General features: G+C 70.6%; 42 protein-coding genes, 2 tRNA genes and 1 pseudogene (2 of these 45 cut by a window edge). 15 read left to right on the top strand and 30 right to left on the bottom strand.

The features are described from left to right. Window positions 1–1,372 carry the 3' portion of an FAD-dependent monooxygenase gene (locus tag EDD31_RS08895; RefSeq protein WP_123303830.1) on the top strand. The gene continues 164 nt to the left of window position 1, outside the view, so only the last 1,372 of its 1,536 coding nucleotides appear in the window; the start codon falls outside the window, past its left edge; its stop codon occupies window positions 1,370–1,372. A gap of 1,013 nt (window positions 1,373–2,385) precedes the next feature. Here the strand turns inward: EDD31_RS08895 and EDD31_RS08890 are convergent. The 4 genes from EDD31_RS08890 to EDD31_RS08870 form a co-directional block, all read right to left on the bottom strand. Next, the gene (locus tag EDD31_RS08890) at window positions 2,386–2,847 is read right to left on the bottom strand and encodes a DUF4411 family protein (protein ID WP_123303829.1); all 462 of its coding nucleotides are present in this window, start codon (window positions 2,845–2,847) and stop codon (window positions 2,386–2,388) included. Further along, a complete protein-coding gene (locus tag EDD31_RS08885) occupies window positions 2,844–3,971 on the bottom strand; it encodes an XRE family transcriptional regulator (protein WP_123303828.1) in 1,128 nt (375 codons plus the stop codon). Before EDD31_RS08885 ends, EDD31_RS08890 begins: the two co-directional genes overlap by 4 nt. Window positions 3,972–4,449: 478 nt before the next feature. Further along, the gene (locus EDD31_RS14885; RefSeq protein WP_211336097.1) at window positions 4,450–4,623 is read right to left on the bottom strand and encodes a hypothetical protein; all 174 of its coding nucleotides are present in this window, start codon (window positions 4,621–4,623) and stop codon (window positions 4,450–4,452) included. A 116-nt stretch (window positions 4,624–4,739) separates the two neighbouring features. Further along, window positions 4,740–5,645: a pPIWI-associating nuclease domain-containing protein gene (locus EDD31_RS08870; protein ID WP_211336096.1), complete on the bottom strand. Its 906-nt coding sequence runs from the start codon at window positions 5,643–5,645 to the stop codon at window positions 4,740–4,742. Window positions 5,646–6,177: 532 nt separating this feature from the next. Between EDD31_RS08870 and EDD31_RS08865 the strand changes: the two are divergent. Beyond that, a pseudogene (locus EDD31_RS08865) lies at window positions 6,178–7,146 on the top strand (integrase core domain-containing protein); the annotation flags it as partial. Here the strand turns inward: EDD31_RS08865 and EDD31_RS08860 are convergent. Together EDD31_RS08860 and EDD31_RS08855 are read right to left on the bottom strand one after the other, a co-directional pair. Beyond that, a tRNA-Ala gene (locus EDD31_RS08860) sits at window positions 7,138–7,210 on the bottom strand. The pseudogene EDD31_RS08865 and the gene EDD31_RS08860 overlap by 9 nt on opposite strands. Window positions 7,211–7,308: 98 nt before the next feature. Then, window positions 7,309–8,526 carry a hypothetical protein gene (locus EDD31_RS08855; RefSeq protein ID WP_148058912.1) on the bottom strand — a complete coding sequence of 406 codons (1,218 nt, stop codon included), beginning with the start codon at window positions 8,524–8,526 and terminating at the stop codon, window positions 7,309–7,311. Between the two features lie 214 nt (window positions 8,527–8,740). On the opposite strand from EDD31_RS08855, the gene EDD31_RS08850 reads away from it, so the two are divergent. Next, window positions 8,741–10,435, top strand: coding sequence for an OmpA family protein (locus EDD31_RS08850; protein WP_123303826.1), 1,695 nt, complete (start codon window positions 8,741–8,743; stop codon window positions 10,433–10,435). A gap of 24 nt (window positions 10,436–10,459) precedes the next feature. Here EDD31_RS08850 and EDD31_RS08845 read toward each other — a convergent pair whose 3' ends face one another. After that, the gene (locus EDD31_RS08845; RefSeq protein WP_123303825.1) at window positions 10,460–11,671 is read right to left on the bottom strand and encodes a molybdopterin molybdotransferase MoeA; all 1,212 of its coding nucleotides are present in this window, start codon (window positions 11,669–11,671) and stop codon (window positions 10,460–10,462) included. A gap of 118 nt (window positions 11,672–11,789) precedes the next feature. On the opposite strand from EDD31_RS08845, the gene EDD31_RS08840 reads away from it, so the two are divergent. After that, the gene (locus tag EDD31_RS08840; protein ID WP_123303824.1) at window positions 11,790–12,425 is read left to right on the top strand and encodes a 5-formyltetrahydrofolate cyclo-ligase; all 636 of its coding nucleotides are present in this window, start codon (window positions 11,790–11,792) and stop codon (window positions 12,423–12,425) included. Between the two features lie 7 nt (window positions 12,426–12,432). Here EDD31_RS08840 and EDD31_RS08835 read toward each other — a convergent pair whose 3' ends face one another. Further along, complete coding sequence (locus EDD31_RS08835; protein WP_123303823.1) at window positions 12,433–15,108, bottom strand: penicillin acylase family protein; 2,676 nt, start codon at window positions 15,106–15,108, stop codon at window positions 12,433–12,435. 113 nt (window positions 15,109–15,221) lie between these two features. Here EDD31_RS08835 and EDD31_RS08830 point away from each other — a divergent pair, with 113 nt between their 5' ends. The 3 genes from EDD31_RS08830 (at window position 15,222) to mscL (ending at window position 16,857) form a co-directional block, all read left to right on the top strand. Then, window positions 15,222–15,470 (top strand): FmdB family zinc ribbon protein, encoded by a 249-nt coding sequence (locus EDD31_RS08830; RefSeq protein WP_123305361.1) that lies wholly within the window; start codon window positions 15,222–15,224, stop codon window positions 15,468–15,470. Between the two features lie 118 nt (window positions 15,471–15,588). Continuing rightward, on the top strand, window positions 15,589–16,329 hold the full coding sequence (locus EDD31_RS08825) for an SAF domain-containing protein (RefSeq protein WP_123303822.1): 741 nt from the start codon (window positions 15,589–15,591) through the stop codon (window positions 16,327–16,329). Window positions 16,330–16,368: 39 nt separating this feature from the next. Next, window positions 16,369–16,857, top strand: a complete 489-nt coding sequence (gene mscL / locus EDD31_RS08820) for a large conductance mechanosensitive channel protein MscL (RefSeq protein WP_123303821.1) — start codon at window positions 16,369–16,371, stop codon at window positions 16,855–16,857. 309 nt (window positions 16,858–17,166) lie between these two features. Here the strand turns inward: mscL and EDD31_RS08815 are convergent, their stop codons facing one another. Further along, window positions 17,167–21,630, bottom strand: a complete 4,464-nt coding sequence (locus EDD31_RS08815) for a DNA helicase (RefSeq protein ID WP_123303820.1) — start codon at window positions 21,628–21,630, stop codon at window positions 17,167–17,169. A gap of 424 nt (window positions 21,631–22,054) precedes the next feature. On the opposite strand from EDD31_RS08815, the gene EDD31_RS08810 reads away from it, so the two are divergent. Beyond that, window positions 22,055–22,255: a PLDc N-terminal domain-containing protein gene (locus tag EDD31_RS08810; protein ID WP_123303819.1), complete on the top strand. Its 201-nt coding sequence runs from the start codon at window positions 22,055–22,057 to the stop codon at window positions 22,253–22,255. An 85-nt stretch (window positions 22,256–22,340) separates the two neighbouring features. Here EDD31_RS08810 and EDD31_RS08805 read toward each other — a convergent pair. After that, window positions 22,341–22,413: transfer RNA gene (locus tag EDD31_RS08805), tRNA-Arg, on the bottom strand. Between the two features lie 199 nt (window positions 22,414–22,612). Here EDD31_RS08805 and EDD31_RS08800 point away from each other — a divergent pair. Beyond that, complete coding sequence (locus EDD31_RS08800) at window positions 22,613–23,161, top strand: type 1 glutamine amidotransferase domain-containing protein (RefSeq protein WP_123303818.1); 549 nt, start codon at window positions 22,613–22,615, stop codon at window positions 23,159–23,161. 85 nt (window positions 23,162–23,246) lie between these two features. Here EDD31_RS08800 and EDD31_RS08795 read toward each other — a convergent pair whose 3' ends face one another. From EDD31_RS08795 to deoC, 4 genes are all read right to left on the bottom strand, one after another. Then, a complete protein-coding gene (locus EDD31_RS08795; protein ID WP_123303817.1) occupies window positions 23,247–24,167 on the bottom strand; it encodes a universal stress protein in 921 nt (306 codons plus the stop codon). Between the two features lie 113 nt (window positions 24,168–24,280). Continuing rightward, the gene (locus tag EDD31_RS08790) at window positions 24,281–25,108 is read right to left on the bottom strand and encodes a C40 family peptidase (protein ID WP_211336095.1); all 828 of its coding nucleotides are present in this window, start codon (window positions 25,106–25,108) and stop codon (window positions 24,281–24,283) included. Window positions 25,109–25,259: 151 nt separating this feature from the next. After that, window positions 25,260–26,000 carry a metal-dependent transcriptional regulator gene (locus EDD31_RS08785; RefSeq protein WP_123303816.1) on the bottom strand — a complete coding sequence of 247 codons (741 nt, stop codon included), beginning with the start codon at window positions 25,998–26,000 and terminating at the stop codon, window positions 25,260–25,262. Window positions 26,001–26,002: 2 nt separating this feature from the next. Then, the gene (gene deoC, locus EDD31_RS08780; RefSeq protein WP_123305357.1) at window positions 26,003–26,686 is read right to left on the bottom strand and encodes a deoxyribose-phosphate aldolase; all 684 of its coding nucleotides are present in this window, start codon (window positions 26,684–26,686) and stop codon (window positions 26,003–26,005) included. Between the two features lie 86 nt (window positions 26,687–26,772). Here deoC and serC point away from each other — a divergent pair, with 86 nt between their 5' ends. Then, window positions 26,773–27,945: a phosphoserine transaminase gene (gene serC / locus EDD31_RS08775; RefSeq protein WP_123303815.1), complete on the top strand. Its 1,173-nt coding sequence runs from the start codon at window positions 26,773–26,775 to the stop codon at window positions 27,943–27,945. Window positions 27,946–28,073: 128 nt separating this feature from the next. Here serC and EDD31_RS08770 read toward each other — a convergent pair whose 3' ends face one another. From EDD31_RS08770 to EDD31_RS08755, 4 genes are all read right to left on the bottom strand, one after another. Next, window positions 28,074–29,075, bottom strand: coding sequence for an acetylxylan esterase (locus tag EDD31_RS08770; protein ID WP_123303814.1), 1,002 nt, complete (start codon window positions 29,073–29,075; stop codon window positions 28,074–28,076). A 67-nt stretch (window positions 29,076–29,142) separates the two neighbouring features. Then, complete coding sequence (locus tag EDD31_RS08765; protein WP_123303813.1) at window positions 29,143–30,381, bottom strand: MalY/PatB family protein; 1,239 nt, start codon at window positions 30,379–30,381, stop codon at window positions 29,143–29,145. Window positions 30,382–30,434: 53 nt separating this feature from the next. Beyond that, entirely contained in the window at window positions 30,435–32,780 is a 2,346-nt protein-coding gene (locus EDD31_RS08760; RefSeq protein ID WP_123303812.1) for a YhgE/Pip domain-containing protein, read from the bottom strand. Then, window positions 32,777–35,632: an MMPL family transporter gene (locus EDD31_RS08755; RefSeq protein ID WP_170163256.1), complete on the bottom strand. Its 2,856-nt coding sequence runs from the start codon at window positions 35,630–35,632 to the stop codon at window positions 32,777–32,779. The genes EDD31_RS08760 and EDD31_RS08755 overlap by 4 nt, the downstream gene beginning before the upstream one ends. Window positions 35,633–35,811: 179 nt before the next feature. Between EDD31_RS08755 and EDD31_RS08750 the strand changes: the two genes are divergently transcribed. Further along, window positions 35,812–36,486: a TetR/AcrR family transcriptional regulator gene (locus EDD31_RS08750; protein WP_123303810.1), complete on the top strand. Its 675-nt coding sequence runs from the start codon at window positions 35,812–35,814 to the stop codon at window positions 36,484–36,486. A 57-nt stretch (window positions 36,487–36,543) separates the two neighbouring features. Here EDD31_RS08750 and EDD31_RS08745 read toward each other — a convergent pair whose 3' ends face one another. The 12 genes from EDD31_RS08745 to EDD31_RS08690 form a co-directional block, all read right to left on the bottom strand. After that, window positions 36,544–37,041 carry an Lrp/AsnC family transcriptional regulator gene (locus tag EDD31_RS08745; RefSeq protein ID WP_123303809.1) on the bottom strand — a complete coding sequence of 166 codons (498 nt, stop codon included), beginning with the start codon at window positions 37,039–37,041 and terminating at the stop codon, window positions 36,544–36,546. A gap of 120 nt (window positions 37,042–37,161) precedes the next feature. Next, entirely contained in the window at window positions 37,162–37,953 is a 792-nt protein-coding gene (locus EDD31_RS08740; protein ID WP_123305355.1) for a carbon-nitrogen hydrolase family protein, read from the bottom strand. A gap of 61 nt (window positions 37,954–38,014) precedes the next feature. Beyond that, window positions 38,015–39,694: a flavin monoamine oxidase family protein gene (locus EDD31_RS08735; protein ID WP_483964265.1), complete on the bottom strand. Its 1,680-nt coding sequence runs from the start codon at window positions 39,692–39,694 to the stop codon at window positions 38,015–38,017. Between the two features lie 446 nt (window positions 39,695–40,140). Continuing rightward, a complete protein-coding gene (locus EDD31_RS08730; protein WP_170163255.1) occupies window positions 40,141–41,484 on the bottom strand; it encodes a type III PLP-dependent enzyme domain-containing protein in 1,344 nt (447 codons plus the stop codon). Window positions 41,485–41,542: 58 nt separating this feature from the next. Further along, a complete protein-coding gene (locus tag EDD31_RS08725) occupies window positions 41,543–43,120 on the bottom strand; it encodes an amidohydrolase family protein (protein ID WP_123303807.1) in 1,578 nt (525 codons plus the stop codon). A 121-nt stretch (window positions 43,121–43,241) separates the two neighbouring features. Further along, window positions 43,242–44,768 (bottom strand): amidase, encoded by a 1,527-nt coding sequence (locus EDD31_RS08720; protein WP_245991082.1) that lies wholly within the window; start codon window positions 44,766–44,768, stop codon window positions 43,242–43,244. 13 nt (window positions 44,769–44,781) lie between these two features. Next, window positions 44,782–46,428 (bottom strand): ABC transporter substrate-binding protein, encoded by a 1,647-nt coding sequence (locus EDD31_RS08715; RefSeq protein ID WP_123303806.1) that lies wholly within the window; start codon window positions 46,426–46,428, stop codon window positions 44,782–44,784. Window positions 46,429–46,508: 80 nt separating this feature from the next. Further along, entirely contained in the window at window positions 46,509–47,348 is an 840-nt protein-coding gene (locus tag EDD31_RS08710) for an ABC transporter ATP-binding protein (protein ID WP_123303805.1), read from the bottom strand. Further along, entirely contained in the window at window positions 47,348–48,448 is a 1,101-nt protein-coding gene (locus EDD31_RS08705) for an ABC transporter ATP-binding protein (RefSeq protein WP_123303804.1), read from the bottom strand. Before EDD31_RS08705 ends, EDD31_RS08710 begins: the two co-directional genes overlap by 1 nt. Then, complete coding sequence (locus EDD31_RS08700) at window positions 48,445–49,539, bottom strand: ABC transporter permease (protein ID WP_123303803.1); 1,095 nt, start codon at window positions 49,537–49,539, stop codon at window positions 48,445–48,447. The genes EDD31_RS08705 and EDD31_RS08700 overlap by 4 nt, the downstream gene beginning before the upstream one ends. Next, window positions 49,539–50,483 (bottom strand): ABC transporter permease, encoded by a 945-nt coding sequence (locus EDD31_RS08695; protein ID WP_123305350.1) that lies wholly within the window; start codon window positions 50,481–50,483, stop codon window positions 49,539–49,541. Before EDD31_RS08695 ends, EDD31_RS08700 begins: the two co-directional genes overlap by 1 nt. After that, window positions 50,480–52,069 (bottom strand): amidohydrolase family protein, encoded by a 1,590-nt coding sequence (locus tag EDD31_RS08690; protein ID WP_123303802.1) that lies wholly within the window; start codon window positions 52,067–52,069, stop codon window positions 50,480–50,482. Before EDD31_RS08690 ends, EDD31_RS08695 begins: the two co-directional genes overlap by 4 nt. 293 nt (window positions 52,070–52,362) lie before the next feature. Between EDD31_RS08690 and EDD31_RS08685 the strand changes: the two genes are divergently transcribed. The 4 genes from EDD31_RS08685 to EDD31_RS08670 all read left to right on the top strand — a co-directional run. After that, entirely contained in the window at window positions 52,363–53,253 is an 891-nt protein-coding gene (locus EDD31_RS08685; protein WP_211336092.1) for an aminotransferase class IV, read from the top strand. After that, window positions 53,250–54,209, top strand: coding sequence for an NAD(P)-dependent oxidoreductase (locus EDD31_RS08680; RefSeq protein ID WP_211336091.1), 960 nt, complete (start codon window positions 53,250–53,252; stop codon window positions 54,207–54,209). The genes EDD31_RS08685 and EDD31_RS08680 overlap by 4 nt, the downstream gene beginning before the upstream one ends. Beyond that, window positions 54,206–56,758: a penicillin acylase family protein gene (locus EDD31_RS08675; protein ID WP_211336090.1), complete on the top strand. Its 2,553-nt coding sequence runs from the start codon at window positions 54,206–54,208 to the stop codon at window positions 56,756–56,758. Before EDD31_RS08680 ends, EDD31_RS08675 begins: the two co-directional genes overlap by 4 nt. A 65-nt stretch (window positions 56,759–56,823) precedes the next feature. Beyond that, window positions 56,824–57,671, top strand: partial view of an aminodeoxychorismate lyase gene (locus EDD31_RS08670; RefSeq protein WP_123303801.1) — the 5' portion only. It continues 37 nt past the right edge of the window; 848 of the gene's 885 nt are visible here — the first part of the coding sequence; its start codon is at window positions 56,824–56,826; its stop codon lies beyond the right edge, outside the window.

The following is a 57,671-nucleotide window of genomic DNA, read 5'->3' as shown; positions in this document are numbered from 1 at the left end:
GCGTGAGGTGCTGCGCCAGTGGGGAATCGACGACCGGTTCACCTCTCGCGGCCACCTGCTGAGACGAGCGGTCTTGCACCGGGCAGGTGCCGCGCCGCTGATCTCGGCGGACTTCGGTGTGCTCGCCGACGAGGCCGCAGACCCCGGGCTGCTGGTGCTCGAGCAGAGCGTCACCGAGGAACTGTTGCTGGATGCTGCCACCGAGACCGGGCTGTGCGAGGTGCGCTTCGGCGCGGAGGTCACCGCTGTGGAGGACGAGGGTGAGGCCGTGACGGTCACCGTCAGTGGTGCCGAGGGTGAGCAGCGGCTGCGGGCGCCGTTCGTGGTGGGCTGCGACGGCGCATCGAGCACGGTGCGTGAGCAGATGGGCATGGGCTTCACCGGGCACACCTATCCGATGCGCCCGATGCTGGCCGACGTGCGCGTCGACGACGAACGCGACTCCCTCGCTTGGCCGCGCACCTGTATCGACCGCCGCGGCATGACGAGCGCGCTGCGTCTGAGTGCGGGCGTGTGGCGCATCATCGGCCTCCACCCCGGCGATAGGCACGAGGAAGCCCTGGGCGATGAGGAGGTGCAGTCGCGCGCAGCCCGGGTGCTCGGTCCAGGCAGCACGGAGGTGGTCTGGAGCAGCCGCTTCCGCATCCACCGGCGGGCCGCACCGCGCTTCCGGGTGGGGCGGGTGTTGATGGCGGGCGACAGCGCTCATGTACACAGCCCCGTGGGCGGGATGGGCATGAACTCCGGCATCCACGACGCGCACAACCTGGCGTGGAAGCTGGCTCATGTGCTGCGCGGCGGCGATCAGGAGCGCCTGCTGGACTCCTACGATGTCGAGCGGCGCGAGGTGGTGGTCGAGACCGTGTCCCGGAACACCGACCTGGCGACCCGGGCCTTTCTGCAGTCACCGAGGCCGGTGCGGCTCGCCGCCTTCGCCGTGGCGCGCCGGGCCCTCGCGTGGCCACGACTGGCGCGGCGCGCGCTGCGGGGGGCCTCGATGATCGATTTGCGCTACAGCTCCTCCCCGGTGCTCCGCGGTGGCGGCGCGGTCGGTATGCGGCTCCCGAATCCACCCCTGGAAGGCCAGGGCACCCCGGGGGCACGTCTGCATGACGCGATTCCCTACCGTCCGGTGGTGGTCCAGCTGGGCGAGACACCACCGCCGGCCGGTCTCGGCATCACGGTGATCGCGGTGGATCGAACTCGCCATCCCGAGGCCCACCGGGTGTTGAGCGGCGTACTGGGCGCGCGCGAGGGGTGGCTGCTGGTGCGCCCCGACCAGCACATCGCCTGGACGGGCCGCGCCGACGCCGCGGTGCTCCGAGCCGCTGTGCGGCACGCGCTGGGGACGCCGGTTTCGGGGTGCGACTGATGCGTACCCGAGCGGCACACCCTCAGGCTGTCACACCTCCAGAGGGCCAAGGGAGGCCGGAAGCTCGCACTGCGCAGCTACTTCTTCGATGACACTGCCAGGCCAACGAAGGAAGTACACGTGGGTTCGTTCGACCTCACTACCAGGTGCCGACCAGGTCGCAACTCACTTAGTCGAAGGGGCGGAGCCTGCCCCATAGAGATCGTCAGTCCGATCATCGCTCTCGGGAAAAACGGTTCCGTGGTTGGCAACGCCGCACTCCCCTTCGCGAAAGAGGAGCCCACGCCAGCCGCCCTCTTCCGACTTTCGGCGTCGGGTCGTCGGGGTACTTGAGTACTCCCACTCTTGCGCCATGAGTCACCTCTCACCGCGTACCTTCAGGCGACGGCACTCGGCTGCGCTAACGTCGCGCAGGGGCGGCCCGCGTGCCTCTGCTTCACCACCCAGTTCGCCCTCAAGAAGGCGGCCGTCATCCTCGTCTGCTGACCCCGCAGACGCGGCAGAGTCACGATGCGGCGAGTCCGTCAGAGACGACGCAACCCCTGACACCACGCACGGTGTCAGGGGTTGTGCCATCGATCAACGGGTGGTCGCGAGTGGACTCGAGCCGAACACCTGGCAGAGATTCGAACGGCTCAGTTCCGCGTGGAACCAGGCAAAACTCGGCATCGGAGATCAACCGCAAGGGGCCGCCGAGACTGAGCCGGACGTCGTGACGAACCCTAGGAGACGAGCTAGAACACCGCTGACGGACAGCCAAGTGGACGCTATCCGAAATGCGCCAGCGAACGGCGAGAGCGTGGTCTCTATCTGCCACCGGTTCGAGGTGCATCGGATGACGGTGTGGACACACGCGAAGGACTGGCTGTAAGAGTTTTCCAGGGACTGCTCGCCTCCCAGGGATCGCAGTCACTAACCTGCGACCGACTTGGGGGGTAACGCCTGGACCGGCAGCCGCCATCTCGACGTGCTCACCGAGCGCGAGCACCGAGGGCTCAACCTCGTCGCCGGGGTCAGAAGCGCCAGCCGTTTTCGCGTACGTAGTCGAAGAACTTCACCGTCTCAACGCCGTGTCCGTCTGCGATGTTCGGGATCTTCTGGTTCTTGTCCAGCGTGTTCGGACCTTTGCGGGACTCCTCCGTCACGATTGTGGACTGCTCCGCCTTCGCGTGGGCAACCACGAACGGATCCGCCTCGTTGAGCTGTCCCTGGACCCAACCCGGGTGGGCAACGGCGATCTCGGCGACCAACTCGAGTTCCTCATCGGTGGCCGGGCACACGAACCCTGGAAGCCCCTTAGCCCACTCGTGCAGTTCGTCCCCGCCTCGGTGAACCTCGCGCAGAATGGCCTCGCAGATGCAACTGTCGCCGGCGTGGACCGACGACTCGATGTTCGACCACATGGCGGGGAAGATGTCACGCGGGTACCGCTGTACCAGCCCGATAAGGATGTTGGTATCGAGGGTGTAGGTCACTCGCCACCGCCCGTGCGGTAGTACTCGTCGAGAAGCTGCTCGACCATCGGTAGGCGCGCGTTGAGCAGATAGGTCGCGTCCACCATGTCGACGCGGCGGTCCTCCAGTGCATGAGCCACAGCGCCGATGTATGTGGGCCCGAGGTCGCGGTACCGAAGCCTCCACGGCGGCACGAAGCCCTTCTTCTGCTTCTGCGCCTCGCGGACCCGCTGCCAGCTGTCGTCGCTGGCGGACCGCAGGGTCTCGAGGTCGGCGTCGTCGATGATGCCGAGCCGGCGGAGCCGGACCGCCGCGGCCAGCATGCTCACCTTGAAGTGTCGGGCGAGCTGCTCGGCGGCGACCTCGGGCTGGGCCGGACCGTCGAGCTGGGCACGGACGGCGGGCTCCGGCATGAGGAAGTTCGCTGCGAAGTTGTTGGCGATCGCCTCCTCGTCGACGGACTCGCGCAGGGCGCACAGCCCACTCGTCCGGTTGATCAGGTGAGCGACCTCGTGGAACAGCGTGAACGTTCGGCCCATCGGGCTGTCCGCGCCGTTTACCAGGATCATCGGGAGCTCGTCGTGATGCACAGATAGCCCACGGAAGGTCGCCAAAGAGATCTTCGTGACCTGGAAGACGAGGACGCCGTTCTCCTCCAGCAGACCCCGCCAGAAGTTGAAAACCTGATTGTTCTGGGACTCGGGCGGCACGAACGCGTCGGTGAGCCCGAAGAACTTCCGGAGTGCGGCGGCGCGCGCTGCCACGGTCTTCCAGGTGATCGCTCCCTCCGGGATCCGGCGGGCAGGGGCTCCGGCCAGGTCGAGCATCGCGTCGCGGTGCTGCTCGGCCCGCCGCATCTCCCGCGCCAGGTCAGCGGGAAGCTCGTCGTGGCCCCGACCGCGGAAGTCGGCCGTCTCGGGGACGTCGGGCGCGGCCGGCGGCGGAGCGAAGAAGAACCCCAGCGGCCTGTCGAGTTTGGCCGCCATCAGCGTGAGCTGGCGGAACGTCGGCAGAGCGTCGCCGCCCTCGAACTCGGCGACCCGTGCGGGCTTGACATTGAGCGCCTTCGCGAGCTCCTCGACGCTGACATGGCTGACTTCACGGGCCCACCCGAGGGCAATGGGATTGATGGGCGCTCTCGCCACTGTCCAACCTCCCGTCCCTGCTGGATCTACACCGCTGCGTCAGTCTATGGGCCCACTGCTCGCCGGCGACGAGATCAAGTCCAATCTACGGAGGACGTCCGACAGTCGGCTGCACGGGACCCATCAGTCGTCGTCCCTGAGCTCAAGCTTCAGTCCGAGGGCCTGCGCGACCTTGGCGAGAGTCGCTGTCGTCACGTCGTTGTTCACCTCGACTCGCGCGATCGTCGGACGGGACAGACCCTACTTCTCGCCGAGCTCACCCTGTGACCACCCCTGCTTCTTTCGGGCCTCTCGGATGACGTCGCCGAAGCGGTGCTGCTCCGCCTCGCCCATGCTCACGCGCCTTCCGTCTCCGGGCCAGCGTCCGCGTCGGATCGGTGCTGGACGTCGAGGGCGTCCGCCGCGATGTCGGCGATCTGCCTGACGGACGCCGGGTCCGTCATGTACGACTGGATCTCCTTCGACTCGATCACGGTCTTCAGCACGGCGAGCCCGACGGCCCCGCTGAAGCCTCGGATGCCTTGAGCTGGGCGACGGTGTTATTCATCGCCATCGCCTCCGCCTCGTTGTTGTCGTCGAGGAAGCCCCAGAAGGTCGTGATGAAGCCGGAGAGGCTCTCCGGGCTGACGTCGACGCTCTTGGCCTTGAACATCTCGTTGACCTTGTCGATGGCCTCGCCGAGCGGGCCCCGCTTCGGCGCGGCGCTGCCGGCGTGCTCGCCGTCGGCGGAGTAGTGGTGCCCCCCCCCCCTCGCGCCGTACGCGGGGCTCAGGTCGCGCAGAGCGCGTGGATGAAGCCGATGGCCGACTCGACCCGGATGCGCAGCGCGCTCAGCTGGGTGATGGTGAAACGTCCCGCGTGCCCGTGGGTGCCGTTGTTGAACTCGCGGAAGAGCCCCAGCACGTTGTCCATGTCCTCCTCGACGAGGTCCTCGATCGGAGTCTCGTCGATGCCCTTGCGCCGCAGGAGGAAGCCGACCTTGGCGCGCCGGGTCGGCACTCCTTTGTCGGTCCGGTCGCAGGCTGGGTCGGCCTCGGTGACGGCTGAGTCCGGTGCGGCGCTGTCGATCATCGTGATGAGCACCTCGCGGGCGCTGGTGCAGAAGTGGCGCGCTGCGTCGGGATTGCTCGGGCTGAGCGAGAACAAGGCACCCGCCCATCGGTCGACGAGGTCCTCGCCGAACGTGGCCAGCTCGGCCTGCATACTCGGGCCGCGGAGCTCGTCCTCCGTGGGATCATCCTCGGCCGCGCCGTCGCCGTCCATGGCGTTGAGCAGGTAGGCGCTGTTCGCGGCCTCCTCGCTGCCGCGGTCGACGAGGTCGCGCCCGGCTGGTGTGATCGTCCGTCCGGCCAGGCTCTGCTCTGTCTCGGTGTACCTCCGGGCGAGAGTCTCGACCGATGCGCGGTAGGTGACGAAGGTCGCCGTCGCCGGGCGCGAATTCAGGCGGCGGATCTCCTGGTTCAGGCGTCGACGCTGGTTCTCGACCTTCGAGTTGTGAGCGCGCGCCTTGGTATTGTACGCCCGCACCTCGCGGTTGTAGTCGCTCACGGCCTTCTTGACCGCCGCGTTGTGCCGACGCGCCTCGCGGTTGTAGTTGTCGATCGCCTGCTTCTGCTGGCGCTGCGCCTTGTTCACCGCGGCCTTGAACTGCGCGGGCGTCATCTTCCGGACCATGTTGATCAGTATGTCCGGGGGCACCGACACTCTTCTGGCCGACGATGGATCCGAGGTTCTGGCGCACCAGGTCAGACAGGTACCGGCATGCGCCTCAGCCCTCCGACAGCCGCCGGACCTCAGTCTCCAGTTCGCGGACCCTGGCCTCCAGCCAAGCTAAGCCGTGGTCTGCATTCCGACCGTTTGGACTTCGAGTCCGCGGCGGTCGAGCCAGGTTGGCTCTGTGTCCGGCCCCATCCCGCTGGCCTCCCGTTTGCGCCATGACCATCCACGATAGCCAGACCGACTGACTGTCAGAGGCGCCGCGCAGGGTTGGTTCGCTGGACGTTGCTGCGCGGCGTGTCGGCGAACGGTTCACCGCTGGACTGTGGGTGGCGCATCGCGGCTAAGGCGGTTTGGCACTCGGCGCCTGAACTCCGCCGGGTAACCACGTCGTCCCATCTCGTCCTCCACTACTCAAGCAGCATCAGAATCCAGAAAATGCGCACTCCGTGGAACCTAGGACACACCAGAGTCTCCATCAAAACCAGGGCGGTTCACGATCCACCGGATCCTCACCCGAGCAGGTCTGATCGACCCGAGCCCGAGGAGACGGCCTCGTGCCTCCTACATCCGCTTCGAAGCCGCACAACCCAATGAGACCTGGCAATCCGACTTCACCCACTACCGGCTCAGCGATGGCCGTGACGCCGAGATCATCACCTGGCTCGATGACCACTCCCACTACGCCCTACACATCAGCGCCCACCGGCCGATCACCGCCCTGATCGTTGCCACGACCTTCCGCGACACCGCAGGCCAGCACGGCATCCCCGCCTCGACCTTGACCGATAACGGCATGGTCTACACCGTCCGCCTGGCCAGCCAAGGCCACCGAGGCGGGCGCACCGCACTCGAGGCCCAACTCCGCCTCTGGGACGTGATCCAGAAGAACTCCCGCCCGGGCCACCCCACGACCTGCGGCAAAGTCGAGCGCTTCCAACAGACCATGAAGAACTGGCTCCGCGCCCACCCCCACCAGCCCGCCACCACCGCCGAGCTCCAAGACCTGCTGGACCAGTTCCGCCACGAGTACAACACCCGACGACCGCACCGCTCCCTGCCAAACCGGGCCACCCCAGCCACGCTCTACACCTCGCTACCCAAAGCCCTCCCAGGGCCCAGTCGCGACACGCAGACCCACGAACGCGTCCGCCACGACATCATCGACGCCTCCGGCAAAGTGACCCTGCGCCACGCAGGACGCCTGCTGAAGCTCGGCATCGGGCGAGACCACGCTCGAACCCCCGCCATCCTGCTCATCCAGGACCTCGACGTCCGCGTCATCCACGCCACCACCGGCGAGATCCTGCGCGAGCTCACCATCGACCCCACCCGCACCTACCAACGCACCCCACCCGCACCTACCAACGCCAAAGCCAGAAACGACAAATGGGCTGAACCCCCACAACGGGGGTTCAGCCCATTCCGATGTCCTGAGACATCACAGGGGTGGAGCTAGGGGGATTCGAACCCCCGACCTTCTCATTGCGAACGAGACGCGCTACCAACTGCGCCATAGCCCCAGATGCTCCGGAGAGCAGGACTCAGATTAGCACCGGCGGCACCCCGGGCGTCGAGCTAGGTCCGCCACAAGGCCCTATCCGCGAGCCACATCACACGATCAGGCGCCGGCGGCCCGGCGCCGTGCCAGCACGGCGTTCAGGTCCAGCGCAGGGGGCGCCGGCTCAGCCGCGGCCTCGGCCGGGCTGACGGAGGCGGTCATGTCGCCAGGCATGGGCCGCTGCGGCACGCTCACCTGCGGGATGTGGCCTGACTCGTAGGGCGCCACCTCACGGCGTCCCGAAGCGGGCTTGAGGGTGTAGGAGGGCGGGGGGACCGGCGTCGGCGTCCACTGCACCGGAGCGCGCTGGGGCTCCGGTGCGGCAGGCGCCACGTCGGCGGCCTTCTCGGCCGGAGCTTCCGCCGCCTGCGCCTCCGCCTGCGGAGCCACCGACACCGGAGCCGGCGCTTCCGGACCCATCGCGGTCGCTGCGGGCGCCTGCGGAGCCGCCGTCACCTGGGGCACCTCGCCGGTGCCCTGGAAGGCCCCGATACTCACCGAGCGGCGCGGTGCACGGGTGAGCGTGGTGGAGGCCAATGCCGGGCGGCGGCTCTCCAGGGCACCGGCCGGGGATGACGCGGACGGGCCTATCTCGACCGGTGCTGCGGTGGTCTGCGCCGAGGTTGCGGCGTCGTCGTTCTCGGGGCGGTCTGCCGCGCGCGCGGCCGCGCGCGGACTCCGCCGGGCCGCGCCGGGCACTGAGCTCGCGCGAGCAGCCGCCTGCATCTGGGCCTCGAGCCGCTCGATCAGCTCGCGCTCGCGCCGGTCGGTCTGCTGGCCCTGGATCGCCACCCGGCGCCCCTGGATCAGCACCGCGGCCACGAGAGCCGTGGGGATCGCGGCCATGGTCCACGCCAGCGCGGTCAACCCGACCGCCGTCCAGCTCGCCACGGACACCAGCAGCAGGGCCGCCGTGAGGATCAGCCGGCGCCGGGCGGCAGCCACGCGGTTGGCTCGGCGGGCAGCCCGCCGGGCGCGGGCGGCTGCCAGGGCACGGGCGGACTCGCCAACACCTGCTGGCGCAGATCCAGCTGTGCCGCGTGCGGCGAGTCTCGGCGAAGTCATCGGAGCCTCCGGTGAGGGGGTGTGGAGCGCCGGGCCACGGCCGGAGCTGTGCGGGTGGCGGGCCACATGGTGGTCAAGGACGCGCAGGCCGGCGGAGAACCGGTCCTCCACGCGGGAGTCGAGCACGAGCTGCCTGGCATGCGTGAGGTGCGGCACCAGATAGCCCAGGAGTAGCAGGGCCAGCGCCAGCAGCACATATCCCTGAAGCTCCACGGCACCACGCTAGAGCCGCGCAGGGCGACCGGAGCGCCGCCCGCGCCGGTGTGTCCCAACCTGGCGCCGCGCGTCTGGGCGCACAACCACGATCAGCCTGTCCTGCCGGCCGTCGCCGTCGCCGTCGCCGTGGCTGCACGAACACGATGCAACCAATCCCCGGTCTACGCCGACTCAAGGATGAGAACATGTGCCCGAAAGCTCAGGAGGAGACATGAGGCCCGCTCGTTCGAGGAAGAAGCTGCTGGTCGTCGCCGTCGCCGCGACGCTGGCGTTCGCCGCGTGCAGCACCGACCCCGCAGCGGAGTTCGAGGACCACCCCCCGGAGTCGACGCCGACGACGGCTGACGGTGACGACACCACCACCGAAGCGCCCTCGGAGGACCACACTGCGAGCGAACCACCCGAGAGTGAGCCCGCGCCGGAGCCGGTCACGGTCTCCGAGTTCGTCGCGGAGTCCGGCGGGCCCGTGGAACTCGAGGTCGAGGTCGGGCCGCTGGTGCGTGAGGGCGACCACGCCGTCCTTCCCCTGAACTTCACCACCGTGGAGGACTACGACGAACAGGTCAATATCTTCAGTCTCCTCATGGCCACGCCACACGCCAATACGACCTGGCAGGTGCGGCTGGTCGACGCCGAGGCACTGACCACCTCCGAGCCGCTGGTGAGCGGGGACCGCCCGAACCGCGATCGCCTGGCGACCTTCCCCGACTCGCCGACCTACGCGCCCCACCGCACCGAACCCTTGCCCTGGCTCGGCGTCTTCGATGCCCCCGAGGCGGATTCGACCCATGTGCTGCTGCCCTACTTCGGGCTGGTCGAGGACGTGCCCGTCGTGGACGGCCCCCTCGAGGGAGTGCCCGCGATCGGCGAGGTGTGGGACGACGCCGACCTGACCGAACTGGAGCCGCGCACCTTCGAACTGGAGCGCTACCGCGAGCGCACCGACGTCCACGTGGGCACCGAGAGTGAAGGAGACCGCTCGACCACCACGCTGGCCACCGATGTGCTCTTCGCCCCCGACGAGTGGGAGCTCACCGGCGAGGCGGACGAGACCCTCCAGGCCGCCATCGGCGAGCTCAGTGGGGTGGGCGGCAGAAACCTCGAGGTCGTCGGCCACACCGACAATGTCGACGGAGCCGTCGACAACCAGGAGCTCTCCGACAACCGTGCCGCGGCAGTCCGGGATCGCCTCGAGGACCTCAAGGACCTGTCCGTCTTCGACGAGGTCACCACCGATGGCCGCGCGGCCACCGAACCCATCGCCGGGAACGACTCCGAGGAGGGCCGGGCCGCGAACCGGCGGGTCGAGCTCCACTACACCTCGCCACCAGAGCCGCCCGCACTCGACGAGTCCGGGACGGAGTTGCCTGGCACTGAGGCCCCCACCGCCTCAGGTGCCGAGGCCGTGGAAGTGACGCACGGGGATGGGCGCACCGCGGCGGTCTCCGTCGACTCCGTGCGCCGGGTGGGCGACCTGTTCGTGGGTCGCGTCTCCGTCGAGGCGGTGACCGGATTCTCCGGGGAGGAAGACCACGACGGCGTGCCGGTCGCGTGGCCGCTGACCACCGGCACCCAAGGGTCGCAGGATGGCCAAGGTGGCACGCAGACCGCGTGGCGGACCGACGCTCCGACGCTGCTCGCCGGCAACAACCGGCTCTTCCCGCTCTCCTACGTCAGCGGCGAAGACGAGGACGGCGAGCCCACCCGCCTGCCCCTCACCGACCTGCAGTTCGCCCCCACCCCGTACTACCGCAGTGGCGACACCGCGACCGCGACCATCCTGTGGCCTGCCGTGGGCACCGATAACGTCACCATCGACGTCCCCGATGAGACCGAGAACATCACCGGGCAGACCCGGGCCATCTGGCTCAACCCCTGGCGTCTCACCGACGTCCCGGTCGAGTAGCGCAGGGCCGGCGGGCCCGCCGCGCTAGTCCAGCAGAATGCAGGCCAGGCGCTCGCCCGGGCGCACCGTGGTGACCTCCTCGGGCACCACGGCGAGCGCGTTGGCCCGCGCCAATCCGGAGACCAGCAGCTTCCCCGGCTCACCCATCGGCTCGGCCTGGTAACCACCGCGCGGATCGCCGGTGAGGTGGACGCGCACGAACTCGCGCCGTCCCGCCGGGCTGGCCCACCCGTCCGTCGTGGCCGCACGCACCGATCCGCGGTAGAGATCCTGGTAGCCGGCCATGGTCAGCAGAGCGGGCCGGACGAACATCTCGAAGGCCACCTGCACCGCCACCGGGTCACCCGGCAGGGCGAAGATCGGGGTGCCTTCGCCGATGTGCCCCACACCGAGCTGGCGGCCCGGGGTCATAGCCACCGAGTCGAAGCGCACGGTCCCCAGCGGCGCGAGCACCTCCTTGACGGTGTCGTTCGCGCCGTAGGAGAGCCCGCCGGTGGTCACGATGAGGTCAGCGCGCACCAGCTGATCCTCGAGAGTTTCGCGCAACTCGTGCTGCCGGTCGGGCACGGCCGCCACACGGAAGGTGGCCCCGCCGGCATCCTGCAGCGCCGTGGCCAGGGCGTGCCCGTTGGCGTCATACACCTGGCCGGGCGAGGCGGGCCTTCCCGGCTCCACCAGCTCGTCACCGATAGAAACGATCACGACGCGTGGGCGCGGATAGACACTGACCCGCCCGCGGCCGGCGGCGGCCAGCAGCGCGATCTGGCGCGCGCCGATGCGCTCACCGGCGGCGAGCACCACCTCCCCGCCGCGGAGGTCTTCAGCTTTGCGGCGCACGTTCTCCCCCGCAGCGACACTCGCGCGGATCTCCACCTCGGCGCGGCCGAAATCCGTCTGCTCAATGGGGACCACGGCGTTGGCCTCACCCGGCAGGGGCGCGCCCGAAGCGATGCGAACAGCGGATCCGGGAATGAGCCGCAGCGGATCGACCGCGCCGGCGCGCAACTCATCGAGCACGCGCAACCGGGCCGGATCCTCCGCCGTCGCCGTCGTCACGTCCTGCGCCCGCACGGCGTACCCGTCCAGACCCGCCAGATCGTCCACAGGCAGATCAGCCCCGGCGATGACGTCGTCGGCGAGCACGCAACCCACCGTGTCGGGTAGCAGCACCTCCAGCGGCGGGAGCTGGGAGACCGCCGCGAGGCAGGCGGACAGGTGCTCGGAGACGCTGCGCATGGCTTCAGGCTAGGCCTTGCCGGCAGCGAGCAACGACCACCACCCCGGCCGCCATGATGCTCGCGGGAAAAAACCCTTCCGGGCAGCGCGTGACGCCCGGCGGTGCGATGCTAGGGGCATGCGCAATGTAGCGGCAGCTCTGGTCCCCTCCACCGATGGTTTGGAGCCGGAGGAGGCGAAGCGGGTCTTGCGGCACACGCTCCGGGAGAGCCGCGCAGCGCGCACCCCCCGCCAACGCCGCCAGGCGGCCGAGGCACTGGCCGATCAGGCCCTCGCCGTCGTCGATGAGCTCGACGACGTGCGCGCCGTGGCCGCCTACGTCTCGCGCGACAGCGAGCCAGGCACCGGTCCGCTGCTCGATGCCCTGCAGAGCCGCGACATCCGCGTGATCCTGCCGGTCCTCGGCCCCGGTCTACGCCGGCAATGGGCGGAGTACACCGGCTGGGGTGACCTGGCTGAACGCGCACCCGGACGACCCTTGGAACCCTCGGGGCCCTCGCTGCCGACCGAGGCGGTCGAGGAGGCCGATCTGGTGATCGCACCGGGCCTGGCGGTGGACGAGTCGGGCGTGCGGTTGGGCCAGGGGGCCGGCTGGTACGACCGGATCCTGCCACACGTGCGCGACGACGCCGAGGTGCACGTGTGCGTCTACGACGAGGAGATCCTCCCCGCGGGCACCCTGCCGTGGGAGGAGCATGATGTGCTCGTGCCCACCGCGATCACGCCCACCCGCCGGCTTCGTCTGTTGCACTGACCCGGCCCTACGGGCTGAGCACCAGTTCCGAGGCCGCCGCCTCCTGGACGGCTTCGCTGGATTGCGGCCAGACGAAGGTCTCCCCCGCGGCCCAGGCCGCGATCTGATCGTCGTAGTGCCGGCTGGCGGGGTGTCCCGAGGTGCCGGTGGAGGTCACCCAGGTGGAGTCGTCCCGGTTGCCCATGTCCACGGCCATGCGCAGTGACGGTCCGGCCGTGACGGTGAAATCGGGCCGGCCGAGTTCGTCGACGGCGGTGGCGTCGTAGGCGGTCGCGTTGACCACCGAGGTGCCACCGGAGGTCTCCGCTCCCCTGGGGGTGAAGACCCAGCGCGCCACGGCGGGGATCTCCTCACCGGAGAGGAGCGGGTGCTGAGGCTCGTAACGGTGCAGCTTGCCCCAGCGCCACGCCTGCGGGTCCGAGCTCATGGTGTTCGTGAGTTCATAGCGAGCATCGACCAGCGCCTGACGCAGGATCTCGTCACGACCCTCGACGACGTTGACGGTGGTGCGGTCATCCCACCACGGGTTGTCCGGTTCCCGGAGCAGTTGCTCCATCACCAGCAGCCAGCGCGACCCGCCACTGGGAGCCAGCGAGGAGGGCAGCGCATTGGAGAAGGTGCCGTCGAGCAGGTTGCGCCAGACCGCGTTGAAGTACACGGCTCCCGGGGAGTCCACGTGAGTGGGGTACCCCTCCTCGGCCCATTCCTGGAGCACCTCGACGGCCTCAGCGGTGAACGCGTCGTCCACCGGCACCTGAAGCAGATACGGCACCACCACGGGGCCGAAAGGGCTGGCGTCATCGAGCATGATCTCGTTGGCCCGGTCGATGCCGATGGGCTGACCATCGGCGATGTCGGCGGCCACCAGGTCGCGGATGCGCTGCGCACGGTACCCGGCGTCCCAGTCCACACCGAGATCGGGCCCGGCATCAGGCATGGCAGGCGCCTGGTTCGCGGCCACGATGAACCCCTCCTCGGGATCGACGACGGCGGGCAGGTCCTCCGCCTCGACGAAGCCCTGCCAGTCGTAGCGCGAGTCCCACCCTGGCCGGGGCCAGGAACCATCGGAGGGGACGGGGGCGTCGGGCACGTCATCGCGCACGGGAATGCGCCCGGGCGCCTGGGAACCGATCTGCCCGTCGACGGTGGCGAACACGATGTTCTGCGCTGGCACTTCGAAGATGGCCGCCGCCTCCGCGACGTCGTCGGCGTCGGTGGCGCGATTGAGGGCGAAGATCGCTTCCGCGGAGCGCCCTGGGGTCAGTGCCGTCCACTGCAGTGCCACGGAGTAGCCGGAGTAGCCGGCCGGCGGTGCGCCCTCAGGCACCGGCGCCGAACCCGCCACTGCGGTGCTGCCGAGCACCTCGGAGATCAGCGGCCCGTGCTCGGTGGTGGTGACGGTGAGCTCCACCGGGTCGGCACCGTTGACGTGGATGACCTCGGTGCGGGTCTCCAGCGGCACCCGAGCGCCGTCACGCAGGTAGGTGCCGTCGTCGTAGGTACGCTGCAGCACGAAGTCGGTGACGTCGGCACCCAGGTTGGTCAGGCCCCAGGCGAGCTGATCGTTCTGACCGATGATCACGCCCGGCAGACCGGCAAAGGACGTGCCGGAGACGTCGAAGGTGCAGTCCGCGCTGCTGGAGTTGCAGTGCAGTCCCACCTGATACCAGAGGCCGGGCGCCTCCAGGCCGAGATGCGGGTCGTTGGCGAGGAGCGGACGGCCCGACTCGGTGTACTCACCGGCAATCACAAAGGAGTTCGATCCGATCGATTCTCCTTCGCCGAGGAGCACCGGAACGGCGGAGATCGCCTCGGAGGCGGCGTGCAGGGCGCCCACAGCGCTGACCTCCCCGGCGGCGGCGCTGGCGTCTCCGGCGCCGGGGTCGGCCTCGGGGCTGGCCTGGTCCGCGTTCTCCTCCCCCGCACCGTCGGGATCAGACTCACCCTCGGCATCAGCTTCCCGCTCGGAGGGCGGCGGCGCCACGATCGGCAGGTGCTCGGAGTAGGGATAGGCCGGGTAGAGCTCGGTGACCTGCTCGACTGTGCCGAGGGTGCGTAGCGCTGTGGCGCGCCCCAGCTCGGCATCGAAGTTGCCCTTGAGGTCCCATGCCATGGCTTTGAGCCAGGCCAGGGAGTCCACCGGGTGCCATGGTTCGATGTCGCGCAGTTCCGTGCTGACGCCGAGCACGGTGTACTCCAGACCCACGCGGGAGGCTTCGCGGCCGCGCAGGTAGGCGTTGACGCCCTCGGCATAGGCCTCGTAGAGCGCGCGGCCCTCCCCGTCCATCAGCGCCCACTCCTGTTCGGCGACATCGCGCCACCCCAGAGTGCGGATGACCTGATCGGCCGCGAGCGCCTCCTCGTTCTCCCCCACCAGCTCAGACAGCCGCCCGGCGGTCACGTGCCGGCGGTAGTCCATCTCGAAGAAGCGGTCCTGGGCGTGCACGTAGCCCTGGGCACGCATCAGATCGGCGTCAGTGTCGGCGTAGATGCGAGGAATCCCCCGCTCATCGCGAAGCACGCGCACCTCACCGTCCAGAGCGGTGACGGTGGCAGTTCCGTCATGTGTGGGCAGGGGGCGCCGCACCACGATCACGCTGGCGGCGATGGTGGTGACCACGAGAGCGATGACCACCACGCTCGCAATGAGCGCGGTGGTGCGCAGGGCCGAGGAACGAAGCACGTCACGAGCGTAAAGGACGGAGTACTATTGGCACTCACTGCGTTTGAGTGCTAAGCACTTCGCTGATACGTCGGCGCCGTCCCGGCGCCTCTCTTGTCCCGATGGAGGTCATCGTGCCCACCTATGCCTACCGCTGCACCGCCTGCGGTGAGGAGCTGGAGGTCAAGCAGTCCTTCAGTGACGCGTCCTTGACCGAGTGCCCAGCCTGCGCGGGGTCCCTGCGCAAGCTCTTCGGCTCCGTGGGCGTGACCTTCAAGGGCTCGGGCTTCTACCGCACCGACTCGAGGGCGAGCGCCACGAGTTCGTCGGCCTCATCCTCGAGCTCGTCGAGTTCGTCCAGTTCGGGATCCGGCGGCGACTGACCCTGGCGGCCCCTGTGGGCCTGGCGGCACTCCCCAGCAGTCCGTGGCTGCGCCACGCCGTCCACAGCGTCGCGACGACCGAGAGCCACGACATGTCGCAGATGCCTAGCGTGCGGGCATGGTCCTCACCGAGCATTCCGCCGACGCGGCCACTCACGGCGGCACCGCGTCCGAGGCTCCCTCGCCCTCCCGAAGCACACCTGCGCCCTCACGGCGTCGGCGCGCCCGGCTGCGCCGCTTCGGCTGGCGCTACCGCTTCGTGCTGGCGGGACTGCTGGTGCTCACCGCAGTCGCCACAGTGGTGCCCGGCATCCTGCACACCGATCCCGATGGCGTCCCAGCGCTGGTGCTCACAGCGGACACCGCGGCTGGGAGCGAGATCCGGCCCGCCGACGTCGAGGTGCGCTCCTTGCCGGCCGGTGCCGCCCCCGCCTCAGCGCTGACCGACGTCGCTCAGGTCGAGGGCGGCACGCTGGCCCTCGGTCTGCCTGCCGGCACGACGCTACTGCCCTCGATGTTGGTGGGGCCTGGCCTGGCCGACCACGCTCCCGCCGGTCATGTGGTGGTCGCTGTCCCCTTGTCCGACATCGCCTCGGTGCGGCTGGCCGAGCCGGGGCGGAGCGTGGACCTGCTCGCCGGACCGGAACATGGCAATGGTCCAGCGGTGTTGGCCGCTCGCTCCGCGGTGGTGCTCGCTCACGCCGAGGAGGGCATCACCGGCGGCGGTGGTCTGCTCGCACCGGCGGGTGCCGAGTCCGGCATACGGCACATCTATGTGGCTGTGCCGCCCGATACCGCTACCGTGCTTCTCGGCGCCAGCACCTGGTCACCCCTGCACGCCGTGCTCCCCGGCCAGTAGGCGCCAGCATCTGCTCGCCTCGACCGGATCGGACACCTGATGATCAAGGGATTCAAGGAGTTCATTGCCCGCGGCAATGCCATCGACCTCGCGGTCGGGTTGGTGATCGGCGCCGCCTTCACCGCCATCGTCACCGCTCTGGTCGAACAGGTACTCAACCCGCTGATCGGCGGCATCTTCGGCGAACCCAACTTCGACAACGTCCTGGTCATCACCATGCAGACCGGCCTGGCCGAGGAACCTGCCGAGATCAGGCCCTTCGCAGTGGCCACGGCGCTGCTGAACTTCCTGATCATCGCCCTGGCCATCTACTTCATGGTGGTGCTGCCCATGAACAGGTTCGCCGAGCACCGCGCGAAGGGGAAGGAAGCACAGCCCGAAGGCCCCTCCGAGGATGTGCTCGTCCTGCGCGAGATCCGCGACATGCTCGCACAGCAGACCGGGCAGTCGCCGCCGAGTTCTGCAGCGCCTGGAACGCCGGACGCTCCGCACGCGGACGGGCCACGCGCCGGCAGGCCGCCGGCCTGAGCGGATGGCTCCGGCAGGTTGCCTTCCGGCCACCCACTGTGGGCTTCAGAGCGGCCCGAAGTGCGGGGGCACCTCTCGCAGGATCCGTTCGTCTTCAGCTGAGGGCCGTGTGGGCGGCTTCGGGTCCGCGCGGTCTGCTGCTGAACTGTCTGCGGACGGTGACACGCCAGTCTCCCCGGGATGAGAGTCTTCCGGCGTGTGCAACGCCTGCGTGGGATCGCTGATCTCCCCGGCGTCGAGACGCCGCTGGTCGGTCACGGAGAGACGGATGGCGCGACGTGACCGGCGCGGCCTGCCTTCCACCATCACTCAGGCCCCAGCGCGGCCGTTGTCGCCCGCAGCGCACCCCTCGCCAGCCTCGGCGATGTCACCATCGTCAGATCCGTCATCCGCACTGTCGAGCTCGCGGCTGGAGCGGCGCACCACGTGACCGAGCACCGCATCGGTTTGCGCGCCCCGGCGCGTGAGCCCGAGCTCGGCGCGCAGTTCCTCGATCAGCGTAGCCTCCTCGCGGTGGTGGTCGTCGGCGCGCAGCCAGGCCACCAGCTCATCGAGCTGGTCATCGCTGTAGGCCGCCAGGGGCAAGCCTCGCGGCACATCAGGGCGTGGCCCGCGCGAGCCATCGTCGATCACAGCGGACGTCTCAACCAGCTGGCCACCCTGGGCTGCTGCGGCGAGCCGGCGGGCTGCGACGACGTCGAGGACTTCATCGCGAATGGCCTCGGCCTCGGCCTGGGGATCCATGAACACGGCAGCGGAGAATGCCATCCGCACGCGCCAGCCGCGCGCCTCAAGCCGTTCGACCCAGTGCCGGTCGCGGCGCCGGAGGGAGTGCTCCGCGACATAGTCGATGTCGTCCGTGGCCACGGCGACCACGAGCTCCCCGGGGAGGTCCGGGTGACCGATGGCCAGCGGCACCCGCACCCCGCCCGGGATGCCGTAGCGCGGCTCCACCACCAGACCCAGGCGCCAGAGGCGTTCGGCCAGGTCCACCAGGAGCTGGTCCGGGCCATCGAGCGGCTCGGAATCGGCGGTTGCGGTGAGTTCCTCACCGGAAGCGGCCTGATCGATGAGGTCGGCGAGCAGCTGCGGGCCGGGCTGGCGCAGTCGCTCGCGGTCAAGGTCACCGGGGGCCAGGCAGGAGACCACCACGAGACGGTGGCGCACCGCATCGAGGGCGTCCACCAGGCAGGCGAGCCCGTCCGGCTCCGCGATGGGACCGAAGCGGTGCAGCACGCGTCCGTGTGGCGTCTTGCCGTAGCCCACGGAGAGCAGCACGACATCACGCCGGAGGCCCGCGGCGGCATCGACCTCGAGGACGGTGAACGGCTCGTCGCGCTCCGGGTCAAGGAAGGAGCCCAGCGCGGGGCTCCCCGCCGCAGCGGCAGCCACTGCCTCGCGCACCCGCTCCGCGTGCGGCGCATTCAGCGCCACGACCGCCAGGGACTCCTCGGGGGCAGTCAAAGCGTGCTCGATGACCAGATCGACCACGCGATCGACCTCACTGCGCACCGACTCCACGGCCTCGCGGCCCGGCGCGGGCATGCCGAAGCCCTCGACCAGCTCGAGGCGCACCTGCGAGGCGGGGGTGGTACCGGGCACGGAGGAGATGACGCCGTCGTAGCCGTGCGAGGCGAGGAAGGCGGCAATCCCCTCATGCCGCCGGGCACGATCGGCGGGCAGGGGCACGGTGGGCAGCAGCGGTCCGAGCACACCGGCGAGCCCTTCTCCGCCGCGCCGGGAGTCCCCGGTCAGGACCACCTGGCGGGCGCGGGCGATCAGGGAGATCACCTGGGCCGGCGGAAGGTGCTGCACGCCATCGAGCACCAGCAGATCGATCGTCTCCGGAGCGGGCGGCAGCACCTGAGGCGCGATGGCCGGGGCCAGCAGCCAGATCGGGCAGGCACGGCGGGGCAGGTCGCCGAAGCCGGTGAGGAGGCGGCGCACATCCGGGTGCTCCTCCGCGGCAGCATCCTCCAAGCGCTGGGCGGTGGCGGCGTGGGCGAGGACCGCCTCCTGGGCCTGGGTGGCGATGGCGCGGCGGATGGGAGCGGCGAGGCTGCGGACCTGGGCGAGATCGAGTTCGCGGAATCGTTCGGCCAGGGCGCGCAAGGCCGGCCCATCCTGGCCAGCCAGCGCCGGAGAAGTGCGCAGGATCTGCTCCAACACGGAGGACCACCAGGCGAGGTCGAGTTCCGCGCCGACCAGGGCCCGGGCCACACGACGCTGGGTGAGGTCCGCCACCAGCTCGCCCATCCCGCGCTCGCGTAGCTCAGCGAGCACGCGGGTACGTTCAGGCAGCAGCCGCAGTGCGGCGGCGTCACGGCTGAGGGCCTGCATCCGATCTTCGAGGGCACCCAGGGGCAGATCGAGGAGTTCGTCCTTCCCGATCCCGGAGCCCACCACCGGGTCGAGCGCCTCGACATCGGCGCGAGCCTGCTCGGCGGTCTTGCGCATCGGGCCCAGACCATCAGGCAGGCGGGGCCAGCCACCGGAGGGGTCATGGCGCCGCCAGACCTCGCGCTTGGCCTGAACCTTGACGAGCTCGGCGTGCAGGTCCTCGACGGGGCGGCCGGGCCGCAGCTGATCCCGGGCCTGCTTCCGCAGGCGGCGGCGGACAGAGGCGCGCATGGAGAGCCCGCGCTCCTTGCGCCACTCCCGCGAGGCGGTGGCGACCACCATGTCGGCGGCGGAGCGCTCGAAGATCTGCGGGTGGAAGACGTCGAGGGCATCGGCCACGCCGTCGAGCATGGTGAGCTGCTCGGACCAATCGCGCAAGGTCCGCGCGCGTTCCAGACCGGTCTGGCGGGTCACCCGCGAGGCGTGGTCGAGTAGGTCAGGCAGCAGCTCCTCAGCGAGGCGGTGAGTGCGCTCCAGCGCTGCGGTGGCCTCGGCGGCCGTGTCCAGGGCGGCCCCGTACCAGGGCGTCTCGTGCGGGCGCAGGGTGAAGGCGTCCAGCGCCGCAGCGCGGGCGAGCAGATCGGCCACCTCGGAGAGGCCCTGGCCGCTCAGCTCGCGGAGCGTGGCGGCACTCAGACGCACGGTGGTGCGCGGGCCGGGGCGGCGGGAGGTCTGGCGGGCGAGTTCCTGCAGGGCGTCGTAGGCGGAGACGCCCCAGGGATCGTGCACCGCATGCAGGCCGTCGATGTAGTCACCCAGGGTGCTGCGCACCGCCACGAGCTCGGCACGATCAGCCTCGATGCGCCGGGCGTCGAGTTCCTCCGGTTCCCGGCCCAGACCGGCGGCAAGTCGGGTGGGGACCTGCTGGCGCCATCGATCCTCGGTGGCCATATCCAGGGAGAGGCCGCCCAGGCCGATCTCCTGGAGCCTGCCCACCAGGGCGCGGCCAGTGCGTCGTGAACCGGGCACGTACACGCTGTGCCGGCCGGAGGCTGCGGCATCGGCGAGCAGCGCCGCGAGGGCGCCGTGGACGTCGGAGCCCGGGGGCGCGTCGATGAACACGTTCCGGCCCGACGCCGCGACGTCGACGGCGTAGGCCTGGTCCGGGTCGAGGTCGCCGGCTCCGCGCTCGTCCTCCGGGGCACGATCGCCGCGCACCCGTGGCGGGAGGGGCACATCCAGGACACTCTGCGCCTCGTCATCGCCGGCGAGCGCCGCCACCACCGGCGACTTCGCCAGGTAGGGACGCATGGATTCGAGGTCATCGAGCAGGATGCGGCCAGGCTGCACGAACGGGCCCACCAGCAGTTTCTCGGTGAGTTCGAAGCCGGCCAGGTACCGGGAGCCCACCTCGCGGATGCGCTCGAAGGCCTTCCGCGGGCTGAGGCCCTCGCCGAGCAGTTCGGCGAGCGGGATCAGTTCTGCGTGATCGGCGCCAGGCTCTGCAGCCTTCAGCGCGTCAGCGAACACCGGATTGATCTCCACGCCGGCTTCGAGGTGGAAGAGGACGTCGTCCGATCCCGGCGGGGCGGTCATGCGGATGGGTCGCAGAAGTACTGGTGCCTGCACGGCCCGCACGGCCCGGTGCGACGGCGTGGCCGGGAGGGCGCGCGCCACCTCCGCTGACGTTGCGGAGGGGGTAGCCGCTGCCTCACCGGAGCTGGCGGGCGGTGCGGTACCGGAGGCCGCGTGGGAGTCGGGCGCCTCGGTCGGGACACCCTGGCCCGCGGCGGATCCCGCTGCGGCGTGAGGCACGGACACCCGCTCGGCTTCGTCGCCCGAGGAGGCCGAGACGGCGGAGGTGGCCGAATAGTCGGCGTAGGCATGCCGTGGGTCGGAGGACGGTTCGAGGACGACGTCGCCGTTCTGGCTCTCGTCAACGTCGACCGCGCCGTCGGCTTCTGGCAGCTCGGTCCAGGTGGCCACGCCGAGCGCGAGGTAGACGGGAGCGATGCCGTGACGGCGGGTGAGCTCCTCGGTGGTGGCGCGGGCCGCCTCGGCGGCACGTCGGGCCTCCCGCTGCGCTCCGGGCTCACGCACCAGGCTGGACAGCCGCGTGGGGCGGCCGGCGTAGAGCTGCGCCAAGCCGGAGGGATGTGCGGCGGTGAGATCCACGGCCGCCTCGCTCACGCGCGAGAGGTCCGCCAGGGCCGCTTCTTCTCCGAGCGCGGCGAGTGCGGAACTCCAGCCACGCAGGGCCTGCTCAACGATTTCCTGCGTGCGCGGCGGGGGCGGCTCGACCGGCGGGCTCGATTCGGGCTCTGCGGGCGCAGGGCTCGGCGGGGCGGGGGGCGCAATGGGGGCGGGACCACTGGCCTGCTCGGCGGGGGGTCGACGATCCGCCCCCTTGCGTCGGAAGAGACCACGGATCATTCGTCTACGGTATGCAGTCTCCGGCTACTGGAGTGAGTGCCGCGCCGATGCCTTCCGACGCATTCCTGGGCCTGGCGATCCGCTACGCCGTGCACCGTTGCACCGTGGGATCTGCCTGAAGATGAGGATGGAGCGCGACACGCAGGGGGGGCAAGCGTCGCGCTCCATCTGCCAGCAATACTGCCCCATAAGTCGGGAGTGATGCAATCGCATCCGCCTACTTCTGGCTGTGACAGGTGCCACATCCACTTGCGAAAGGTGAGACGAAAGTCTAGGTGCACCGCCGGTGCTCGCATCACGGGCCAGCTCGACATCCGATCGGCAGGTCGGGGCGGGTGGCTGGCTGCCGTCGGGGCGCGTGGCTGGCTGCCACGGACGCCCTGATCGGGCTCGAAGCAAGAACGGGCGTTGCTACAGTCGGTCGATGTTTGGTGAACCCCTCGCCCTCATCGGCGCCGCCATCGGGCTCTCTCTGATCGTGCTCTTCTTCGCCGCCGTTGTGTCCATCATGAACTCGCGCTCCTACACCGCCGGGCTCAAGGCCTTGTGGATTCTCGGAGTGCTGGCGTTCCCGCTGCTGGGCCCACTGGTGTGGTTCTTCGTCGGCAAGAACTCACACGGATAGGCCACTTTCCCCGTCCCGCGGCCGATGTGCAGCGGCGGTGAGCGTGCTAGCTACACCTTTGGCTACACCGACGGGGAACTTTCGGTGCCTCCGACGCGATTCGAACGCGTGACCTACCGCTTAGGAGGCGGTTGCTCTATCCACTGAGCTACGGAGGCGGGGTGGCCAGGATGGGCGCGATCAGCCTACCCGGCTCGATGGCGACCGGCCGAAACCGACGTCGCCCCAGCGTTCGGCGCCCGCTGCACACCTCTCCCGTGGCCTCCCGGCGTGCGGAGCTCCGTCAAGGTGTCTAGCGTGAAGTGATCGCCGGGCGCACCCTCTGCGCCCGGGAGAACAGCGCACGTTAGGAGTCTCATGGGTCACCTCACAGGCAAGAAGGTCGCATTCGTGGCGACAGACGGTTTCGAGGACAGCGAGCTCACCAGCCCGTGGGAAGCCGTCACCTCGCACGGCGCCGAGGCGGTGCTCATCGCCCCGAAGGGCGGCACGATTGCCGGCAAGAAGGGGCACGAGGCCACGGTCGACAAGACCACCAGCGAAGTGAACGCCGGTGACTACGACGCTCTGGTGCTGCCCGGCGGCACGTCGAACGCCGACCATCTCCGCATGGACGAAGACGCGGTGAGCTTCACCCGCGAGATCTTCGCGCAGCACAAGCCGGTGGGGGTCATCTGCCACGGCGCTTGGATCCTCACCGACGCCGATGTGCTCCAGGGCCGCACCATCACCTCCTACCCCTCGCTCAGGACGGACTTGCGCAACGCCGGCGCCACCTGGGTCGATGAGGAGGTCGTGGTCGACGCCGGCCTGGTCTCCAGCCGCACCCCGGACGACCTGCCCGCCTTCAACGACAAGCTCGTGGAGGAGATCGAGGAGGGCAAGCACGCGGAACAGACCGCGTAGCAATCCTGGCCGCAGAGCCCCGGCGCGTTGCTGAACAAGGCCGCCGGGGCTTTGCGCTGCCTGCACCCGACAGCGCGGGCCAGGGTCAGTGTTCCCAGGGCACGTCGGCCGGCCCGACCTCGTCCTTCACCGAGCGTGTCGGCACCACCATCACCGGGCACACCGCGTGATGCAGCACCGCCTGACTGGTGGAGCCCATCAGCAACCCGGCGAAACCGCCACGACCACGGGAGCCCACCACGATCAAATCGACGGCAGTGGAGAACTCCGACATCAGCGCCGCGGGGTTGCCCTCCAGAGCGAGCTGGCGGATGTCCATGACCTCATCACCGAGAGCGGCCTCGATCGCCAGCCGCAGGCCGGCGCGGACGTCGGTGAGCACGTCGCCGCGGTCGACGGCGGCGGGAAGCCACGCCAGGCCCGCGCCGGTGGGCACCGGTACGGCCGAGACGGCGGAGAGTTCGGCGTCCCACTGCCGAGCCTCGCTGATGGCGCGCTTGAGGGCTCCGCGGGCAGAGTCCGAACCATCGACGCCCACCACGATCCGCCGCACCGGCGTGACCTGACGGCCCCCACGCAGGGGCACCACGACGGTCGTGCAGTGCGCGTGGGCGGGAAGAGTGGAGGAGACCGTGCCGAGGAGCCGGTCAGCGAATCCGCCCCGGCCCCGGGAGCCGACCACCACGATCGAGGCCTCGCGCGAGAGATCGACCAGAACGCCGGCGGGATCGCCCGTCTCGAGGGCGGTGGAGACCGAGAGCCCGCGGTCAGCCACCCGGACGGCGGCGTCGTCGAGCACGCTCTGAGCACCCGCGTGGATGGTGGAGTCGTCCATGGCCGCGTATCCGCCGTCGAGGGAAGCTGCGGTGAAGGAGGGCAGGGCGTAGGCGCAGACGATGTGCAACCGCCAGCCAGTGCGTTCGGCCTCGGCGGCTGCCCACTCCAGGGCCCCGAGGCTGGCCTCGGACCCGTCCACTCCCACCACGATCACGTTCTCGTGGGCCATGTCCGCCTCCTTGGTTGACGGGCCGTTGACCTTGATTTTCCTACTGTATAACGCACGACGCCCCGACCTCCACGAGGTCGGGGCGTCGTTGTGCGATCGCTGGCGCGGCGTGCTCAGCCTGCGACGCGAATGAAGGTGAAGTTCCGGTACATCGGCGACTCGTGCAGCGGCGAGCTGGGGTTACGAGCGGCGATGTGGTTGCCGTTGCCGGTGTAGATGCCGACGTGACCCGGAGCCCAGACGAGGTCGCCGGGGCGAGCCTCAGCGGCCGAGACCACGCGGCCGGCGCCCTGCTGAGCACCGGAGCTGCGCGGGATCGAGATGCCGACCTGGGCGAAGACGTACTGGGTGAAGCCGGAGCAGTCAAAACCTGCTGGGGTCGAACCGCCGAAGGCGTACGGGGTGCCGTTGTACTGCCGGGCGATCGCCACGATCTGGTCGCCGATGGCGGAGGAGGCCGCGGCGGGGGCGGGCTCTTCAGCGGCCGGCGCCTCTGCGGCAGCCTCGACGGCCGGCTCCTCAGCAGCGGGCTCCGCGGCCGGGGCGGCGGCGGGCTCCGGAGCGACGGTGGCCTCAACGGCCGGCTCCAGCGGGGCCGGGGCCTGCGGGGCAGCGAGCGCTGGGGTCTCCGGGGCCGCGGTGAAAGCCACCGAGGCGCGCGGGCCGGTCACGTACTCGGCGTCCGCGGGGACGGAGAACGAGGGCGAGTTGCTCAAGGCGTCATTGACGAGATCGGTGGACGTGATGTCCGCGACCTTCGGCAGGGCCGTGCGAGCGGCGGTGTCCGGGGCGGCAGCTGCTGCCGACGCGGCAATCGTGATCGCGAGCGAGGATGAGGCGGCAACCAAGGCGCCGCGGCGGGCTCCGGAAGCGAGGGACGTCAGCGGCGTCCGCGGACGACCAGCCGCGCGGTGGCGGCGAATCTCAGTCTGAGCATTCACAGGGTATGAACCTCTCCTCGAGCAGGGGGTCTTCCGGCGGCTGAGGAGGAGGCCCATCCGGAACATTCCGCGTGGAGGGTCACGGAACGGCATCACCGTAGCGCCCCAGACGCACTTTTGTCACATATCGGTCACGGAGTGGTGGCCCAGATCACGGACGTGCAACGAAAAGGTGCCGGGAGACCTCATCGGGAACCTCGAGTTCCATGTCCGCGCCGGGGGCGTGCAAAGTGACGACATCGCCGCTGGCGAACACCCGCAACTCCAGCTGGGAGCCCGGCTTGAGGCCGGCATCGGCCATCCGTTCCAAGAGTTCGACGTCGACCTGCAAGGGCTCGCCGATGCGATGCAGCACGATCGCACGTGCCTCCCGGCTGGCTGGCCCGGCCGCGATCTCCTCGACGACCTCACTGAGCGCGCGCAGCCCGGTCACGGCCGTGCCGCCCGGCGCGAGCACGGCGTCTCCCACCGGCTCGCCGAGGGCATCGAGGCCGGGGATGGGGTTGCCGTAGGGGTCGATGTGGGGGTGATCGAGGATCTCGACGAGGCGGCGCTCGACCTGCTCGCTCATCACGTGCTCCCAGCGGCAGGCCTCTTCATGCACCAACGCCCAATCGAGGCCGACCACGTCCACCAGGAGGCGCTCGGCCAGGCGGTGCTTGCGCATCACCCGCACAGCTTTGTCCCGGCCCGCCGTGGTCAGCTCAATCTGGCGGTCCGAGGCCAGGTGCAGCAGACCTGCCCGCTCCATACGTGCGACGGTCTGGGAGACCGTGGGCCCGGAGTGCCCGAGCCGCTCGGCGATGCGGGCACGCAAGGGCGCCACGCCCTCCTCCTCCAGCTCGTAGACCGTCTTGAGGTACATCTCGGTGGTGTCGATGAGATCGGTCATGTTCAGGACTCCGCGGGTTCGGATGGCAGGCCGTCAAGGATCGCGCGCGAACCGGAGAGTCCCAGTCGCGTGGCACCGGCGGTGATCATGCGTAGCGCATCCTCGGCCGTGCGGATACCGCCGGAGGCCTTGATGCCCAGGCGCCCGCCCACGGTGGCGTGCATGATCTCCACGGCACTGACGCTCGCGCCGCCCGCCGGGTGAAAGCCGGTGGAGGTCTTCACGAAGTCCGCACCGGCCGATTCCGCCGCACGGCATGCGCCGACGATCGCCTCGGCGTCCAGGGCGGCGGACTCGATGATCACCTTCAGCACCGCCGAGCCCGCGCCCTCACGCACCGCCGCGATCTCGGTCTGCAGGGCGTCGAAGCGGCCCTGCAGAGCCAGAGAGAGGTCGATGACCATGTCCACCTCGGCGGCGCGGTCGGCCACCGCACGGGCCGCCTCAGCAGCCTTGATCTCGTGATGGTGAGCACCCGAGGGGAAGCCGCAGACCGTGGCGATCAGCGGCGCCGCGGGGTCGGTGCCGTCGCCGTCAGTGGCCAGAGGGAGCAGCGAGGGCGAGATGCAGACGGCGTAGGCGCCGAGCTCGCGGGCCTCGGCGTAGAGCGCGAGCGCCTGATCACTGGTACTTCCGGGCTTGAGCAGAGTGTGATCGATCAGCCGCGCGACGGTGGCGGCGGTAATCGGCGCGCCGAGGCGGTGCGCGGCGGCGTCGAGAAGTTCGGCGGACAGAGGGGCTGCATTGGCGCTCACGCTGCCATGCTAGAGGTATGGCCGAACTGGAACCTGATGACGTCGTCCCGATTCCCACCGAGATGCTCCCCGCCGACGGGCGATTCGGTTCGGGGCCGTCACGCGTGCGTCCCTCTCAGGCGGAGATGGTCGCGGCGCTGAGCACCACCGTGATGGGCACCTCACACCGCCAGGCGCCGGTGCGCGGCCTGGTGCGGCGGGTGCGCGAAGGGCTCTCCGAGCTCTTCGACCTCCCGGAGGGCTACGAGGTGATGCTCGGCAACGGCGGGACCACAGCCTTCTGGGATGCTGCGGCGTTCTGCCTGGTGCGCGAGCGCGCCCAGCACGCCGCCTTCGGGGAGTTCGGCTCGAAGTTCGCCGCGGTGACCGATCGTGCGCCCTTCCTGGGGCCGTCGGATATCCGCCGGGCTGACGCGGGCTCCCTGGCGCTGTGCACCACTGAGGACGGCGAGCAGCCAGAGGCCTCCGCTCCGGCCCCCGACGTGTACGCCTACCCGCACAATGAAACCTCGACGGGCGTGGTCTCCCCGGTGCGGCGACTCGGGCCGGCGAGCGCCTTGACCCTGGTGGACGCGACATCGATCGCGGGAGCCGCGCAGGTGGACGTCGGGGAGACCGACGTCTACTACTTCGCACCCCAGAAGGCCTTCGCCGGCGACGGCGGGCTCTGGCTGGCCCTGTGCTCCCCCGCTGCCGTGAAGCGAATCGAGGAGCTGACTGCCGCGCGCTGGGTACCGGACTTTCTGGATCTGGGGCAAGCCTTGGAGAACTCTCGCAAGGATCAGACCTTGAACACCCCGGCTGTGGCCACGCTCATCATGCTCGCCGAACAGATCGACTGGCTCCGCGAGCGCGGCGGTCTGAAGTGGGCTGCCGGCCGCTGCGCCGAATCCTCCGCAATCTTGTACGACTGGGCCGAGGGCAGCGACTACGCCACGCCTTTCGTGGCCGAGGCCGAGCAGCGCTCCCCCGTGGTGGGCACGATCGACCTCGACGAGTCGGTGGACGCCGCCTGGGTCACGGCGCAGCTGCGCACCAACGGTGTGGTGGACACCGAGCCCTACCGCAAGCTCGGGCGCAACCAGGTGCGAGTGGGCATGTTCCCCGCCATGGCGCCCGCGGACGTGCAGTCGTTGACCGAATGCCTGGACTACGTCATCGAGCACCGGAACGACGCCGGGCTCAGCTGACAGCCCCGGGGGCCGGTTACCCGGTCCGGGTCGTCTATCGCGCCAGTTCCTCGCGAACGCGCCACCCCCGGGCCCCTGTGAGTGGCGCGATCACGAGTACGTGGCGCGCTCGGCCGGGGTGGGGCTCGTCAGCGGAGCTGGTGGGCGAGCCAGGCGATCTGGCGTGCGAGCTGGTGCGTCCCACCGCCCTCGTGGCCGTTGTGCGAGTAGACGGCGATCTCCTTCTCCCCCTCGGCAACGGCGCCCGCACCGGCTTCGGCACCCCAGTGGTTGAAGGCCGCGTAGACGGTCGAGGGCGGGCAGATGGTGTCCATGAGCGCCACCGAGAACAGGGCCGGTGACTGAGCGCGCCGTGCGAAGCTCACGCCGTCGAGGTAGGACAACGTGCGATAGGCCTGCTCGACCCGATCGCGGTGCACTGCCAGGTACTCACGAACCTCGCCGTAGGGCATCGCGTCGGTGAGGCCGATGGCGCGGCGGAAGTGGCTCAGGAATGGCACGTCGGGCATGGCGGCGCGCAGACCGGGGACCAGGCCCGCGACCGCCAGGGTGATACCGCCACCCTGGCTCGCCCCGGTCACCGTGATCGACTCCGAGTCCACCCACTCCAGTGCCCGCATGGCGTCGACGGCGCGCACGCCGTCGGTGTAGACGCGGCGGTAATAGTGCTCGTGCGGGTCGGTGAGGCCGCGCGTCATGAATCCGGGCAGCGATGGGCCTGAGCCGGCCGGGTCTGGGGTGTGCCCGCCGCTCCCCCATCGCGACCCCTGACCGCGGGTGTCCACCAGGAGGTGGGCGTAGCCCGCGTTCGCCCAGGTGAGATGCTCCAGGGCGAGCCCACGCCCGCCGCCGTAGCCGAGGAACTGCACGACGGCGGGCAGCGGGCCTTCGACCGGACCGGCCGGTCGGGACAGCCAGGCCTTGACGGGGTGACCGCCGAAGCCGGCGAAGGTGACGTCGAAGTGCTCGACCAGCGGCAGGCCGGTCTCGACCAGCTCGAGGGCGAGGGCGAGGTCGTGCTCCCGGGTCTCGGCGAGCGTGCGAGCCCAGAACTCGTCGAAGTCGGCCGGCTCATCGAGCTCGGGCAGATAGCTCTCCAGCTCCGGGAGGGGCAGATCGAAGAAGGCCACAGGTTCTCCTGACGTCACGTCGTGGTGGGGTCGGCGCCATGCTCCCGCCGAGGTACAGATGCCGAGGTCACGGCCGCTGGGCTACCTCACGCGGCAGGGCGGCGCGCATGGCTTCGACGGCGCGGCGCAGCACCGGCCGCGGCATGCCGAGGTTGAACCGGGCCGTGCCGCGCGCCGCCTGGCCACACAGGGCGCCGTCGGTCATGGCCACCTGCGCCTGCTTGAGGAAGTGCTGCGCCGGGTGGTCCCCGAGCAGCGGAGCGCCGTCGTCACCGGTCACCGGCCGGAAGTCGATCAGCGAGAGGTACGTGCCCTCGGGCACGTACACCACGGCGCCGGGCAGATGCTCGGCAGCGAGTTCGGCGAGCAGACGGCGGTTGCCGTCCAGGTAGGCGATCACCCCGGCCAGCCAGTCCCGGCCGTGATCCAGTGCCGCCGCGGCCGCGACCGCACCGGGGGTGGAGGCCACCGACTCGTACACCTGCCCCACCTTGCGCCAGGTGGCGACGTCGGCGTCATTGGACAGCACCAGCTGCGCGCACTTCAGCCCCGGCAGGTTCCAGGCCTTCGACGCCGAGGTGGCCGTCACGGTGTGCCCGGCGGCGGTCTCGCTGATCGACGCGTAGGGCACGTGCCGGTACCCCTCGAACACCAGGGGCGCGTGGATCTCGTCGGAGAACACCCGGCCGCCATGGCGCTCGACCACCTCGGAGATCGCGAGCAGTTCCTCGCGCTCGAGCACCCGCCCCACCGGGTTGTGCGGGTTGCACAGGATGAGCAGGTGCCCGCCTCGGGCGAAAGCGGCATCGAGCGCGTCCAGGTCATACACGTAGCGCCCGCTCCGACCTTGCCCGGCGCCGTCGAGGACCATCGGCACCTCGATGATCTCGCGGCCCTTGATCACCGGGCGCTTGAGAAAGGGCATGTAGGCCGGCGTGGGCAGGATGACCGGGGATCCCGGCTCGGAGTAGTGCTCGATCACCGCGTCCAGCCCGGTGAGCACATCGGACAGGGGCCGGATCCGGGCGGGATCGACCTGCCAGCCGTAGGCGTCGGCATGCCAGCGGGCGCTCGCCTCGGACATGCGCTGGGCGACGGCGTCGGGCAGGTAGCCGAAGAGCCCGCGCTCGATGGTCTCGTGCAGCGCTGCGGTCACCTCCGGCGCGGTGCCGTAGTCCATCTCGGCCACGAAGGCACCGACGGCGCCGGGGAAGGTCGACCATTTCACCGAGCCGACGTCGCGTAGCCGCTCCGGGGTGATCGCGTCGAACTGGGCGTGCAGATCCTGATGGGAGGTCTCAGTCACCGGCGCATCATCTCAGGCCGCGACGGCCACCGGCACGCCGCATCCGTCCTGTCTCAGGCTGCGGCGCTCGCCAGCACCTGCCGCGGCCGGAGCACCCGGCGCCGGGCGATGGCCAGCGTGGAGACGCCAAGACCGGCGGCCGTCCACGCCACCAGCAGCACCAGGGCGAAGAGCCACCCCCCGGCCGCGGGGATCACCGCGCTCAGCAGCGCCTGCAGCGCCGGGCCCACCGGCAGCACGTCGCCGATGATCAGGAGCCAGCCCGGGGCGGTGGCCACCACACCCGTGGCCAGCGCCACGACCGCGACCAGCACCGAGACGCAGCGGCCGGCATGACCGAAGGCCGCGGCCAGGGCCTGGTTGACCGTCACGAAGCACACGGCGATCAACGTCGAGATGCCGATGACACCCACCCACCGCGCCGGGCTGAGCCCCTCGACCGCCGCGAGCAGGACGCCCACCCCAGCGCCCCCGGCCGCACCGAGCGCCACCGGCAGGGCCAGGGCACGGAGCGCGAGCTCGGCCGAGGTGCGGGTGGATCCCAGCGCCCCGGGCGGCACGGCGGGCAGGACCAGGAGCAGCATCAGGGCCCCCAGCCACAGGGAGAGGATGGCGAAGAGCGCGCCGGTGGAAGCCCCGGTGAGGCCGTCGATGCCGGGCCCGGAGGCCGGCGCGGCGGCGACGTCGGCGATCTCGTTGCGCTCGGTCTCGTCGTAGTTCGGTAGTTCCTCTGTCGCTTCACGCAGCCCCGAGCCGAGTTCGGCGTTGCCCTCGGCGAGCTCCTCCAGCCCACCGGCGAGCTCACTGTTTCCCTCGGCGATCTCCTCGGCACCCTCGCCGAGTTCGCCCAGCCCGCCGGCCAGCTGCTGCCCGCCATCCGCGAGCTGAGCGGCACCGCCGGCAAGGTCATCGCCGCCCCCGGCGATCTGCCGGGCGGCACCCGCCGACTCACCAGCCCCACCGGCCACGCCGTCGATCCCGGTGGCCAGGCCCTGGAGGCCGGTGGAGAGTTCGGTGGCACCGGTGGCGAGTTCCTCCGCGCCTCCGGCCAACGCGCCGGCCGCCGGGGGCAGCTCGGAAGTGGCGCCGGCCAGCTCCCCCACGCCTGAGCTCAGGCCACTGACACCGGCGGAGAGTTCGTACAGCCCGGTGGGGCCGCCCTGTGCAGGCGGGACACCGGCGAAGGCCGCCATGCCACTGGCCACCTGGTCTGCGCCGTCCTGGAGTTCGATGACCGGGGCGAAGATGCTTGCGAGATTCTCCTCCAGCAGCGCGGCGATCTGCTCACAGTCCTCCGCGGACGGCGGCGGGAGTTCCGGACCGCCGGGGAGCTGCGGCGGCGCGCTGCCGCAGCCCACGGCCTCGAGGATGACTGCGGGATCGGGCACGAAGGCCCCGATGCCGTCGGCGACCTGCTGGGCGCCGGCCGCCAGATCGGTGGCCGCCGGTGGCAAGAGGGCGACGTCCTGATCCAGGGCCGCCATCCCGGCGGCGAGTTCCTCGGCTCCCCCGGCAAGTTCGCCGAGCCCTCCGGCCAGCTCGCCCGCACCACCGGCGAGTTCCTCGGCTCCCCCGGCGAGTTCGCCGGCCCCTCCGGCCAGCTGCCGCGCGCCGCCGGCCAGTTCCCCGGCTCCGCCGGCCAGTTCGTCGAGCCCGCCGCCCAGCTCCCGCGCCCCAGCACCGAGTTCGGCGGCCCCGGCACCGAGCTCCCCGGCGCCGTCGGCCAGCTGGTACGCGGCCGAGGCGCTGTCGCGAGCGCCGCCGGCCAGACCCTCGCCGCCCTCGGCGAGCGCTTCGGCCGCCTCACCGGCCTCGGCGTTCCCCTCGGCGAGCTGGTCTGCGCCGTCCGCGGCCTCGGCCAGCTCGGTGGCCAGAGTAGAGAAGCCGAGGAGCAGGTTGTCCACGTAGGTCTCGGTCAGCGTCTCGCCCAGCACATCGAGCGCCGTGGCGGAGATGATCCGGGCCAGTGCCTCGTCGAGCACGCGGCCGCCGGGCGGGGTGGTGACGTCGATGGTGGCCTGACGGGGCCATTCCTCATCCACCATGACGGAGGTGGCGGCGGCGGAGAAGTTCTCCGGGATGGTGACCACCGCGTGGAAGGTGCCGTCCTCGAGGCCTTCGGCGGCGCGCTCGGCGCTGGTGACCTCCCAGGTGTAGTTCGTGTCGCCCACCTCGCCATCGCCGCCATCGACCAGTCCGCCGGCGAGTTCCCGGCCCAAGGGCAGAGTCTGGTCCTCGACCTCGACAGGTTCGTCCTCGTTCACGATCGCGGCGCGCACCCGGTCCAGCCGGTCGGTGGGTGACCACAGGCCGGCGAGCAGGACGCCGAGCACGCCGAGGGGCAGCACGGTCACCACCAGCAGGGAGAGGATGCGGGCGGGAGTCAGGCGGACGTTCATGAGGCTGTCGCTTCCTGGAGCCGGGAGCCGGCGGGATCGGGGTGCGCGGAGACGGCGTCGAGGTCGATCAGAGCGGCGTCGGGAGCGAGTTCCTGCAGGCGCCGGGTGGCGTCAGCGCCCGCGCCGGGCAGCCCGAGAACGACGGCGACGCCAGCGGCGCGCAGTTCGGCCAGCCGGTCGGCGACGGCGCGGCGTGCCGTGGGGTCGGTCAGGACGTCCGCGCGGTCGAGAACCACGATGCGCAGCCGGCCGGGGCGGGGGGTGCTGCGTTGCTGAGTGCGGCGCGCCTGGGCGGCGAGACGGCGCAGCTCCGCGGGAACGTCGGGGGCGTTGACCGCGTCGATGACCGCCACCCGGTGGCGCACGGCGGCGGAGCGGTCGGGCAGCACCAGGCCGGTCACCTTGAGGTCACCGGTATCGGGAGCGAGCCGCCCGGCCACGGCGAGCACCACGGCGGTCACGGCGGCGCGCGAGCGGCTCTTGATCCCGAGGGCACCGTTCTCGGCGAGGCTGAACTCCACCGGCCCGATCCACGGGTCGTCGGAGTTCGGGGCGTTGATGACCAACTCGCGTGCGGCCGCCGCGGTCTGCGGCGCCCAGTCAGTGAGCGCGATCTGCTTCTCCAGCCGTTCTCCCTCGACGTCGAAGAACGGCATGATGCGGTCCAGACGGCGCGGGATCCACCAGGCATTGCGGCCGAGCAGCGTCATCACCGCGGGCACCAGGGTCATGCGAACGATGAAGGCGTCCACGGCCACGCCCACGGCCAGGCCGAGGGCGATGGGTTTGAGGTAGATGTCCCCGCCGGGCACGAAGCCGAAGAACACCGCGACCATGATCGTGGCGGTCGCGGTCACCACTTTGGCCGAGCCCTGGAATCCGCGGACGACGGCCTGGCGGGCATCGCCGGTGCGCACGTACTCCTCCCGCATCCGGGCCACGAGGAAGCACTCGTAGTCCATGGCCAGGCCGAAGAGCACGCCCATGAGGATGATCGGCATGAAGGAGATCACCGGGCCGAGACGGGGGACGTCGAGCAGATCGGCGGCCCAGCCGTCCTGGAAGACCAGGGTGACCACGCCGAAGGCGGCTCCCACGGAGAGCAGGTAGCCCAGGCTGGCCTTGATCGGCACCACTACCGAGCGGAAGATCATCATCATCAGGATCAGGCAGAGCCCGACCACCGCGATCCCGAAGGGCAGCATGGCATCGCCGAGCTGCTCGGAGACGTCGATGGTGATGGCGGTGAAGCCGGTGACGGCGATGTCGACCCCGTAGTCCTCGGCGATCTGCGGGCGCAGTGCGCGAATGTCACGCACCAGTTCCTCGGTCTCCAGGGCCTCGGGTCCGCCACTGGGCACCACCTGGATGATGCCGGTGTCGGCCGAGGGGTTGGGCACCGCGAGCGGCACCTCCACCACACCGTCGAGCTCCTCGATCTCGCCGGCGATGTCCTCGATCACCCCCAGGGGGTCATCGCTGGTGACGATGGTGGCGGTGACCATGAGCACGGCGTTGTAGCCCTCGCCGAAGTGTTCCTCGGTGAGTTCGTAGGCGTGCCGGGCGTGGTGTTCCTCGTCCAGGAAGCCGGCCCCGGGCATTGCCAGGCGCAGGTCGGTGGCCGGGAAGGCGAGGACCGCGATGCCGGCGACCACCACGGCGATGGTCAGTGCCGGAAAGCGGGTGACCGCCTTGACCCAGCCGGTGAAGAAGCGGCTCGGCGACGGGCCGGAGGACTGGGCCTCCTCGGCGCGGGGCGTCTCGGTACCGGAGGGCGCGGCGGCGGCACCGGTCTCTGCTGCTGCAGCCTCGGCGCGGGCCCGGCGGGCGGCCCGCGGGCGCATGCGCTCCCCGGAGAAGGCGATCAGCGCGGGCACGAGCGTGACGGCGATGGCCACCGCGATCGCAACGGCCACCGAACCGGCCACGCCCATGATGGTCAGGAACGGAATGTTGGCGAAGGACAGACCCAGCAGGGCGATGACGTTGGTGACGCCCGCGAAGGCGATGGCCGATCCTGCCGTGGCGGTGGCCCGCGCCGCGGACTCGATGACCTCGCCGCCCTTGCCGAGCTCCTCGCGGTGGCGGGCGATGAGCAGCAAGGCGTAATCGATGCCCACCGCCATGCCGAGCATGAGGGCCAGCATCGGGGTGGTGGAGTTGACCGGGCCGAGCGCGGTGGCGGCGAAGACCAGCAGCACCGCGACGCCCACGCCGAGCAACGCGGTCAGCAGGGGCAGCCCGGCTGCCACGACCGACCCCAGGGTGATGAGCAGCACCACGAAGGAGATGACCACGCCGGCGACCTCCATCAGGCCCACGCCGGGGAACTCCATGTTGAAGATCTCCCCGCCCATCTCCGCCTCGGAGCCTTCTGGCAGGGCCTGCTCGAGCGCGTCCCGTTCGTTCAGCAGAGCCTCGAGAGTGGAGTCCATGACGTCGGACTGGTCGCTGTCCAGGGTGATGGAGAGCATGGCGGCGCGGCTGTCATCGGAGATCAGCGCGCCTTCGTCCTCGTCGAGCGGGGTGACCGCGTCGACCTGCTCGAGGTCTTCGATCGTCTCGGTGGCGGTATCGATGGCCTCGGCGAAGTCGGCGTCGGTGATGTCGGCGCCGTCCGGTGCGACGACGATCAGGCTGGCGGAGGCTCCGGCCATCTCCGGGAAGGTGGCGTTCAGGCGCTCCATGGCGTCTTGGCCCTCGGTGCCGGGGATGGAGACTTCGTCATCCAGCCCCTCACCGAGGAAGCCCGCCATCGCTCCGGCGAGCGCGAGGACCGCGACCCAGCCCAGCAGCACCAGGCGCCGGGAGCTCGCGGACCACCGGCCGATCCGATAGAGGACTGAAGACACGCACGCTCCCGAAGTGCTGGGGCACCCCCGGGGTGCCGAGGCCCGGCTCCCCGGCTCCGGTGCCATGGACCCGGCTGCGGCACGACCGCCCACCGGTTGATACACGAATGTATCCGATACAGAAATGTATCCGTTAGGCTGAACGGCGACAAGCGGGCCGGAGTTCCAGGAGGTGTTACGTGCGCGACACGACGGCGGTGCCGGCGGAACCCGGGACCGGCCGGCCAGACCTGGGCAGTGCGGCCATCCGCCCGGTGTCGGCACGGCGGGAACGCACCCGCGAGCGCCTGCTCGACGCCGCCTTCACCGTGTTCTCCCGCCACGGCGTGCCTGGCGCCTCCATCGAGGCGATCTGCGAGGCGGCCGGCTTCACCCGGGGAGCTTTCTACTCCAACTTCTCAACCAAGGAGGAGCTCTATCTTGCCGTCATCGAACGCGATGTGCGGCGCCGTCTAGCCCACCTGGAGCAGGCCGTGGCCGACCTCGGCGACGACGCCGTCTCAGGGGATCGCGTCAACCCGCACGCGGTGGAGGCCATCTTGCAGGCCGTCACCCCTGAAGGGCCCGATGAGCGCGCCTGGCACCTGGTGATGATGGAGTTCGAGCTGTTGGCCATGCGGGATGCCGATGTCGCGGCCGCCTATCTGGCGCAGAAAGAACAGATCGGCACCGAACTCGCGGGAGTGCTGGAACGAGTGCTCGGCCGCCTGGGCATGCGCTTCGCCATTGACCAGGACGAGGCGGTCCAGGTGCTGGAGCAGGTCTACCTTGCCGAGGCCCGGCACGAGATGCTCAGCGGCACGCCGTCCTCCGCGATGCCCCAGCTGGCCCAGCTGATCCTGCGCCCGGCCTAAGACCTGCGCTGCGCCGGGCCTGAGGCCGCCGGGCCTGAGGCCGGTGGCGCACACGCGTCACTCGGGCGGGGCGATCTCCAACGGGCGGCCCTCGTAGAAGGTCTGCAGCACCACGGTGGTACGCGTGTTCACCGAGGCGGCTTGGCGGATGTCCCGGATGAGCTCCTCGAGGTCGCGGGGGGTCTCCACGCGCACGAAGAGCATGTAGGAAGAGTCCCCGGCCACCGAGTGGCAGGCCTCGATCGCGGTGAGGTGCTCCAGGCGCTCGGGGGCGTCGTCAGCCTGAGCCGGATCCAGCGGACTGATCTCGATGAAGGCGGCGAGCTGCTTGCCCACGGCGTCCGGTTCGATGATGGCGCGGTAGCCGATGATGACGCCACGCGCCTCCAGACGCCGCACCCGGGTCTGCACCGCGGAGATGGACAGGCCCACCCGGTCGGAGAGCTGGGAGAGCGTCGCACGGGAGTCCTGCGAGAGTTCCCGCACGATGGCGACATCGATCGGATCCTCAAGGCGATGCAGCCTCGAGGATCCGGGAACCGGAACACTGACCATTGCTCGACCCTACCGCTGCCCGCTCATGTGCCAGCCGGTGAGGCACGCCCGTGGGACACCACCGCAGGGCCAGGCGCCGGACAGCGCCGAACACCCCGGCACTTCCGGGCCCCGGCGCCGTCAGGGGCCGGGGTGCAGGTTCTGGCGGCGGTCGGCGAGGTAGGTGTAGCGCTCGCGCGCCGCGCTCAGCGCCGCCGGGTCGAGGGTGGCGAACAGGAGTTCCTCGCCGCGCCCGGCTTCGGCGAGCAGCTTTCCATCCGGCCCGGCCACCACACTGAGCCCGCCGTAGTCGAAGCGCGCATCGGAGCCGCAGAAGTTCGCGTAGGCCACGAACATCCCGTTCTCCAGGGCCCGGGCCGGCACCAGCAGGCGGGAGACCTCATCGAAACCGCTCATGTTCGCCGTCGGGACGAGCACGAGATCGGCGCCGGCATCGGCCAGCCAGCGGCCGACCTCCGGGAACTCGACGTCGTAGCAGACCGCCAGACCCACCGACCAACCCCGCCACTGCGCCGTCGTCGGCAGCGCTTCACCGGCGGCGAACTGGCCGGCATCGACGTCACCGAAGAGGTGCGTCTTGGCGTAATTCAGCACCTGGGCGCCCTCATCGTTGATGAGCGCCGCGGCGTTGTGCACCGCGCCGCCCGGGGCCAGTCGCGGGTAGCCGTAGGCAATCGCGACACCGTGGCTGCGCGCGATGCCGGCGATCCGCCGCGCGGAGGGCCCGTCGGCGGATTCGGCGAGCGCGCGGGCCTGCTCGGCGCCGATCGCGTAACCGGTCAGCACCATCTCGGGTAGCACCAGCAGATCCGCCTCGGACTGCGCCGCGCGGGCCGCGAGGGCGTCGATGCGCTCCAGGTTCACCGCGACATCGCCGGGGATCGGCGGGGTCTGCGCCACCGCCAGCCGCACGGTCTCTGCCATGGTCCCTCCGTCTCTCGCGTGATCCCGGCGTGAATCCAGCCGGCTCCGGTTACTCCGGGAGCTCCATCGGGCCGAGTTCGTCGTAGACGTCGCCCGGGCCCGGGTTGTCCGGGTGGGAGGCGCCGCCGAAGTGATCCATGATCCCCCAGACGGCGTTCAGCGCGGTCTGCACCGCACCCTCGGCCCAGGCGGGGGTGAAGGAGACGTCGTCACCGGCCAGGAAGATGCCGCGTTCGGCGGCGGGCAGCTCGCGCTGCACGAAGTGGGAGTACATCCGCACGTTGTAGCGGTAATGCCCCGGCAGCGCGCCCTTGAAGGCGCCGAGGAAGTAGGGGTCGGCCTCCCAGGAGATGGCGATGGGATCGCCGATGATGTGGGAGCGGATGTCCACATCGGGGTAGATCTTCTCCAGCGCACCCAGGGCCAGTTCGGCGCGGCGCTCGGGGGTGTGCGGCAGCATCTTCAGCGCATCGGACATCCACGCGTAGCTCAGGCAGATCACGCCGGGCTTGTCGGGGCCGTTGTCGAAGAGATAGGTGCCGCGAGTGAGGCGGTCGGTGAGTGTCATGGACAGGCGGCGGCGCCCGGTCTCGGGGTCGATGTCCTTCCAAAAGGGGCGATCGACCTGCACGAAGGTCTTGGAGGACTGCATGTAGCGGGTGCGGTCCAGCGCCATCCACAGATCCTGGGAGAACAGGGACTCGTCGCAGTCGATCTCGGTGCTGAGCAGCCAGGTCTGGCAGGTGGCCAGCACCGCGTCATACGTGCGGGTGACGCCGGTGGGCTCGCCGGGCGCGTCCGGGCCAGCCGCAGCACGTTCGCCAGCCTCGGTGACGGCGATGCGGCCATCCTCGGTGCGGCGCAGGGCCGCCACCGCGCCGCGGGGCTCGCCGCCGTGCAGGGAAGCCAGGGAGGTGCCGGCCGGCCAGTGCGCGGCGTCGTCGACGGGCCGGTGCCACAGGCCGCGCGGGAGCTGCTCGACACCGCCGACGATGAGTTCCTGGTTGGAGTCGCACTCGGTGACCACCACGCGCAGGATCTCAAGCATCGAGTTGGCGAAGTCCGAGTCCCAGCCGCCGGTGCCGAAGCCCACCTGACCGAAGACCTCGCGGTGGCGGTAGGACAGGCGCTGGAACTCCGGCGCGGAGGCGACGAACTCGTAGAAGGAGCGGTCATCCCACACCGGGACGATCGCGTTCCAGATCTCCTTGAGCCGCGTGGCGTTGCGGTCGCGGATTGCCTGCTGCAGGCCGGAGAGGTTCATCCCGGTTTCCAGCGCGCCATCCCAGGCCGCGGCCACCTCGGCGAACAGCGGGGGCAGGTCCTCGAGCGCCTCGGCGTAGAAGGTCTCGCCGCCCAGGTCCACGACGGTGGAGTCGGCGGCCGGGGTGAGCGGGTTCGGGAAAGGCTTGCTGTCCAGGCCGAGGAGGTCCACGTAGTGGAAGAAGGCGGCCGAGGAGATGGGGAAGCGCATGCCGCCCAGCTCGGCGACGATCTCGGGGCGCTCGAGGTCGAAGGGCTCGGAGCGGAGACGTCCGCCGAGGCGTGAGGCCTCGTAGATCACCGGCTTGAGGCCCAAGCGCATCAGTTCGTATGCCGCCACGAGGCCGGCGATCCCGCCACCGACGACAGCGACCTCCGTGCCGTGCGCACTCTCCGGGACGCTGCCGATGCCACCGGGGTGGGCGAGCCAGTCGTCGTAGGAAAAAGGGAAGTCCGGGCCGAAAATCGTTACCCGATCGCGCTCAGAACGCGAGGGCGGGGCCTCGGTGCCGGCTGGGGCGCTGGCTGTCGTGCTGGTTGGCGTGCGGGGCGCATCGGTAGGGATCGTGACCACAGCGGTACCCTACGGGAATTTTTCCGGCGAGAGGCGTGGATTAACGCACTGTTTACGTCAAGGACTGATGGCGGGGCAGGTCGGGCGCTGGGCGCCGACGCCAGGGCGCTGGGAGCGCGGGGCGGGCGCTGGGACGGGCCGGGCGTTTGGCTGAGCTGGCTGGGCGTTGGGCTGAGCCGGAGCACCCATGGCGATTGTGCTCACGAAATGTCACTCTGAGGGCAGCGAGCCGCCCCCATTCCGACGATGAGTGAGCAGAATCGCGGGAAGGCGGGAAGGCGGGAAGGCGGGAAGGCGGGGAATCGGCGGAGGGCGAGGCGCAGCCTGGAGAAAGTGCCTCAGAAGAAGGTCGGGAGGGCCCCCAGGACGGCGCCGCGTTCGGTGAGCAGCACCGTGCGCCACTTGTCGAACATGGTGCATGGGTGCGATAGCCCCAGGGTGGCGATGTCGCCGACGGCGAGCAGTCCCTCGGGATCCTCGACGTAGGCGTGCTGGTCGTTGGTGCCGGTCAGGGTGAGCGCATTCGGGTCGAGGGCGAGCTCAACCCCGGCGCGCTCCACCCGGAGCACGGTGGGGAGGTGGATGTCGTAGGGGACGTCGCGCTTGCCGGCATCGAGGAGGGCCAGGCCCAGCTCGGGAGTGGAGAGCACCTGCGCGCGAGCGGTCACAGCACCGTCGAGGTGCGGGCCGGCGCCGCGAGCAACGGCCGGGGTGATGTGGGCGTAGTGGCCATGGTCGTGCACGAGGTAGGCGCCGGACCGCAGCAGCGCGCGGGCTCCCGACACGTCCTGGTCGATGCCGGCGAAGGCCTCAGCGACCAGGTCGAAGCACTCCGATCCCCCCGCGCTGAGCACCGGAGCATCAGTCTCGAAGGTTGGCGCCAACTCGAGGAAGAGCGCGCGCATCTGGGCGAGGTACTCGCGGATCGCGGCCAGCCGGGCGGCCGGGTCGGCGCCGGTGACGCTGCCCTCATAGCCCGCGACGCCACGCAGTTCCAGCACCGGGGAGGCGTGGACCGCCGCCGCCACCTCGCGGGCGACGGCGGCGCTGCGTACCCCCGTCCGCGCACCGGGGGCGCCGAACTCCAAGCACACGCCGAGGCGTCGCGGCGCCGGAGCAGGGTCGTCGTCCTGGGCACCTGATCCGGCCGCCGGGTTCCCAGCGCCCAACCCGGCCGCGGCCAGTGCAGCCGTCATGCGTTCGACGCCGGCCACTGAGTCGGCCCAGCACACGACGTCGAACTCCGCTGCCGCCGTCGTCGCCAGTTCGCTGCCCAACCAGGTGAGGGCGTCCACAGAGATCACCTCGTTCGCGATCACGACGCGCGGGATTCCGGCGCGGCGGGCAATGCGCGCCTGGAAACCGTTGGCTACGGAGATCGCCCGGCAACCGGCCGCCAGCTGCCAGTGCCACAACGCCGGTGACATGGTGGTCTTGCCGTGCGGCGCGAGATCCACGCCCTGCTCGGCGCACCACGTGGTCATGGCGGCAAGGTTCTGCTGGACGATGTCGACGTCGAGGGTGAGCGAGGGTGTCGGCAGGGCCGAGACGGGTACGGACTCATCGTGGAGGCGCGGCGACCAGTGCTTATCGCTCGGGTCGACGTCCACCAGATGCGGAGTGAGCACCTCCCGCCAGGCGGGCACCTGCTGATCGGACGTCGCCTGCTGCTCAGAAGTCATCGCCACCATCATCCCCTTCCTCTTCCGGAGCCGGCCTTGCCACCCTCCCCCGTCCGGGCTACACCTCGGCGCGGACCGCCTGGCCGGGCAAGGCCGCCGGGTCCAGCTCGCCGTCGCGGATGGCGAACTCCCCGCCCACCAGCAGGTGCCGGATGCCCTCGGCCGGAGCGAGTTCCTCGAAGCTGGCGCGGTCGATCACCGTTTCCGGGTCGAAGATCGTCAGGTCCGCATCGCATCCCACCTGCACCCGGCCCTTGCGGCGCATCGCCGGCACCGCACCCTCCAGGATCTGGGCCGGCACCAGGGTGGAGCGCTCGATCGCCGAGTTCAGCGACATCAGGCCCAGCTCCCGCGAGATGTGCCCCAGCGCCCGGGTGAAGCAGCCGGCCGAGCGCGGGTGCGCGAAGGCCCCCTCGGGCAGCGGCCAGCCGCGCAGCAGCTCCTCGCTGTCCCGCACGCCGGAGGTCTGCATGATCATTGCGTCGGAGGCGAAGGCGGTGCCGGGGAAGGTGAGCACCCGGTAGAGCTTTCCGATCGAGGCCGGGTCGTCGGGGTCGAGGTAGTCGATGACGGCGGCGCCGGTGGGGTCGGCTGCCCGGATCTCGGCGAGGCGATCGTAGCTGGCCACGCGCTCCCCGGTGCCGAGATAACGGATGTCGGTGGCCGGGCGTCCGCGGAACTTCAACTCCTCAGGATCGAGGAAGGTTGCGCTGATCGAGGTGGATGACGCGTGGTACGGGTAGCCCTCCGTGGTCACCCGCACGCCCTTGGCCTGCGCCTCGGCCACGGCGTCGAGCACGAGATCGACCGCGCCGGAGTAGGTCGAGTTCACGTGGCACAGGTGCACCTGCGCGCCGGTGGAGGCCGCCACCCCGATGAGTTCGAGCAGTCCCTCCACCGCGGAGCGCGGATCGTCACCGGCGCCGTAGCGGCCGTGCACGAAGATCGGGAAGCCCAGCTCGGCGGCGCGGTTGGCCAGCTGCAGCAGCTCCACCCGGCCGGAGTCCGGCGCGTAGCCCAGCAGCATGCCGACGCCGATGCCGCCGGCGCGCACGTTCTCCTCCAGCCGGTCGAGCACCCGGCCCACGCCCTCGGGCGCCGCCGGCACGCGCCAGCCGGTAGCACCGGGCAGGGACTCGGCGAGGGCGACGGCGGAGTCGCGGATGACGCGGTCGTAGACGTCGACGCCGTCGAGCTGCTCCAGGCGGGCCAGCAGCCAGTTGGCGGCGTAGCCGTAGTTGATGGGCCGGCCCTCGGCCGCGGCGTCGGCGATGGTCAGGTCCACCGGCAGCGCGCCGGCCTCGAGGTCCAGGGAGGTGGTCACGCCGTCAAGTGCCTGCATGCGCAGCCCGTTGACCGTCTGGGCGTGGGAGTGCAGGTCGATGAAGCCGGGCGCCAGGACCAGACCGCCGAGGTCGACGACGGTAGGCGCTCCGCCCCCAGCGCCGTCGCCGCGAGCGCCACCACCTCCGGCACCAGGGGCCGCACCGCCGGACTCAACGCCGTCGGCACCCGTGGGCGCGGTGATCGCCACGATCCTTCCGCCCTCGACGGTGACGTCGCGGATGCCGTCCAGCCCGGTCTCGGGGTCGATGACGCGAGCGCCGGTGAGCAGCAAGGACGGGGAGCTGGTCATACGGGGGTCTCCTGAGAAAGTGCGTCGGCCGAGCGAAGCGACCGGCGAGCGGGAACGGCAGGGCGGGCACAGAACAAGCGGGTCGGGCGAGCGGGCACAACAACCGGGTCAGTCAGGGTGGTCAGTGAATCTCCGGGAAAGGATCGCAGATGGTGCCCTCCGGGATCTGGGGTGCCCACCCCAGGGACGGGTCGCCCTCGCGCAGCACCTGCTCCAGCTGCCAGGCGTGGCCCAGGAGCTGCCTCTCCTGCCGGAAGGGGCCCACCACCTGCAGGCCCACCGGCAGGCGGGTACCGGCGGTGAAAGCGGCCGGGAGGGACATCGCCGGGCAGGCGGTGCCGGTGATCGCGGCGGGCAGGGTCATCCAGTCCAGGTAGTTCGCCATCTCCGCGCCGTCGATCGCGCGCGGGTAGCGCTCCTCCACGGGGAAGGGCGCCACTTGGCAGGCCGGGGAGAGCAGCAGGTCGTAGCGGCCGAAGAACTCGCGCATCCGCTCCTGGATCCCGGCCTGGGCGCGCAGCATGGCGGCCACATCGGAGCCGGTGAGCCGGCGTCCCTGCTCCAGGTTCCACACCGCGTCGTCCTTGAGCAGGCCGGGGTGCTCGCGTTCGAGCGGGCCGAGGGTGGCCTCCATCTGTAGTGCGCGCTGCACCCGGAAGCTCTCCAGGGCCGGCCGCAGGTCGGGGCAGTCGATCGCGATCTCCCAACCCAGCGCGTCCGCGGCCCGTTCGACCACCGGGATGAGGGCCTCGGTCACCTCGGAGGCGACCGTGGCGAGCCCGGCCAGGTCGGGCGTCCAGGCCACGCGCAGCGGCCGGCCCGGCGAGGGGTCGGGCGCCTCGCCGTTCTCGGGTGTCAGCCCTGGAATCGCCGGCAGCCCTGGAACCCCCGCCGTGCTGGGCACCGCCCCCGGCAGCCCCACCGACAGCGGCGCTCGCGGATCACCCCCGGTGAGCACCGAGAGCAGCAGGGCCACATCGGCGACGTCGCGGCCCATGGGTCCCTTGACCGAGAGCCGGCCGAAGGGGTGGGCGTCCGGCCACGAGGGCACGGTGCCCGGGGAGGGCCGTAGCGCCGTCACCCCGCAGAAGGAGGCCGGGTTCCGCAGTGATCCGCCGGTGTCGGACCCATCGGCCAGCGGCAGCATGCGGGCGGCGAGCGCTGCACCCGCCCCGCCGCTGGATCCGCCGGCGGTGCGGCTGAGATCCCAGGGGTTGCGGGTCACGCCGTAGACGGCGTTGAAGCTGTGCGAGCCGAGCCCGAACTCGGGCACGTTCGTCTTGCCCACGGAGATCGCACCGGCCGCTTGCATACGCTCGACCACCACGTGATCGACCTCGGCCACCCGCTCGGCGTGCAAGGTACTGCCCTGGGTGAAGCGGAAACCCCGGGCGGGGATGAGGTCCTTGTGCGCCACGGGCAGTCCGTGCAGCGGCCCGAGCCGGCCACCGGCCGAGCGATGCTCGTCGGCGGCCCGCGCACCCGCGATCGCCCGCTCGGCCTGCAGGTCGACCACCGCGTTCACCGCGGGGTTGACCGCCTCGATGCGCCGCAGGTGGGCGTCCATGGCCTCGGCCGCGGAGACCGCGCCGCCCCGGAGCAGGGCGGCGAGGTCCGCGGCGGTGCGGCCGGTCAGCTCATCGCTCACCGGGCACCTCCCCTCATTCAGTCGGGTACACGCGGAAGAAGACGTCGCCGACGCCGGTCAGTGCGTCGTAGCCGGCGATGCCGTCCCGCAGCACCGTGATGTTGGTGCGGTCACCGAACTTGGTCACGGGCAGGTACTCGTAGAAGGCTTCCTGCAGTTCGTCGGCAGCATCCATGGCCTCGTCCTCTCCGGCGGCGTAGGTGATGCTGTCGATCGCCTCGGAGATGGTCTCGTCCTCGGTCCAGCCCGGCCACTCGGGGTTGAAGAACACGTAGCGGGTGGGGATCGGGGTGGGCGAGAAGCCGGTGATGAAGAAGTCATAGGCGCCCGGATCGGCGCGGTTCTCCAGCACGGTGGCCCAGTCGGTGACCACCATGTCGACCTCGACGCCCACGGCGGCGAGCTGCTGCTGGATGACCACGGCGGAGTCGTAGTGGTCGTCGTACTCGCGGGTGGTGATCAGGCGCAGCGGTTCGCCGTCGTAGCCGGCCTCCTCGAGCAGCTGCTCGGCCAGCTCGGGGTCGGAGACGTTGAAGTTCTCCAGCCCGGCCTCGGTGTACCAGAGCGAGTCCTCCGGCATGAGTGCGCCGTTGAGGTCGTAGAACTGGTCGTCGGCGAAGGCCGCGATCTGGATCTCCTCGGTGTTCAGCGCCGCATTGATGGCCTGCCGCATCGTCTCATCCGCCATCGGGCCTTCGGCCTTGTTGTAGATCAGGGCGTTAAAGCCGGTGTTCTGGATGACCGGTTCCAGGTTGGGGTCGGAGTCCACCTGGCTGAAGTTGTCGAAGGGAATGGCATTGGCGGCGTCGTACTGCCCGGACTGCAGGCCGGACAGCCGCGTGGAGGAGTCGTCCACCAGGTGATAGACGAGGTTCTCGTAAGTGCCGCTGCGGTCCCCGGCCATGCCGGCGGGGTCGCCGGGGGCGGGGGCGTAGTCCTCATTGAGCTCCAGGCGCACGTACTGGTCGGTCACCCACTCGCCATAGGCGTACGGCCCGGTGCCGATGATCTCGTCGGTGCCCTCATCCGGAGCAGCCTCGACCACTGAGGCCGGCATGATGGCCGGCGGGGAGCCGGGGTCACCGAGCATCATCAAAGTGGTGAACATGGCCTCCGGGGTGGTCACCGTGACTTCGAGATCACCGGTGGCCTCGGCCGTGGCACCGCCAAAGAACTGCGTGCCCACGTTCGACAGCCGGAACCAGCGTTCCAGTGAGGCAGCGGCGTCTTCGGCGGTGAGCGGATCGCCATTGTGGAAGGTGACGCCGTCGCGGAGGGTGAACACGATGGTGGCGCCGTCGTCTTCTTCTTCCCAGGACTCGGCGAGCACCGGCTGCATCTCGTTCTCGCTGTCCATGATCAGCAGCGGCTCGTAGATGTTGCGGGAGATGTCGCGGGTGGTGGTGGCGGTGGTGACCACCGGGTCGAGGGTGGGGGGCTGGGCGTTCCAGGCGATGTTGAACTCGCTGACGTCAGCACCCTCGGCCATCGCGGGGGCCTCGGCGTCCTCGGTCTCACCGTCTGCGCCCGCGTCGGGCTCCTCGGTGGCGGGGTCGTCACCGCCGCAGGCGGCCAGCGCCAGAGAGGCGGCGACGGCGGAGAGCGCTAAGCGAGAACGCAGCAGGCCGGGCCGGCGGTGCGGTCGTGTGGAGGGGGTCATGGGGATCCTTCCGGTGGGGCGGCTGGGTGACTCGGGTGCCGGGTTTCAGGAGCGTGGGGTGGGGTTCGGGCGGCGGGGGTTCAGGCGGCCGGAGTGGCGCGCTCGTTACGGCGGGCCCGGCGGTGGCCGGGACGGCGGGTGGGGACGGAGTCCAGCAGAGTGCGGGTGTACTCGTGCTGGGGGTCGGTGAAGATCTGCGCGGTGGGGCCCTCTTCGACGATCTGCCCGCGATGCATCACCGCCACGCGGTCGGCGATGTGGCGCACCACGGAGAGGTCGTGGGAGATGAAGAGGTAGGTCAGCCCGCGCTCGGCCTGCAGGCGCTGGAGCAGGTTGAGGATCTGCGCCTGGATGGAGACGTCCAGGGCGGAGACCGGTTCGTCACACAGCAGGATCTGGGGGTTGACGGTGAGCGCCCGGGCGATCCCGATGCGCTGGCGTTGGCCGCCGGAGAACTCGTGGGGGTAGCGGGTGGCGTGCTCGGTGGAGAAGCCGACGGCCTCCAGGGAATCGTGGACCCGCTCCTTGATCTCCGCCCCGGAGCGCACCCCGGCGATGCGCAAGGACTCGGCCAGGATCGCGCCGATGCGTTTGCGGGGATTCAGGGAGGAGTACGGGTCCTGGTAGATCATCTGGACCGCGGAGCGGAAGCCGCGCTCCTCCCCGCCGCGCAGATCGGCCACGGACCGGCCGCGGTAGTCGATGCGCCCGGAGGTGGGAGCGATGAGCTTCTGCAGCATGCGCCCGGTGGTGGACTTTCCGCAGCCGGACTCCCCCACCAGGGCGAAGCACTCCCCTTCGCGGAGGGTGAAGGAGATTCCGTCCACGGCCGTGACCTCGGAGGTGGTCAGGCCCAAGGCATTGCGGGACTTGTAGACCTTGGTCAGGTTCTCCACGTCGATCAGTGGCCGGCCGGGCATCACGGCACCTCCGTGGTGTCGGTCTCTGCGGAGGGGGTCAAGATGGGGGCGTCGCCGCCGGCGCCGGGATGAGTGGGGGCGACGCCGGCGGCGATCTCCTCCGCGCGCAGGCAGCGCACCCGATGCCCGGAGTCGAGTTCGCGCAATGGCGGCACCTCGGCCCGGCAGGCCTCGATGACGAAGGCACAGCGATCGGCGAAGCGACAGCCCTCGGGCACGTTCGCCAGGGTGGGCACCCGCCCCGGAATGGTGGGCAGCTCACGCTTGGCGCCACCAGCGCCACCGCCGGCCGCGCCGCCATCATCGGGTTCGTCGAGGTCGGGCGTCGCGGCGAGCAGACCGCGCGTGTAGGGATGGCGAGCCGCGTCGAAGAGCGTGGCGACGTCGCACTCCTCGATGATCTGCCCGAGGTACATCACCGCCACCCGGTCGCAGAGTTCGGCGACCACGCCCAGGTCGTGGGTGATGAAGACCGTGCCCATCTCGAACTCGTCGCGCAGATCCTCGATGAGATCGAGGATTTGGGCCTGGGTGGTGACATCGAGGGCGGTGGTGGGCTCGTCGGCGATGAGCAGCCGCGGGCGCGAGGCTAGCGCCATGGCGATCATGACGCGCTGGCGCTGTCCGCCGGAGAGCTGGTGGGGGTACTGCCGAAGGCGCTTCTCCGGCTCGGGCAGGCCGGTCAGGCGCAACATCTCCAGGGCGCGCTCGCGGGCCTCGCCCTTGGAGCAGCGCTGGTGGATGAGGATGCCCTCCATGATCTGATCCCCGATGGTGTAGACGGGGTTGAGGGAGCTCATCGGATCCTGGAAGACCATGGCGAGGTCCTTGCCGCGACGGCGGCGCATCTCGGTTTCACTCAGCTCAAGGAGGTTGACGCCGTCGAGTTCGATGGTGCCGGAGTACTCAGTGGAGTCCTCGTCCAGCAGGCGCATGAGGGATTCCGCGGTCACCGACTTCCCGCAGCCGGACTCCCCCACCAGGCCGAGGATCTCGCCGCGATCGACGACAAAGGAGATCCCGTCCACGGCCGTGACCCGGCCGGACTCGGTCCAGAAGCTGGTGTGCAGGTCGTTCACAGTCAGCACGCGTGCACTCATCGGGCACCTCCCGGTCCATCAGCGCGGCCAGGCCCGTCCGCGCGCCCAGGCCCAGCAGCATCAGGCCCCGCAGCACCGTCGCCCGGGTCAGCACTCCCCACATCGCGGGCCCGGCTGCGGCGGTCCGCACCACCGGCGCGGCTGAGCATCGCCGACAGCGGCCCGCGCGAGGCGGCCGGACGGCGTCGCTGGGCCTTGTTGTAGTGCGGGTCGAAGAGGTCGCGCAGGCCGTCGCCGAGCACATTGATGCCCAGCACGGTCAGCATGATCGCCACGCCGGCGAAGACGGTCATCCACCACGCGTTGTAGATCTGCACCTTGCCGTCGAAGAGGATGTTGCCCCAGCTGGGGTTCGGTGGCGGCACGCCGGCGCCGAGGAAGGACAGCGCCGCCTCCGTGATGATCGAGTCCGCGAACACGAAGGTGGCCTGGATGATCAGCGGGGAGAGCACGTTCGGGGCGATGTTCCGCCACAGGATGCGCGTACCCGAGGCGCCCTGGGCGCGTAGGGCCTCCACGAAGGTCAGTTCCTTCACGCTGAGCACCTGCGAGCGCACTGCCCTGGCCACGTAGGGGATGAACACCAGCGGCAGCGCGATCACCAGGTTCTGGGTGCGCGGACCGAGGGAGACCATGATGGCGATGGCCAGCAAGATCGCGGGGAAGGCCATCAGGCCATCGGAGATCCGCATGAGGATCGCATCGAGCCACTTGTAGTAACCGGCATACAGGCCCACTGCGAGCCCGCCGATCGCCGTCACCACCGCCACGGCCAGGCCGATGGACAGCGAGGTGCGCGCGCCGTAGACCACGCGGGCGAGGATGTCGCGCCCGTAATTGTCAGTGCCGAGCAGGTGCCCCTCACTCAGCGGTGGCTGCAGCCGGTTGACCGGGGCCACCGCGAGTGGATCATGGGTGAGGAAGAGCGGGCCGAGCAGGGCCAGCAGGCTCATCGCTGCGATGATCGTGCCGCCGAACATGACCATCTTGTTGTTCAGCACGCGCCGGAGCATGAGGCGGCGTGCGCCGGGGGCATTCCCGGGCCCGCCCTCTCCAGGCGTGGCGGTGGCTTCTGCGGCGCCAGCGACCATCAGCTGAACCTCACCCTCGGATCGAGTACGGAGTAGAGCAGGTCGATCAGGAGGTTGATCAGCACGTAGCCCACCGCGATCATCAGCACCACGCCCTGAATGACCACGAAGTCGCGGCGGTCCACGGAGTTGACGATGAGCTGCCCGATCCCGGGGATGTTGAACACGGTCTCGGTGACCGCCGCGCCGGCCACCAGGGTGCCGAAGGTCTGACCGATGACCGTGATGATCGGCAGGGCGGCGTTCTTCAGCGCGTGCTTGTACACCCGGCTGCGTTCGGAGACACCCTTGGCGGTGGCGGTCTTGAGGAAGCCCTTGGTGAAGGTGTCCAGCATCGCCGAGCGGGTCATGCGGGCGATCAGCGCGGCCTGCATCGTGCCCAGCGCGATCGCGGGCAGCACCAGGTAGCGCAGATGCTCCCCCAGCCCGCTGGAGAGCGGAGCGTAGCCGGCCACCGGGAGCCAGCCGAGCTGGACGGCGAAGAGCAGCATCAGGAACAGCGCGAGCAGGAAGCTGGGCACGGAGATGCCGAGCAGGGAGCCGCCCATGAAGGCCTGGTCCACGATGGTGCCGCGGCGCTGGGCGGCCATGATGCCGGCGGGTATGGCGATGGCGATCGCGATGATCTGGGCCATGAGTGCGAGGGAGAGGGTGGGTGCCAGCGCGGTCATCAGCACCTCGGTGACCGGGCGGCGGATGAAGTAGGAGGTGCCCAGATCACCGGTGAGCACGCCTCCGAGCCAGGAGAAAAACTGCTCGTACAGCGGCCGGGTCAGTCCCATGCTCTCGCGCAGCGCCTGGACTTCGGCCTCGCCGGCGTCGGGGCCGAGCATGACGCGGGCGGGATCACCGGGGGTGATGTGGATGAGCAAGAAGACCACCAGGGCCACCACCGCGAGCACCGGGATGAGCGCGAGCACGCGCCGGATGAAGTACCCCATCAGAGCGCTCCCCACTTCGCCGGTGCGCCGGCCAGGACCGGGGCGCCCGACAGCACCGGTGCGCCGGGCATCGCGGCCGGGTCGAGCCGGCCGTCACGCACCACGAACTGCCCGCCCACCAGCACGTGGGAGATGCCCGCAGCCGGCTGGAGGTCCTCGAAGGTGGCGCGGTCGGTGACCGTGGCGGGGTCGAAGATGGTCAGGTCGGCGTCGCAGCCCACCTGCACGCGGCCCTTGCGGCGCATGGCCGGTACACAGCCCTCCAGGATGGTGGCCGGGAGGTAGCTGGCGCGCTCGATGGCGGAGTTCAGCGACATCAGGCCGAGCTCGCGGCTGATGTGCCCGAGCACCCGGGTGAAGCACCCGGCGCTGCGCGGGTGCTCGAAGGCCTCGTCCGGCAGCGGCCACTCCTGTTCGAGGTCCGCTCCGGTGCGGCGTCCCCCGATCTGCGGGAGCATCGCGTCCGAGGCGACGGCGGTGCCGGGGAAGGTCAGGATCCGGTGCAGGCGACCCATCTGCTCGGGGTCCTCGGGGTCGAGGTAGTCGATCACCACGGTGCCGCCCGGATCGGTCGCGCGCAGCTCGGCGAGCCGCTCGTAGGAGGCCACGCGCTCGCCGGTGGCCAGGTAACGGATGGAGCTGGCCGGCTTGCCGCGGGAGGACATCTGCTCCGGGGAGAGGAAGGAGGCCCCGATCGAGGTGGAGGAGGCGTGGTACGGGTATGCCTCGGTGGTCAGTCGCGCGCCGCGGTCCTGGGCCTGGGCGATGGCGTCGAGCACGAGGTCCTCGGCGAGGGCGTAGGTGGAGTTCACGTGGCACAGATGCACCGGGGCGCCGGTGGCGGTGGCCAGGGCGATGAGTTCCAGGGCACCTTCGACTGCGGAGAGGGGATCGTCGGCTTCCTTGTATCGGCCGTGCACGAACATCGGCACGTTCAGCTCGGCGGCGAGCTCGGCCAGGCGGTACATCTCCACCCGCCCCGAGCCGGGCGAGTAGCCCACGAGCACACCGAAGCCAATGCCGCCCTCGGCGACGCCGTTGCGCAGGCGCTCCAGCACGGCGGAGACCGCTTCCGGTGGGGCCGGTTCCTGCCAGGCAGTCAGGCCCTGCAAGGCCGCGAGGCCCACCGCGCTCTGCCGGCGGAAGCTGCCCGGCTCGGGATCGGGCAGATTCTCCACCTCCAGGATGCGGGCGAGCAGCCAGTTCGCCGCGTAGCCGTAGTTGATGGGACGCCCCTCGGCGGCGGCGCGCTCGTAGGCCGGCGCGACGGGCAGCGCGCCGGCCTCGAGGTCCAGCGAGGTGGTCACGCCGTCCAGAGCCTGCAGCCGCAGGCCGTTGATGGATTGCGCGTGGGAGTGCAGGTCGATGAAGCCGGGCGCGAGGACCAGGCCCGTCAGATCGAGCTGCTCGGCGGCGCCGATGCGCACGGAGTCCTGCGGGGCCGCGCCGGGACCCTCGAGAGCCCCCGGCGTGGTGATCGCCTCGATGCGACCCCGGCGGACGCCGACGTCCCGGATGCCATCGAGTCCGGTCTCGGGGTCGATCACCCGCGCGCCTCGCAGCAGCAGATCGAGCGCTTCACCTGCCATGAAGGACTGTCCTCTCCGCGCATCATCTGATTCGTATCTTCGGCCCGTTCCGGGTTGCGCCCATCTTGCAGGCGTTCTGTTTCAAGGAGGTGAAATCGTCCGAGAAGTGTGGAACAACTCTGTTACAGAAGGATGAAGAACGCGGCTGGGCCTGCGTTACTTGCTCCACGAAGAAGGAGGGATATGATTCAAATATCCCTCAAGCGTTGGCGCTGATCGTGGCGGTGACGTCCGGTTGGGCCACCATGAACACGCGACCTGGCCGCTGCGGCCGGGAGAGAAAGCGAGGCCTCGTGTCCCAGCCCGTGCTCGTCCTCATCGATCCGGTCACGCCGCCGGCGCAGCCGATCCCCGCCGCTGAGCGTCTGCGCGTGCAGCCGGCCGATCAGCCTGCCGTCACGGTCACCGACCTGGGCGTCACCCGCGGCGACGGCATCTTCGAGACCATCGGAGCCGCCCACGGCAAGACCCAGGCCGCCGGACCGCACCTGGAACGCCTGGCGCGCTCAGCCCGGATGCTGGACCTGCCGGAACTGGACCTGGCGATCATCGGCGAGGCGGTGGAACTGGCCATCTCCGAGCACGCCCCGGTGGAGCACCTGCTGCTGAAGATCGTGGTCACCCGCGGCATCGAGGGCAGCGGCCATCCCACCGCATGGGTGTACGCCTTCGAGGGCGAGGACGCCACCGACCAGCAGGTGGGTGGCATCGCCGTGGCGCGGCTCGACCGCGGCTACCGTTCCGACGTCGCCACCACCTCGCCGTGGCTGCTGGCCGGGGCGAAGACACTCTCCTACGCGATCAACCGCGCCGCCGGCCGCGAGGCGGCGCGACGCGGGGTCGACGACGTCATCTTCACCTCCAGTGACGGCTACGTGCTCGAAGGGCCCACCTCCACAGTGATCGCGCGCTTCGGCGATACCCTCGTCACCCCACCGCCGGAGGACCTCGGGATCCTGCCCGGCACCACGCAGGCCGCTCTGTTCGAGATCGCGGAGTCCTTCGGCATGAGCACCGGCTACCGGGCACTGAAGTCCGAGGAGCTGGACAGCGCCGACGGGGTGTGGCTGGTCTCCTCCGGCCATCAGATCCGCCCGGTGCGCGCCCTGGACAACAGGGAACTCACCCGCGACCGTGACCTGGACGCCCGGCTGCTCGCCGCACTGCAGGGACGGGCCCGGTGAGCGCAGCGGAGCACCGATCGCCTGGCGGGGCGCGGTGGCGCGCCCTGGTGCCCGAGGAGCGTTTCGCCGAGGCGATGGCGGCAGCGGGCCTGGACGTCGAGGTGGTGCTGTGGGGGCCGGACTCCCCCGAACCCGCACCGGCAGCAGACCTGCTGATCACCGCGCGACCGACGTCGCCGGAGAACTTCCCGCGCGTGCGTGAGATCGCGGGCTTGCGCCACGTGCACCTGCTCTCCCTCGGATACGAATGGGTGGTGCCGCAACTGCCGGACGGGGTCAGCCTGTCGAACTCCAAGGGCTCAGTGGAGGACGCCACGGCGGAACTGACCCTGGCCCTGGTGCTGGCGGCGCTGCGCGAGATCCCCCGCGCAGTGGAACAGCACCGCGACGAGTTGTGGTCCGGCACCCACTTCTCCGACTCCCTGCACGGCGCGCGCGTGCTGATCCTCGGTTACGGCGGAGTCGGCACGGCAGTGGCACGACGGCTGGAGGGTTTCGCGCCCGCCTCGGTCACCGCGGTGGCCTCCCAGGCGCGGATCGACGACGACGGCACCGCCATCCACGGGGTGGACGAGCTGCCCGAGCTGCTCCCCGAGATGGACGTGGTGATCGTGACCCTGCCGCACTCGGCGGCCACTGAGGGCCTGGTGGGCGCCGGGTTCCTGGGCGCCCTGCGCGACGGCGCACTGCTGGTGAACGTCGGCCGCGGCAAGGTGGTGGACACCGCCGCGCTCGTCACGGAGCTCGAGGCCGGGCGCCTGCGTGCCGCCCTCGACGTCACCGACCCCGAACCGCTACCGGCCGGCCATCCGCTGTGGCGGGTACCGGGCTGCCTGATCACCCCGCACGTGGGCGGCAACACCCACCAGTTCGAGCGCCTGGCGATCTCCCAGGCGGTGGAGCAGGCGCGGCGGATGGTCGATGGCGTGCCGCTGCAGAACCTCGTGCACCTGTGACCAGCGGGATCGTGCGGGACGGGGCGGCAGCGGCCAACGCACCGGTCACGGAGGGGGTCATGGCGGAGGCGGCCGAGGCCGAGGTGCCCGTGGCGGAGGTGGTCGTGGCCGGGCTGCGCGGCCCGGCGGAGATCACGATCGACCGTTGGGGTGTGCCGCATATCGACGCCGGATCCGCACACGACGCCTTCGTGGCCCAAGGGTTCTCCGCGGCGCGCGACCGGCTCTTCCAGATGGAGACGTGGCGCCGCGCCGGCCTGGGACGGCTCGCGGAAGTCTTCGGAGCGGGGTACCTCGAGCGCGATCGCGCCGCCCGGCTCTTCCTCTTCCGCGGTGACCTGGAGCAGGAGTGGGCGAGCTACGGCGCCGGGAGCGGCGGGGATGCCGGCGGGCGCAGTGGCGAGGCCGCCGGCGTTCCGGCCCGGGCCGCCGTCGAGTCCTTCACTGCCGGGGTCAACGCCTGGATCGCGCTGTGCGAGCAGCGCCCGGAGCTGCTGCCACCGGAGTTCGCGGCCCTGGGCTTCCGCCCCGAGGCCTGGAGCCCTGCCGACGTGGTGCGCATCCGGGCACATGGCCGGTTCGGCAATGCGGAGAATGAGCTGGCCCGTCTGCTCACCCTGCGCGACGGCGGGCCGGAGGCCGAGGACCTGCGCGTGCTGCGCCAGCCGGACGCCCCGGTGCGGATCGCTCCGGAGATCCAGCGGATCTGGCACGCCCTGGACGCCTCGGTGCTCGACACCTACCGCCTCGCGCGCGCCCCGGTGACGCTCCCGCATGCCGGCGGCGACGGCGCTGCTGGGGCAGAGCCCGCTGGCGAGCCAGCTGAAGCCGCGCACGCCGCTGAGCCCGCGCACGCCGATCATGCGCAGGGCGAGGGCTCGAACAACTGGGTGATCGCCGGCCACCGCACGGCCACCGGCCGTCCATTGCTCGCCTCCGACCCGCACCGGGTGATCTCGGCTCCGGCGCTGCGGCACCTGACGCACCTGCGCTGCCCGGACTTCGACGTCGTCGGGGCGACCGAGCCGATGATGCCGGGGGTCTCGATCGGCCACAACGCAGACGTCGCCTTCGGCCTGACGATCCTGCCCATCGACGTCGAGGACCTCTGCATCTACGAGCTCAGCGCCCAAGGGGGAACACCACCCCCCGCCACGACGGCCGACGGCGCAGGGCCAGCCCCCGGCGCCCAACTCCGCTACCGCCGCGACGGCCAGTGGCTGGACTTCGAGCGAGTCACCGAGTCCATCCCCGTGGCCGGCGCATCCGCCGCCGTCAGCGACCTGCTGTTCACACACGACGGCCCGGTGCTGCACCTCGACCCCGAGAACGGCTTCGCCGTCGCCCTCCGCGCGGCATGGCTGGAACCGGGGATGACGCCCTACCTCGGGGCGCTGGCCTTCCTAGGGGTGCGCAATGCCGAGGAGTTCCGCGCCGCCATGCCGGCCTGGGGCAGTCCGGGGGCGAATCATGTGTACGCCGACGTCGCGGGCAGCTTCGGCCGGATCGGAGCGGGTCGGGTACCCGCACGCGACGGCACGGACGGCACCGTGCCCGCGGCCGGCGGCGTCACCTGGACCGGCGCAGTCGGCGCGCACGAACTGATCGACGAGCACCGTCCCGAGCGGGGCTGGTCGACGTCGTCCAATCAGTACTCCGTGCCGCCGGACTCCCCGGCTGGTCACACGGCACCCCTGATCACCCGGGACTGGGCCCTGCCCTTCCGGCACGAACGCGTCTGCGAACGCCTCGCCGGCCACAGCGGCTGGACCCTGCAGGAAGCCCGCGAACTGCAGGGCGATCTGCTCTCCCTGCCGGCATGGCAGGCGGTGGAACTGCTGCGCCAGATGCCGGTGACGCTCGATGCCGCCGATCCCGGCGCAGCCGCCCTGTCGATGTTGCTGGCCTGGGACGGCGTCATGAGCGTGGAGTCGCGCGCCGCCCGGGTGGCCGAACGATGGCTGCGGCGCCATCTGCGGCCCGCGCTGATCCGAGCGCGCCTGGCCGCCTCCCTGCCGGCCGCATGCCTGGAGGATGCCGTGCGCCGGGCCGCAGCGGACGTCGCCTTCCCCGACCACCGCATCACGCTGACGCTGCTGGCCGAGTCCATCGCCACCGAGGACGGCGCCACCCTGGTACTCACCACCCTGCGCGGGGCCTACCAGGCACTGGAGGCGGAGCTGGGCGCCCCCTCGCCGGCCTGGGCCTGGGGGGACTTCCACCGCTCGGTGTTCCGGCATCCCCTGGGGCCCGCGGGTTCTCCGCCCGATGCCCCCTGGCCCGGCAGCGCCGAGACGGTTTCGATGGCCAGCTACGACGCGCAGGGTGTCACGCAGGTGGGGGCGAGCTTCGCCGTGGTCATGGACGTGGGCGACTGGGACGCGGCCCTGGCGATCTCCGCGCCCGGGCAGTCCGCCGATCTGCGCAGCCCGCACGCCAACGATCTGGTGGACCTCTGGCGCTCCGGCGGCTCCTTCCCGCTGCTGTACTCCGCGGGCGCCATCGCCGCGCACGCCGAGCACCGCCTGGTGCTGCGCCCGGCGCGCTGAACCCCGCGGGCCGGGCCGCCCGCCCGGCTCTAGACTCATCATGATCTCCCCGAAAGGAACCGGCCGTGTCTCAGCCTGTGCTCGTCCTCATTGATCCCGTCACGCCTACCTCGGCCCCCAGCGCGGAGCGGCTGCGCATCGTCCCGGCCGATCAACCCATCGTGACCGCCGCCGACCTCGGCGTCACCCGCGGCGACGGCATCTTCGAGGTCATCGGCGCCGTGCGGGGCCAGATGCAGGCCACCGAGGCGCACCTGACCCGGCTGAGTCGCTCGGCCCGGATGCTCGACATGCCCGAGCCCGACCTCGCGATCGTCGAGGAGGCCTCCCGGCTCGCGCTGGCCGAGCACGAGCCGGTGGAGCAGCTGTGGATCAAGATCATCGTCACCCGCGGCGTCGAGGGCAGCGGCCACCCCACGGCCTGGGTCTACGCCTTCGAAGGCGAGGACAGCTCCGCCGCGCAGCGGGACGGCATCGCGGTGGTGCGGCTCGACCGGGGCTACCGCTCCGACGTCGCCGCCACCTCGCCGTGGCTGCTGGCCGGCGCGAAGACCCTGTCCTACGCCGTCAACAAGGCCGTGGGCCGCGAAGCCAAGCGCCGCGGCGCGGACGACGTCATCTTCACCTCCAGTGACGGTTACGTGCTCGAAGGCCCGACGTCGACCGTGATCGCGCGCTTCGGCACCACCTTGGTCACCCCGCCGCCGGAGGACCTTGGCATCCTGCCCGGCACCACGCAGGCGGCGCTGTTCGAGATCGCCGGCGAGCTCGGCTACGCCACCGAGTACCGGGCGCTGCGGTCCGCGGAACTCGAGGGCGCCGACGGGCTCTGGCTGGTCTCCTCCGGCCAGCAGATCCGGCCGGTCAACACCCTGGACGGCCTCGAGATCAACCGGGATCGCGAGCTGGACGA

The sequence above is a fragment of the Bogoriella caseilytica genome (assembly GCF_003752405.1).
Lineage (GTDB): Bacteria > Actinomycetota > Actinomycetes > Actinomycetales > Actinomycetaceae > Allobogoriella > Allobogoriella caseilytica.
The sequence above is the reverse complement of the archived record's forward strand: the minus strand, read 5'-3'. Positions and strand labels throughout refer to the sequence as shown.

Excerpts from the sequence above, each read along its gene's own strand:
- EDD31_RS14885 (WP_211336097.1), bottom strand. The coding sequence starts at position 4,623 with ATGTTCAAGGCCAAGAGCGTCGACGTCAGCCCGGAGAGCCTCTCCGGC.
- EDD31_RS08870 (WP_211336096.1), bottom strand. The coding sequence starts at position 5,645 with ATGGTCCGGAAGATGACGCCCGCGCAGTTCAAGGCCGCGGTGAACAAG.
- EDD31_RS08850 (WP_123303826.1), top strand. The coding sequence starts at position 8,741 with ATGAGGCCCGCTCGTTCGAGGAAGAAGCTGCTGGTCGTCGCCGTCGCC.
- EDD31_RS08845 (WP_123303825.1), bottom strand. The coding sequence starts at position 11,671 with ATGCGCAGCGTCTCCGAGCACCTGTCCGCCTGCCTCGCGGCGGTCTCC.
- EDD31_RS08840 (WP_123303824.1), top strand. The coding sequence starts at position 11,790 with ATGCGCAATGTAGCGGCAGCTCTGGTCCCCTCCACCGATGGTTTGGAG.
- EDD31_RS08825 (WP_123303822.1), top strand. The coding sequence starts at position 15,589 with ATGGTCCTCACCGAGCATTCCGCCGACGCGGCCACTCACGGCGGCACC.
- mscL (WP_123303821.1), top strand. The coding sequence starts at position 16,369 with ATGATCAAGGGATTCAAGGAGTTCATTGCCCGCGGCAATGCCATCGAC.
- EDD31_RS08815 (WP_123303820.1), bottom strand. The coding sequence starts at position 21,630 with ATGATCCGTGGTCTCTTCCGACGCAAGGGGGCGGATCGTCGACCCCCC.
- EDD31_RS08810 (WP_123303819.1), top strand. The coding sequence starts at position 22,055 with ATGTTTGGTGAACCCCTCGCCCTCATCGGCGCCGCCATCGGGCTCTCT.
- EDD31_RS08800 (WP_123303818.1), top strand. The coding sequence starts at position 22,613 with ATGGGTCACCTCACAGGCAAGAAGGTCGCATTCGTGGCGACAGACGGT.
- EDD31_RS08795 (WP_123303817.1), bottom strand. The coding sequence starts at position 24,167 with ATGGCCCACGAGAACGTGATCGTGGTGGGAGTGGACGGGTCCGAGGCC.
- EDD31_RS08785 (WP_123303816.1), bottom strand. The coding sequence starts at position 26,000 with ATGACCGATCTCATCGACACCACCGAGATGTACCTCAAGACGGTCTAC.
- serC (WP_123303815.1), top strand. The coding sequence starts at position 26,773 with ATGGCCGAACTGGAACCTGATGACGTCGTCCCGATTCCCACCGAGATG.
- EDD31_RS08760 (WP_123303812.1), bottom strand. The coding sequence starts at position 32,780 with ATGAACGTCCGCCTGACTCCCGCCCGCATCCTCTCCCTGCTGGTGGTG.
- EDD31_RS08745 (WP_123303809.1), bottom strand. The coding sequence starts at position 37,041 with ATGGTCAGTGTTCCGGTTCCCGGATCCTCGAGGCTGCATCGCCTTGAG.
- EDD31_RS08730 (WP_170163255.1), bottom strand. The coding sequence starts at position 41,484 with ATGACTTCTGAGCAGCAGGCGACGTCCGATCAGCAGGTGCCCGCCTGG.
- EDD31_RS08725 (WP_123303807.1), bottom strand. The coding sequence starts at position 43,120 with ATGACCAGCTCCCCGTCCTTGCTGCTCACCGGCGCTCGCGTCATCGAC.
- EDD31_RS08715 (WP_123303806.1), bottom strand. The coding sequence starts at position 46,428 with ATGACCCCCTCCACACGACCGCACCGCCGGCCCGGCCTGCTGCGTTCT.
- EDD31_RS08710 (WP_123303805.1), bottom strand. The coding sequence starts at position 47,348 with ATGCCCGGCCGGCCACTGATCGACGTGGAGAACCTGACCAAGGTCTAC.
- EDD31_RS08705 (WP_123303804.1), bottom strand. The coding sequence starts at position 48,448 with ATGAGTGCACGCGTGCTGACTGTGAACGACCTGCACACCAGCTTCTGG.
- EDD31_RS08700 (WP_123303803.1), bottom strand. The coding sequence starts at position 49,539 with ATGGTCGCTGGCGCCGCAGAAGCCACCGCCACGCCTGGAGAGGGCGGG.
- EDD31_RS08690 (WP_123303802.1), bottom strand. The coding sequence starts at position 52,069 with ATGGCAGGTGAAGCGCTCGATCTGCTGCTGCGAGGCGCGCGGGTGATC.